At 39.6% G+C, this 57,671-nt stretch carries 47 protein-coding genes and 1 pseudogene (1 of these 48 running past the window's edge); 11 read left to right on the forward strand and 37 right to left on the reverse strand.

Translation table 11 applies throughout. The features are described from left to right. The 7 genes from D1B33_RS16995 to D1B33_RS17025 form a co-directional block, all read right to left on the reverse strand. The coding region (locus D1B33_RS16995) for a cytosine permease (RefSeq protein ID WP_199677446.1) at window positions 1-330 on the reverse strand (330 nt) is incomplete at its 3' end. Between the two features lie 484 nt (window positions 331-814). Further along, entirely contained in the window at window positions 815-1,201 is a 387-nt protein-coding gene (locus tag D1B33_RS17000; protein WP_118877609.1) for a RidA family protein, read from the reverse strand. 38 nt (window positions 1,202-1,239) lie between these two features. After that, complete coding sequence (locus D1B33_RS17005) at window positions 1,240-2,898, reverse strand: PucR family transcriptional regulator (protein WP_233549521.1); 1,659 nt, start codon at window positions 2,896-2,898, stop codon at window positions 1,240-1,242. 238 nt (window positions 2,899-3,136) lie between these two features. Next, window positions 3,137-4,468 carry an allantoinase gene (locus D1B33_RS17010; protein ID WP_118877610.1) on the reverse strand — a complete coding sequence of 444 codons (1,332 nt, stop codon included), beginning with the start codon at window positions 4,466-4,468 and terminating at the stop codon, window positions 3,137-3,139. A 231-nt stretch (window positions 4,469-4,699) separates the two neighbouring features. Beyond that, window positions 4,700-6,058: an allantoinase AllB gene (gene allB / locus D1B33_RS17015; protein WP_118877611.1), complete on the reverse strand. Its 1,359-nt coding sequence runs from the start codon at window positions 6,056-6,058 to the stop codon at window positions 4,700-4,702. Continuing rightward, the gene (gene allW, locus D1B33_RS17020) at window positions 6,058-7,530 is read right to left on the reverse strand and encodes an allantoin permease (protein WP_118877612.1); all 1,473 of its coding nucleotides are present in this window, start codon (window positions 7,528-7,530) and stop codon (window positions 6,058-6,060) included. The genes allB and allW overlap by 1 nt, the downstream gene beginning before the upstream one ends. 97 nt (window positions 7,531-7,627) lie before the next feature. Continuing rightward, on the reverse strand, window positions 7,628-8,602 hold the full coding sequence (locus D1B33_RS17025) for a 2-hydroxyacid dehydrogenase family protein (RefSeq protein WP_118877613.1): 975 nt from the start codon (window positions 8,600-8,602) through the stop codon (window positions 7,628-7,630). Window positions 8,603-9,069: 467 nt separating this feature from the next. On the opposite strand from D1B33_RS17025, the gene D1B33_RS17030 reads away from it, so the two are divergent. Beyond that, on the forward strand, window positions 9,070-9,927 hold the full coding sequence (locus D1B33_RS17030; RefSeq protein ID WP_118877614.1) for an alpha/beta hydrolase: 858 nt from the start codon (window positions 9,070-9,072) through the stop codon (window positions 9,925-9,927). Between the two features lie 83 nt (window positions 9,928-10,010). On the opposite strand, the gene D1B33_RS17035 is transcribed toward D1B33_RS17030, so the two are convergent. From D1B33_RS17035 to D1B33_RS17065, 7 genes are all read right to left on the reverse strand, one after another. Continuing rightward, window positions 10,011-10,877 (reverse strand): fumarylacetoacetate hydrolase family protein, encoded by an 867-nt coding sequence (locus tag D1B33_RS17035; RefSeq protein WP_118877615.1) that lies wholly within the window; start codon window positions 10,875-10,877, stop codon window positions 10,011-10,013. A 478-nt stretch (window positions 10,878-11,355) separates the two neighbouring features. Next, on the reverse strand, window positions 11,356-12,345 hold the full coding sequence (locus D1B33_RS17040; RefSeq protein WP_118877616.1) for a sensor domain-containing diguanylate cyclase: 990 nt from the start codon (window positions 12,343-12,345) through the stop codon (window positions 11,356-11,358). Between the two features lie 263 nt (window positions 12,346-12,608). After that, window positions 12,609-13,172, reverse strand: a complete 564-nt coding sequence (locus D1B33_RS17045) for a DUF4256 domain-containing protein (protein ID WP_118877617.1) — start codon at window positions 13,170-13,172, stop codon at window positions 12,609-12,611. A gap of 146 nt (window positions 13,173-13,318) precedes the next feature. Continuing rightward, window positions 13,319-15,652, reverse strand: coding sequence for an ABC transporter permease (locus tag D1B33_RS17050; RefSeq protein ID WP_233549523.1), 2,334 nt, complete (start codon window positions 15,650-15,652; stop codon window positions 13,319-13,321). Between the two features lie 10 nt (window positions 15,653-15,662). Beyond that, window positions 15,663-16,427: an ABC transporter ATP-binding protein gene (locus D1B33_RS17055; protein ID WP_118877618.1), complete on the reverse strand. Its 765-nt coding sequence runs from the start codon at window positions 16,425-16,427 to the stop codon at window positions 15,663-15,665. 132 nt (window positions 16,428-16,559) lie between these two features. Then, the gene (locus tag D1B33_RS17060; protein WP_118877619.1) at window positions 16,560-17,825 is read right to left on the reverse strand and encodes a HAMP domain-containing sensor histidine kinase; all 1,266 of its coding nucleotides are present in this window, start codon (window positions 17,823-17,825) and stop codon (window positions 16,560-16,562) included. After that, window positions 17,822-18,508, reverse strand: a complete 687-nt coding sequence (locus D1B33_RS17065) for a response regulator transcription factor (RefSeq protein ID WP_118877620.1) — start codon at window positions 18,506-18,508, stop codon at window positions 17,822-17,824. The genes D1B33_RS17060 and D1B33_RS17065 overlap by 4 nt, the downstream gene beginning before the upstream one ends. A 389-nt stretch (window positions 18,509-18,897) precedes the next feature. On the opposite strand from D1B33_RS17065, the gene D1B33_RS17070 reads away from it, so the two are divergent. Then, window positions 18,898-20,433, forward strand: a complete 1,536-nt coding sequence (locus D1B33_RS17070) for a CehA/McbA family metallohydrolase domain-containing protein (protein ID WP_118877621.1) — start codon at window positions 18,898-18,900, stop codon at window positions 20,431-20,433. A 94-nt stretch (window positions 20,434-20,527) separates the two neighbouring features. Beyond that, a complete protein-coding gene (locus D1B33_RS17075; RefSeq protein WP_118877622.1) occupies window positions 20,528-21,583 on the forward strand; it encodes a HupE/UreJ family protein in 1,056 nt (351 codons plus the stop codon). A gap of 119 nt (window positions 21,584-21,702) precedes the next feature. Here D1B33_RS17075 and D1B33_RS17080 read toward each other — a convergent pair whose 3' ends face one another. Further along, window positions 21,703-22,539, reverse strand: a complete 837-nt coding sequence (locus tag D1B33_RS17080) for a DMT family transporter (protein ID WP_118877623.1) — start codon at window positions 22,537-22,539, stop codon at window positions 21,703-21,705. A gap of 444 nt (window positions 22,540-22,983) precedes the next feature. Between D1B33_RS17080 and D1B33_RS17085 the strand changes: the two genes are divergently transcribed. Then, entirely contained in the window at window positions 22,984-24,471 is a 1,488-nt protein-coding gene (locus tag D1B33_RS17085; protein ID WP_118877624.1) for a sugar porter family MFS transporter, read from the forward strand. Window positions 24,472-24,599: 128 nt separating this feature from the next. Here the strand turns inward: D1B33_RS17085 and D1B33_RS17090 are convergent, their stop codons facing one another. Further along, on the reverse strand, window positions 24,600-25,562 hold the full coding sequence (locus D1B33_RS17090) for a helix-turn-helix transcriptional regulator (RefSeq protein WP_118877625.1): 963 nt from the start codon (window positions 25,560-25,562) through the stop codon (window positions 24,600-24,602). A 108-nt stretch (window positions 25,563-25,670) separates the two neighbouring features. Here D1B33_RS17090 and D1B33_RS17095 point away from each other — a divergent pair, with 108 nt between their 5' ends. Beyond that, window positions 25,671-26,156, forward strand: a complete 486-nt coding sequence (locus D1B33_RS17095; RefSeq protein WP_118877626.1) for a GyrI-like domain-containing protein — start codon at window positions 25,671-25,673, stop codon at window positions 26,154-26,156. 155 nt (window positions 26,157-26,311) lie between these two features. Beyond that, window positions 26,312-26,734 carry an organic hydroperoxide resistance protein gene (locus D1B33_RS17100; protein WP_118877627.1) on the forward strand — a complete coding sequence of 141 codons (423 nt, stop codon included), beginning with the start codon at window positions 26,312-26,314 and terminating at the stop codon, window positions 26,732-26,734. 60 nt (window positions 26,735-26,794) lie between these two features. On the opposite strand, the pseudogene nadX reads toward D1B33_RS17100, so the two are convergent. After that, window positions 26,795-27,599 (reverse strand): annotated as a pseudogene (gene nadX / locus D1B33_RS17105) (aspartate dehydrogenase). A 139-nt stretch (window positions 27,600-27,738) separates the two neighbouring features. Here nadX and D1B33_RS17110 point away from each other — a divergent pair. Together D1B33_RS17110 and D1B33_RS17115 are read left to right on the forward strand one after the other, a co-directional pair. Next, the gene (locus D1B33_RS17110) at window positions 27,739-28,179 is read left to right on the forward strand and encodes a YtoQ family protein (protein WP_118877628.1); all 441 of its coding nucleotides are present in this window, start codon (window positions 27,739-27,741) and stop codon (window positions 28,177-28,179) included. Between the two features lie 597 nt (window positions 28,180-28,776). Further along, window positions 28,777-29,349 (forward strand): uracil-DNA glycosylase, encoded by a 573-nt coding sequence (locus tag D1B33_RS17115; protein ID WP_233549522.1) that lies wholly within the window; start codon window positions 28,777-28,779, stop codon window positions 29,347-29,349. Between the two features lie 182 nt (window positions 29,350-29,531). Here the strand turns inward: D1B33_RS17115 and D1B33_RS17120 are convergent, their stop codons facing one another. From D1B33_RS17120 to D1B33_RS17145, 6 genes are all read right to left on the reverse strand, one after another. Further along, window positions 29,532-30,293, reverse strand: coding sequence for a glycosyltransferase family 8 protein (locus D1B33_RS17120; RefSeq protein WP_233549524.1), 762 nt, complete (start codon window positions 30,291-30,293; stop codon window positions 29,532-29,534). Window positions 30,294-30,460: 167 nt separating this feature from the next. Further along, entirely contained in the window at window positions 30,461-31,147 is a 687-nt protein-coding gene (locus D1B33_RS17125) for a DUF2238 domain-containing protein (RefSeq protein WP_118877630.1), read from the reverse strand. Between the two features lie 381 nt (window positions 31,148-31,528). Next, a complete protein-coding gene (locus D1B33_RS17130; RefSeq protein ID WP_118877631.1) occupies window positions 31,529-32,497 on the reverse strand; it encodes a tRNA dihydrouridine synthase in 969 nt (322 codons plus the stop codon). Between the two features lie 518 nt (window positions 32,498-33,015). Further along, a complete protein-coding gene (locus D1B33_RS17135) occupies window positions 33,016-34,257 on the reverse strand; it encodes a pyridoxal-phosphate-dependent aminotransferase family protein (protein ID WP_118877632.1) in 1,242 nt (413 codons plus the stop codon). Window positions 34,258-34,798: 541 nt separating this feature from the next. Next, window positions 34,799-36,106, reverse strand: a complete 1,308-nt coding sequence (locus D1B33_RS17140; protein ID WP_118877633.1) for an ammonium transporter — start codon at window positions 36,104-36,106, stop codon at window positions 34,799-34,801. Between the two features lie 5 nt (window positions 36,107-36,111). Next, on the reverse strand, window positions 36,112-36,471 hold the full coding sequence (locus tag D1B33_RS17145) for a P-II family nitrogen regulator (RefSeq protein WP_118877634.1): 360 nt from the start codon (window positions 36,469-36,471) through the stop codon (window positions 36,112-36,114). A gap of 349 nt (window positions 36,472-36,820) precedes the next feature. On the opposite strand from D1B33_RS17145, the gene D1B33_RS17150 reads away from it, so the two are divergent. Together D1B33_RS17150 and D1B33_RS17155 are read left to right on the forward strand one after the other, a co-directional pair. Continuing rightward, on the forward strand, window positions 36,821-37,342 hold the full coding sequence (locus tag D1B33_RS17150) for a PadR family transcriptional regulator (protein ID WP_118877635.1): 522 nt from the start codon (window positions 36,821-36,823) through the stop codon (window positions 37,340-37,342). A gap of 91 nt (window positions 37,343-37,433) precedes the next feature. After that, window positions 37,434-38,435, forward strand: coding sequence for an alpha/beta fold hydrolase (locus tag D1B33_RS17155; protein WP_118877636.1), 1,002 nt, complete (start codon window positions 37,434-37,436; stop codon window positions 38,433-38,435). 482 nt (window positions 38,436-38,917) lie between these two features. Here D1B33_RS17155 and D1B33_RS17160 read toward each other — a convergent pair whose 3' ends face one another. Then, complete coding sequence (locus D1B33_RS17160; RefSeq protein ID WP_118877637.1) at window positions 38,918-39,871, reverse strand: zinc-binding dehydrogenase; 954 nt, start codon at window positions 39,869-39,871, stop codon at window positions 38,918-38,920. Window positions 39,872-40,021: 150 nt separating this feature from the next. On the opposite strand from D1B33_RS17160, the gene D1B33_RS17165 reads away from it, so the two are divergent. Beyond that, window positions 40,022-40,639, forward strand: a complete 618-nt coding sequence (locus tag D1B33_RS17165; RefSeq protein WP_118877638.1) for a TetR/AcrR family transcriptional regulator — start codon at window positions 40,022-40,024, stop codon at window positions 40,637-40,639. 381 nt (window positions 40,640-41,020) lie between these two features. On the opposite strand, the gene D1B33_RS17170 is transcribed toward D1B33_RS17165, so the two are convergent. The 13 genes from D1B33_RS17170 to pcrA form a co-directional block, all read right to left on the reverse strand. After that, window positions 41,021-41,926: a glycine-rich domain-containing protein gene (locus D1B33_RS17170; protein WP_118877639.1), complete on the reverse strand. Its 906-nt coding sequence runs from the start codon at window positions 41,924-41,926 to the stop codon at window positions 41,021-41,023. A gap of 319 nt (window positions 41,927-42,245) precedes the next feature. Beyond that, entirely contained in the window at window positions 42,246-43,607 is a 1,362-nt protein-coding gene (gene rlmD, locus D1B33_RS17175; protein WP_118877640.1) for a 23S rRNA (uracil(1939)-C(5))-methyltransferase RlmD, read from the reverse strand. Between the two features lie 143 nt (window positions 43,608-43,750). Further along, a complete protein-coding gene (gene cydS, locus D1B33_RS18915; protein ID WP_407656755.1) occupies window positions 43,751-43,861 on the reverse strand; it encodes a cytochrome bd oxidase small subunit CydS family protein in 111 nt (36 codons plus the stop codon). Window positions 43,862-43,872: 11 nt separating this feature from the next. Continuing rightward, entirely contained in the window at window positions 43,873-44,898 is a 1,026-nt protein-coding gene (locus tag D1B33_RS17180; RefSeq protein ID WP_118877641.1) for a cytochrome d ubiquinol oxidase subunit II, read from the reverse strand. Window positions 44,899-44,907: 9 nt separating this feature from the next. Continuing rightward, window positions 44,908-46,242, reverse strand: coding sequence for a cytochrome ubiquinol oxidase subunit I (locus D1B33_RS17185; protein ID WP_118877642.1), 1,335 nt, complete (start codon window positions 46,240-46,242; stop codon window positions 44,908-44,910). Window positions 46,243-46,689: 447 nt separating this feature from the next. Then, window positions 46,690-47,613, reverse strand: coding sequence for a diacylglycerol kinase (locus tag D1B33_RS17190; protein WP_118877643.1), 924 nt, complete (start codon window positions 47,611-47,613; stop codon window positions 46,690-46,692). Window positions 47,614-47,718: 105 nt separating this feature from the next. Beyond that, window positions 47,719-48,282 (reverse strand): thioredoxin family protein, encoded by a 564-nt coding sequence (locus D1B33_RS17195; RefSeq protein WP_118877644.1) that lies wholly within the window; start codon window positions 48,280-48,282, stop codon window positions 47,719-47,721. A gap of 342 nt (window positions 48,283-48,624) precedes the next feature. Continuing rightward, window positions 48,625-50,070, reverse strand: coding sequence for an Asp-tRNA(Asn)/Glu-tRNA(Gln) amidotransferase subunit GatB (gatB, locus tag D1B33_RS17200; RefSeq protein ID WP_118877645.1), 1,446 nt, complete (start codon window positions 50,068-50,070; stop codon window positions 48,625-48,627). 2 nt (window positions 50,071-50,072) lie between these two features. Then, window positions 50,073-51,536 (reverse strand): Asp-tRNA(Asn)/Glu-tRNA(Gln) amidotransferase subunit GatA, encoded by a 1,464-nt coding sequence (gatA, locus tag D1B33_RS17205; protein ID WP_118877646.1) that lies wholly within the window; start codon window positions 51,534-51,536, stop codon window positions 50,073-50,075. Between the two features lie 24 nt (window positions 51,537-51,560). Beyond that, entirely contained in the window at window positions 51,561-51,854 is a 294-nt protein-coding gene (gene gatC, locus D1B33_RS17210) for an Asp-tRNA(Asn)/Glu-tRNA(Gln) amidotransferase subunit GatC (protein WP_118877647.1), read from the reverse strand. 255 nt (window positions 51,855-52,109) lie between these two features. After that, window positions 52,110-53,288 (reverse strand): CamS family sex pheromone protein, encoded by a 1,179-nt coding sequence (locus D1B33_RS17215; RefSeq protein ID WP_118877648.1) that lies wholly within the window; start codon window positions 53,286-53,288, stop codon window positions 52,110-52,112. Between the two features lie 14 nt (window positions 53,289-53,302). Then, window positions 53,303-55,303: an NAD-dependent DNA ligase LigA gene (gene ligA, locus D1B33_RS17220; RefSeq protein ID WP_118877649.1), complete on the reverse strand. Its 2,001-nt coding sequence runs from the start codon at window positions 55,301-55,303 to the stop codon at window positions 53,303-53,305. Window positions 55,304-55,496: 193 nt separating this feature from the next. Beyond that, window positions 55,497-57,671 carry the 3' portion of a DNA helicase PcrA gene (gene pcrA, locus D1B33_RS17225; RefSeq protein ID WP_118877650.1) on the reverse strand. It continues 81 nt past the right edge of the window, so the window shows 2,175 of its 2,256 coding nt (coding positions 82-2,256); its start codon lies off the right edge, out of view; the stop codon is at window positions 55,497-55,499.

The following is a 57,671-nucleotide window of genomic DNA, read 5'->3' on the forward strand; positions in this document are numbered from 1 at the left end:
TTTTGTTCCGAAAGACATTCTAAGCTGTACAACGTATGGTACCCCTGATTTATAGCCCAATCTATCGTTTAATGCAAAAATTGTTGAAATGATCGCTATCGCAAGCAGAGCTGCCAGAAGGGTCTGGAATATGTTTAATGTAGCCATTCCCGCTACAATTACACTGGCTCCCAGCGTCATATTCCCTATATTTACTCCATCGCCAATCCACATGAAGATATAGTCTTTTGGCTTAACGGTTCTTTCCTGATCTGATTTCGGATGAAGTGAATCATCCATCGTTGTGAGATGTTCAACTCTTGTCATTTCTGTATCGTTTGTTTTAGACATATTTACACTCCCCGTTTTATCGTATGATGTCTTAATGCTACACTGATTCTGGACGATAAATAAAAGTTTAACCTTTTACTATATATTAATCTCCTATATATCGTGTTTGTAATAGGAATGGAATGGTAATTTTCCGCTACAATAGGAACTTCCACGTTATTAATTAAATATTTTAAAGCTAATCATTCAAACTTTAATATCTTCTCGGAAACGTTTTCATTCGGAACACATTTTTATTATACATCGCTTTTTCGGGGAGGTCTTTATATCTATTAAACAAAACGCACAAACACTTACTATCAACAATGCATAACAAATGCTACAACACGCACTTCTATGAACAAGCCTTTGTGCACATTGAACAACCCACAGGATTATAAATAATGGGAATAAAGTAAATTACAGCAAATCTATGCGTTATTCCCCAAAAATAGGGGATTTTTAAAAAGGCACCGGTATTTTCCCAGTGCCATGCCATAATAATCTACTGTCCTTTTCTCTTGGCAATCATTTCAATCTCTACTTCCGCACCCAGCGGCAATGCTAAAACCGCTACACAAGTTCTAGCCGGGTACGGTTCATTAAAGAACGTTTCATATACTTCATTCATGGCAGTAAAGTTATTCATGTCTGTCAGATATACATTTACCTTTACCACATCATCAAGTGTAAGATTTGCTGTTTCCAATACTTCAATTAAATTTGTAAAGCATTGCTTCGTTTGTTCCGCTATATTTCCTTGCAGATTCTTTCCTGCCTCGGCATTCATTGCAGTCTGTCCGGATAGAAAAATAAATCGATCCGCTTCCACTGCATGCGAATAAGGTCCTGATGCAGATACATTGTTTGCACGATACGTCTTCCTGGCCATACTTGACACTCCTAATCTTTTCAAATAATAAACTTTAACTACTTATGGATTTTTTCACGTTCAAGAAGTTCAATAATCTTTAGTCCAATTTGAACTAATAACATTTCTTCAGCATCATCAAAATTCATCCCTGTAATTTCCTTGATTCGTTCAATACGATAAACAGCTGTTTTATAGTGAATAAAAAGTTGCTGAGATGTTTTTGTTGCATTTTGATTGCACTGCAGAAAAACTTTTAATGTGGTTAATAAATCTGTTTTATTGGCTTGTTGATAATTTAGCAGCGTTTGTAAAGATGGCGGAATAAAATCCTTTAGCTCCTCGGAGTTAGTGAATTGACCAAGCATCCTGAAGACTCCCAATTCAGAATAGGATGTAATGGATTCTTTGCCATTTAAAACCTCACCAAATTCAAGGGCATCTTTAGCCTTTTTATAACTTTCGGAAATCTGATCAATTTGTTCCGATAACGTTCCAATCCCTACTTGAATAAGTATATCGTCCTTTTGTTTTTTCACCAATTCCACGATAATTGATACTCTTTCTTCAATTCTAGGCAGCCATTCTCCATCTTCGATATCCGCTTTCCAGAGCACTACTTTCAAACCGCTTTTACTGCCAATAATCGCATTTGGCACATACTGATAAATCGCCTCATGAAGCAATGTCTCTTCATTGCCATTGGTTATTCCATGTTTCACTTGTTTAGAAGAAATCAGTTCATTATCTTTTCTTATTTTGAATAAAACAACTGCAAATGATCCTTCTATATCCCAACCAATTAAGTTGGCATCTTGGTAAAGTGTATGCGAAGGTACTTTTCCTTCGATTAATTGTTCCAGTAAATCGTTTTTAAACCGCTTGTCCACCTCTGCTACGGCAAAGTTTTTCACAAATTCAAGCGAGAGCGAAGTCGCAGCATTTTCAACTGCTATAAAATCAAGTTCTGCCAAAGGTTTATTGATTTCACCAATTAATAGGTAAGTTTTTATATGGTTAATTGTTTCAATCGGAACAACGATTTGATGTCCAATCTTTTCTTCTTCACGATACTTAACGATTTGACGGTAATGCGGAAATTTCATCTCTTCTGTCTTGTCATAGTGATAGTTTTTTTCAGTAATTTCAAAATTCATTAGATAAGGAGATGTGGAAGCTAAACAAAAGAAATTTCGGTCAAATAACGCAACAGGATTTCCTATTAATTTCTCCAATGTTTCAATGATTTTTTCCGCACTTTCATCAGCCAAAGATAAAGCTGTAAACTGGTCATGAATCTCTTTATAATACTGAAGCTTTTTAACTTGAGTATTCAAAATTTCTTCCATCACGGGATACAAAATATCAACATAAGGAACTTCCCTGGGAATTTGAATAATTGGCAATTGGCATCTTTCCGCTTCATCGATTATGGACTGGGGAATTTCTTTTACAAAACGATGGTTTTTTATCACTAAAGCACTGACGCCTATTTCGGCTAATTTCGAAATAAACTGCTTTTGCTCCATCTCGCTAAAAAAACGGATGGGGTATAAACTTGTTAAAATCAGCTCTCCACCTTTTAACCAGTCTGTAATATCCGGCGCTTCCATAATGGTCGACCCTTTGACCACTTTATCCAAAAATTGCTCCCCGCTTAATACCTTTGCACTTTTAAGGGAGGATAATTTCAAAACATCTTTGACACGAAATTCCAATCAGCTTTCCTCCTTTCCAATACAATAAATCTCAACAATGTCTAGCTCCAGCGCCCAGCCCCTCGAGGTCGCTTCAGTCCCTCGGTCGAAAGCTGAAAAGACGCTTTCGATTCGGGCCTTCCAGCGCTTGTCGGGGCTAAGCAGGGCGCTTGCGCTTTTCTTCTTACCTATAGAAGAAAAGGGCAGAGAAATGCCTCGGCCCTTTTTCCGTTTTATTTGTTAATCATTGTAGATGCGATTAGGCTTTTGTAATTTGGCCGTTTTCATAAACAACCTCGCCATTTACAATAGTTGTCTTTACTTTCCCTTGGAACGTCATACCTACATATGGGGAATGTTGATGACGGTAGAATAAATCTTCTTTTTCCAATTTAAAGCTTTCATTTAAATTAACGATTGCGAAATCCGCATCGTAGCCAACAGAAATATTTCCTTTCGTTGATAAACCAAAGATTTTTGCAGGATTCGTTGCCATTAATTCAACAATCTTTTCCAAAGGTAGGTTGCGTTTTGCATATCCTTCTGTGAGCATAATATTAAATGTAGATTGCGCTCCAGAAATGCCGCCCCAGCCTTCAAAATAATTGTCCGTAATTGTCTTCATTGAAGCCGGCGCCGGTGAATGGTCAGAGGAAATTGTATCAACTTCGCCATTGGCAACTGCCACCCATAAATCCTCCAGCTCATCTTCGTCACGCAAAGGAGGTGCGCATTTTGCCAAACCGCCTTTTTCTTCGAGATCTTTTACAGTTAATGATAAATAATGTCCACATGTTTCAACAGTCACATCTACGCCTCTGCGTTTTGCTTCCTCTACTTCTTGCACTACTTTTCTGCTGCTGGCATGAACGATATGCAATTTGCATCCCGTTGCTTCAGCATAAGAAATAATTCTTCGAACAGCTTCTATTTCCGAAATAATTGGTCTTGATTCCACAAAATCACGTGCCGATGTTTTTCCTTCTTGCAGCTTTTTGGTTGCAAGCTGTTCACAGATTACTGTACTTTCCGCATGAACAGCAAGAAGTGAACCTAAAGAAGCGATTTCTGTCATTCCTTTAAATAGTGTTGCATCGTCGGCATTATGGAAATCCTCGATGCCGCTTGGCGACATAAACGCTTTAAATCCGATGACGCCATTCTCATGAAGTTCTTTTAAATTTTCAATATTCTCTGGTACCAGACCACCCCAATAGTACGGGTGAACAACCGATTTTTCTTCTGAAAGCTTTCTTTTTAACTCCAGGTTCTCTTTATTGATTGTTGGCGGCGTACTGTTCAATGGCATATCAAAATAAGCAGTTACTCCTCCTGCAGCCAAACTTTTACTGCCTGTTTCAACGCCTTCCCACTCTGTTCTGCCAGGTTCATTGAAATGCACATGGGAATCAATTAAACCAGGGAATACATGGAGACCTTCAGCATCAATTTCTTTAGCACCTGCTGCACTAATTTTTTGATCAATTGATACTTCAACAATCTTGCCATCCTTAACGGCGATATCTCCTTTGGCAATGGATTCCGAAGTAACAATGTGGCCATTTCTAATAATTAAATCGTAATTTGTCATGGTTAAGCTCTCCCTTTAATCAAATACGCCTTGGCGTATTAGTGTTCAGATTTTATTGAACAAAGGCCTGCACGATGCAGGTCATTTAGCCGTAGTCGCAGGACGCGACGATCTTAGGCTACTTCCTCTATTAACTGCCTTTAAAAATCTAAAACATCCACCGGAGGCCTAGCTTCATTCAGTAAGGTTTGCCCCACGGAAGAAGTTAAGCCAAGCGGATGGATGTATTCATTATCTTACTGCAGGCAATAGTTTTCCGATTGGTTCCCCAACAATTCCTTGTTCTTGATCGAAAACTACATTCCCGCGCACAATCGTTTTTGTGATGCGGCAATCAATTTTTCTGCCCTCATACGCACTAAATTTATTTTTGTAGTATAAATCTTCTCTTTTCACAACATAGGATTGATTTGGATCCAGTAAAATAATGTCCGCATCTTTAGTTACTGCAATTTCCCCTTTGTATGGCAAGTTGAAACGTTTTGAAGGGTTATATGCAATTAAGTCGACAAACTTCTCTACTGCTAAGCCGCGTTGTTTTACAGATAAGTCGAACATTAAATCGACGTTGTTTTGAACTCCGCTAATTCCGCCCCACGCTTCAAACATGTTACCTTGCTTCATGTCTTCAGTACATGGTGAATGGTCGGAAGTTAACCAGTCAATATTGCCATTTAATAATTCTTGCCATAATCTCTCTTGGTCTTTTGCTCTTCGAATTGGCGGCTGGCATTTTGCTCTTGGGCCAATTTCCCCTACTTGCTCGGCTGTCAGCGCAAAATAATGCGGGCAAGATTCAACCGTTACGTCTACTCCTTCAGAACGCGCTTTTAAAATTACTTGAATGGCTTCTGACGAACTAATGTGAACCAAGTGCAATTTACAGCCTGTTTCTTTCGCAAACAAAATGGCACTTTGAACTGCATCCACTTCAGTGAAAATTGGACGTGAATCAACATATTCCGCTGCAGATGTACGGCCTTCACGAATCATTTCTTCAGTTAGCTTTTTGGTAACATTCGGGTTTTCCGCATGGATACATAAAATTCCGCCTAATTCTGCAATTTTCTGCATCCCTTTGTAGAGCGAATAATCATCGACATGAGTGAAATCTCCTGGAATATCACTCGTAATATCGGAAAGGAAGCATTTAAATGCCAGAACTCCTGCATCGTACATTTCTTCTAATTTATCAATATTTTCAGGTACAAGCCCACCGTAGAAACCGTAATCAACATAGTTCTGATTAACCGCAGCTTCAAGTTTCAGATCAAGGTTCTCTTTATTAATCGTTGCCGGCAATGCATTCAGCGGCATTTCAACATAACTTGTCACACCGCCTGCTGCCATTGCTTTTGAGCCTGTTTCAAACCCTTCCCATTCCGTTCGGCCAGGTTCGCTAATGTGAACATGAGTGTCAACCATTCCAGGCATTACATATTGGCCGCTTGCATCGATTACTTCTTTTGCTTCATCTGTTATATTTACAGCAATGCAAGCAATCTTTTCATCTTTCACGCCGATATCCACTTTACGGACACCATCGCGAAATACAACATTTCCATTTTTGATAATTAAATCATAAGTCATTATAATTCCTCCCTAGATGCAGTTATATTAGGATTTTTATCCTCTACTGGAATAGAAGCCGGTTTCTTTGCGATCAATGAATATAGCGCAAAAGCGATAATTGTCCCTGTAAAGAACGACATATCATAAAGCGGTTTGAAGACAGGAACAAATTGGCCAATTAAACTAATCACTCCAGCTACGATAAGAGTTATAATCGCTGGCATATTGAATCCGTTTTGATAATGATAAGTGCCGCTCGAACCGTACAAGCCATCCAAATCAATGCGCTTTTTAGCAACAACAAAATAGTGGGAAAGCATAATACCAAGTATCGGGCTCAGTAAACCACCGATAATCCCCAAAAAGAGGAAAATACTTGTTGAACTTTCCATGAGCTTCCATGGCATTATTATTATTCCTACCACCGCTGCAATAAATGCACCCGATTTAAATGTTAACTTTTTCGGGAACAGCGATGCTAATTGATAACCTGCCGGAACAATATTCCCGGTAATGTTCACTGACAATGTTGTTAAACAAATTGTCAATACCGATACTGCAATTGCAAATGTGCTATCAAACTTCTCCACTACATCCAGCACATTCCAAATCGGAGTGCCAAATGCAATTTCTGAACCAACAATAATTGCTATACTTGCAAAGGCAAATAACAAGTATGAAAGAACCATTCCTGAAGCTTGCCCAATAGATTGAACTTTTTGCGAAACTGCTTCCCTTGTAAAATCCGACAAACTAACAGCAGGAGCCGCGAATGTGGCTAGAAGAGCACTTATACAGCCAAGGAAAACGAGCAGTTCATTTCCTTCAATTCCTTTCGGTACATAATCCAATATTGGACCAATGCCCCCTGCTAAGTTTATAGCCCAAATTGCCATTCCTCCAAACACGAGATAAATGATTGGAGACAGTATTTTTGTAAACTTCCCTATAATTCCCATTCCACCATAAACAAACAGAACATTTACGGCCCAGAATAATAGAAATGAAATTAATCCCGGTAAATTTAATCCGAAGAAGTTCCAATCGCCGCCTAATGTTAAGTAAGTTGGCCACAGCTTCCCGATCAAAATCGTTACAGCAAGACTGCCTGTATACGTTTGGAAACCAAACCACATAATCGCTGCAATGACCCCTCGGATTACACCCGGAACAATCGATCCTCTTGTCCCAAATGATGTTTTGAGCAGCATGGTAGAGGGAATACCATATTTAGCTCCCGAATGCCCTGCTAAAGAAAATAACACTCCCAAAATAATGGCTGCAAGCATAATTGCCCAAAATACTTGGCCGACTGATAATCCAAGCGCGAAAAACCCTCCGACTGTTATATAGGCTGGTACGTTATGAACGGATCCCATCCAAAGGGCAAAATAGTTGCCAAATCCCCACTTTCGGTCTTCTTCTTTAATTGGCAATAAATCTTTGCTTATAGTTTGTTCTTGCTCTGGCCGAGCCTTTATCTGTTCCACTCGACTCGCCTCCCTCTAGATGAATTTTCTTAGATGTCTTTGTGGTAACCCCTCTCACTCTAACGTTCTTATTAAATTCTTACTTGCAAATTTAATGTTAAGTATTTTTGCTTACACCGTTTACTACGTAGAGAGGATTGTCATTATTTAATACTTTTATGATGTTTTCAACAGCCATGACTGCCATCGCATCACGCGCTTCAAATGTTGCGTTGCCAATATGAGGCGTTAAAACAACATTTTTAAGTTTCTTTAAACCTTCTCCAATGGTTGGTTCAAACTCGAACACATCCAGAGCCGCACCTTCAATTACTTTATCCTCCAAAGCTTTCACAATAGCAGCTTCTTCCACGATTGGGCCACGTGCACAATTGATTAAATAGGCTGTTCTTTTCATCATTTCAAATTGTTCGGTACTAAACATGTGTTTCATGCTCGGGTCATAAGAACAATTTAGTGTAATAAAATCAGCTTGTTTCAATAGATCATGGAACGGTACATAGGTTGCATTTAAGGATTGCTCTATTTCCTCACTTTTTCGGCGTGGGTTGTAATAGATTACTTTCATATCGAATGCTGCAGCTCTTTTTGCAACCGCTTGTCCTATTTGTCCAAATCCGACAATTCCAATCGTTTTCCCCGTTACTTCACGCCCGCGGAAATAAAGCGGTGCCCAGCCATTAAAGCCGACTGTTCGGCATACTTCATCGCCCTCAACTATTCTTCTGGCTGCTGCTAATAAAAGACCGATTGTTAAATCCGCTGTTGCCGCAGTAGAGGCAATAGGAGTATTGGTAGCAGGGATTCCTTTCGAAGCTGCATATTCAAAATCCACATTATTGAAGCCCGCCCCATAATTCGCAATTATCTTCAGGTTCGGTGCTGAATCAATAATTTCTTTTGTGACGGGAGTTGATAATAAACTCAATAGGGCATCTTTATCTTGAATGCGTTCCTTTAATTCTTCTTCAGAAATTAATTTTTCGCCTGGAAATACTTCAACTTCATGCTGATCAGTTAACAAGTCGAGTCCCTTTGCCGGAATTTCCCCTGCTACTAAAATTTTTGCCATGTAAAACACCTCTTAATCGTTTTGTAATCGAGGATCATAACAATAAATCCTTTCCAAAATCCACTCTATTTAATCGAGAATACCGAGCAAGCGCTTTCAACAGCTATATAGTTCAAAAAATTGTACCTTTTCATTATATAAATAGAAAACAACAGATTCATTAGACACAATAGATAAAGTTAGCAGTAGTATTTTGGTTAAAGTAGATAAAATTTATTAACTTTTTGATAACGCTAAATAATGAGGCCAGGACCATGTAAGTGCAGAATCCGTCTTTAAAGAGCATTTTACGATTTTTATGAGCATATATACAGCTCACGAAGCCTTTTACCTAATTTACCGCTTCTGCAATGGCTCTATACTTTTATGATATAATTTATAAAACTAGATTTCATTGAATTGAACTTAATGATTTGTTGCACGTTAATAAAAGCGTTAATTATTTTAAAAAGGTGTGTCAAAACAAGATGAAAACAACTGTCGTTTACAAAAAAGGCGAACAATTCGAAATTAAGGCGGATTTCTATTCCGCCCCTGTACAATCCGCTCCTGTACTGGTTTATATTCATGGCGGCGGCCTGCTTTGGGGATCCAGAGAAGATTTAAAAGCTGAACAGGTTGAATTCTACTTGCAGTCTGGGTTCAATGTGTTTTCGATTGATTATCGACTTGCCCCTGAAACCAAACTCCCGGACATAAAAACCGATATTGCAGATGCACTCTCCTGGCTAAAGGTTGAGGGGACAGCACAGTTTGACTATAACCCAGAAAAAATAGCGGTGATCGGCGGCTCGGCTGGCGGTTATCTTGCCCTTTTATCCGGGACGCTCGATACAAAACCGCAAGCCATTGTATCATTTTATGGGTATGGGGACATTACCGGTGATTGGGCACGGAAACCAAGCCCCCATTATCAAAAAATGACCCCTGTTCCAAAAGAACTTGCAGACATGCTTGTATCAAAGGATGTTATTACCGTTGGACCAATTCAAAAGCGCTATGCCATTTATATGCATGCAAGACAAACTGGAGTTTGGATTGACAAAATAAGCGGCATGGACACTAAAGAACTGTCGGCGCTTTGCCCATTACACTTGGTTAACTCCGATTATCCACCAGCCCTTTTATTGCACGGAACAAATGATGAAGATGTACCATACGAACAGTCCGTAATCATGAGCGAAGCATTGACTGACGCTGGAGTGGAAAACCAATTAATCACGATTCCAAACGGAAAGCATGTGTTTGATGAAGATTGGGAAAATGAGGTTGTGAAAGATGCATTCAAGGATGTTGTTCAGTTTTTAAGGAAGCATCTTTCATAGAGGGGTTTTATAGTAGAAAACTCCTTAAAGGCAAAAGGTCGATCCGGAAAAATTCCAGATCGGCCTTTTGCAGTTTGGTTCCATTATTCCAGAACATTTACAAGGCTACCCAAATTTTCTATAGTTACTTCAACTCGATCTCCAGGTTTTAGCCAGTTTTGCTTTTCTTCCGGATAACCTAGAATAACTCCATCAGGTGTTCCGGTAAAGATAATATCTCCGGGTTTTAAGGTTACATGTTTGGAGACATAGCTTACAATCGTTGCACAATCAAATATCATATGTCTTGTATTGGAAGATTGACGAACCTCGCCATTCACTCTGCATTGAATAGCCAAGTTCGATATATCGATTTCATCGGCAGTTACCAACTCAGGGCCAATTGGTGCAAAATTATCAAGAGACTTGCCTAACAGCCATTGTCCTCCATCCAGAAATTGAAGATCGCGTGCAGAAAGATCATTGCCGACCGCATATCCAAACACATAAGAAAGTGCCTCTTCCTTTGAAACATTCTTTGCTTCTTTTCCAATCACAAGGACCAATTCGGCTTCATAATCAAACTTTTCAGCAACCTTCGGGAGCGGAATGGTCTGATTGTGAGCAGCCAACGCATTATTGAATTTGCTGAATAAAACAGGTAAAGCAGGAATGCTCATATTTGATTCATCAGCATGTTCGGCATAGTTTAAACCAACACAAACGATTTTTTCCGGCTGCGTGATGCATGGTGCATACTCGATTTCATTTTCAGGAATATACGAAACTTCTTTTTCCGCCAATTCCGCCAATTGCAAAAACGCCTTTTCACCTTCGGCAATCACTTGTTCAATAGTGGTAGGGACTTCTAGCGAATTCGCTGCTGCCGCTCCATTCACATCGATAATCCCCTTCTCAGTTTTGATTCCCAATCGAATTTGATCCGCTACTTTAAAATTAACAAATTTCATATTTCAAATCTCCTTTTTTAAATCTAGTTACTATATTTATGAGAGTTATATGCAAATTATTAATTAATCAATAGAATCTTCAATTTGTTTATCAATTCTAAAGCAGTATAGATGTTTGGCGTAATTCATATAGAAATGGCAACGCTATCTCTCAACCAATTTATTTTTGAATACCATACGAGTGAGAAATCATTCGGAATACAAAGCCTCAGCCTAACTCAATGTTGAAACTTAAAGGTAAATTCTACACCGATTAATATTCAGAAAATTTAATTAATAATCTTAAAATTTATGTTACTACCCAGGCTTCATATTTTCAATCTCATTTTTAAAGTAAGTCTGATAATTGAGAAATATATTGCGTTCGTTTTAGATTCCGATACTCCTTTCATCTTTAAAATATTTTGGATAAAAAAAAACGAAGAAAGCTTATTGGTTTCAAAGCCTCTTCGGTATAATTTAATTTTTATTATTTACGTTATTGCTTAATAGTACCCAGTAGTTCTTTGTTCCGATCATACTGCTTTCTTTTTATTTTATGTTCATACATCATTTGGTCAGCTTTCGCAAAAATTCGATTCATATTTCCTTTTGAACGGTCGCTACTTGCAAATCCGATAGATAAGTTGATTTTTCTGCCTAAACTACTATGACTATGCATATCAAGCTGAAGGTGAATTTTTTTAACCAATTCCTCTGTTTCATTTGCTGTTGAATTAGCATGTATAATAGCAAACTCGTCTCCGCCGATTCTTGCTACAATCACTGTGTCCGAAGAGAATTTATTCAATACTCCTGCTGCATCCTTAATTAATCGATCTCCTTCTTTATGGCCGAAATTGTCATTCACATATTTTAACTCGTCCAAATCACAAATAATGATTCCTACAGGGATATTTAATTGCTCATCGTACTCTGCATTCTTTTGCTCGAAGTATGCGCGGTTATATAAATCTGTCAACGCATCATGCTTGTATCGATATTCCAATTCTCTTTGCATCTGTACTCTTTCATCAATATTTCGTAATACTCCTTTTATTGCAACCAATTTTCCATTTTCATAAATCGGTGTTGCATACTCCTCAAACCATCTATATTCTCCACTTCTATCTTTCCAGCGTTGAATGATGCTTTTAGTGTAATCCAATTCACCATTAACCTTTTTATGGAAAATTTCATAATCATCCGGATGAATGTCCCTAAAGCATATTTCGGGATTTAAATAAGCCTCTTGAGCAGAGCCTTTCCCTAGAACATTGTCCGTTGAGGAACTTAAATATAAGAATTTTTTGGTTGGATATACTTGATAATAATATGATGAATCTTTTGTTGTTTCTGCTAAATCGCCAAAACGCGAAAAATTTTTTAGTTCTTTTATTTTCTTTTGCCACTTTTTATAAAGAAATGGCGCTGGCATCAACACCATTATAAGTGCCATTAAGAATCCTAAAGCAAAGTGTGTAACCATTACTTTTTGACCATCCTCACCACTGACTTTATTATGATTATTATACCATAATTTGTTATGTTATAAATAGCTCTTATAGTATTTTTCTCCTTGTTTAACTACAGAATTTACTATTAATTTATAATATATGCATATATTCGTTATATTTTTTCTTTCGATTTTTTAAAAAAAGAATCGGGGAAAACTCCCCCGATTCCTCATGATTATATTATTTAATTTTAAATCTAACCTCTCATATCTAGGAAGCAGCATTTACTGCAACCTTAAACTCTTAACAACCCGCGGAAACCTCTGGCAGCATAGTAGGAGTCAGCTCCATTGTGGTACGTAAAGACCGTATCGTAGCGGCGATCGCAAAAGAGTGCTCCACCGAGACTGCGTATATTGTCGGGTGTCTTCACCCAGCTGGACGTTTTCTTGTCGAACTCCCCAAGCTTTTGAAGCTCGCGATATTGTTCTTCCGTCAACATCTCGATACCCATTTCTGCTGCCATATTCATGGCGCTGTTTTCGGGTTTGTGTTTTTTCCTTGCTTCCAGCGCTTCCTGGTCGTAGCAAATACTTCTGCGCCCCTTTGGACTTTCAACTGAACAATCATTAAAAATATATTCATCATTGTTTTCATCGTACCCGATTACATCCGGCTCGCCCTCGGTTCTTTCCATTTCATAAAGCGACCATAATTTTTCCGTATTGGCTTCCAGCTTCCCTTGTACCTCAGACCATCCAAGACCTTCATGACGCTGCATGTTTTTTTCGAAACGGGCTTTCAATGTTTGGAGCAATTGTTCTTGTTGTTCTGTTGTTAGCATTTTGTTTTGTTCCATCCTTAAATCTCCTCGTGCAATTTATTTTTGAAAGATTCATTTTGCAATTTGTTCAACTAATTTTAGCAAATCACAGCCCCATTAATCGACGATAAACTCTTTTGTCTTCTGATCTTGAGTTCAGGTCCCCCGAAAACTTTACTTTCTTATTCCGTAATTAATCCGTAAGCGGAAATTTTTTTAATTCTCCCGGATACCAACATGGAGACAATATACGCTAAAATTAGTATTCCCGCACAAATCATTAAAACAATCGTTGGATGAATGATAAACTCCAAGCTTTTTACACCTGCAGTGGAAAGCAGGACGGAAAGCATAGGGTTAGTAAAGTAAAGTCCCAGCAATCCACCAATGATTACGCCTGCAACGATTACCGGGAGGAAACTGATGGATATTTGGTTCATTAGCTGAACCGTTGAAAAACCCAGCGCTTTCAGGATGCCAAACTCTTTCTTGCGCTTAATGATCATTGTTTTGATTACCAGATACAGAATCATGGCAACGACCAATACGGTAATGATCAGAACCATCATAACAACTGCAAACACTGCAGCTGTATAAATGCCGGTTTGGCTTTCTATATTTTCATCGATATCGATTGCTTCAACTATACGATTGCCATAGTCATCCTGAACACGCTCGATAAAATCCTTGTTCGTGATGCCATCCAGATATACATAAAGCGTCGTTCCTTTATATCCTGATTGCAATTGGCGGATTCCTTCCATGGTTAAACCAGCTATTGTTCCTGAATAGCTCATTGATTGGCTAAGTCCCGTTACTAAGTAATTTTTTGTTTCATTCCCATACGTTACCTCTACCGTATCGCCGATTTTTTTATCGATTAGATCTGATACCACCCAGGAGATGGATATTTCGTTGTCATGTTTCGGCTGACGGCCTTCATAGACCATATTGCTCTCTAATCGGCTATAATTATCTGCAACGTTGGTATATACGGTTTGGCCATCAATTTTCGTTTCGATCATATCTAAAAGATTCACTTTTCGTACAGCGTCCATTTGTTCAATGTCATCCAAAAGTTTATATGGATCCTCATCCGGCATAACAGCGATATAAACATTCGCCGGTTCGGCGCCAAATAAGTCAACAAACGCGCTTTTGTCCGAAGCGATGTTGTAATAGAGCACCAGGGAAAAAACCGATGCAAAAGTTAATGCACTGATAATCAAAAGAATCATCATATTTTGTTTCGCATTGGCTAAAAGCGATTTAATCGCAAGCAAGAAATGAAGTCCGCCTTTCGCTTTATCCAAAGGCAGATTATTTTTTTTGAAGTTATGCGTCTGAATGCCCCCGCGAAGCGCTGCAACCGGCAGAATTTTCTTCACACGGAAGGCAGATAGCAATGCAACGATTAAAACGCAAAATGCAACAATGACAATACAGATTAAATTGGTTTGAAGGTCAAAGCGTTGAACCCATATTAACCCGGATAAAGTTGAAATGATACCTCCGAAGAAAGGCATTAGAACATAGGACAGGGCTATTCCTCCCACGCTCCCGCATAGAGCAATCAATGAAAATTGAAGGATCATGGAAGAAAGGATCTGCCTGCTTGTATAGCCGATTGCTTTCAATACGCCAATATTCGTCATTCCATCCTCAATACTATTCGAGATTCGATATTTAATGACGATGAGGGAAACCAGCACGATAATGATTGCAAATGCCACTAATAGTGTCGCTACTATATTGATAGTCAATGTGTTGACGCTTTTTACCAATTCAACGTTCAATCCCCAAATATAAGAGCTCGTTTCTTCAATTGTTTGTTGATAGTTCTCCATAAATTCTTTTTCCAACTGGGATGATTGCGTGAGGTCCTCCAACACTGCAGAGAGAATCATTCCCTCCGAAGAAGCATCTAATTCTTCCGCCAATTCGTCAAAGGAGTCTTCCGGCAACATGAATTTCATGACCCCCATGTTGTTCGTCCCCATCATCGTTGTTTCAAAGAATCCGCCAATCCGATAACTATAATCCTTGTCTAGATAAGTGATGGTAAACGGATCGCCTAATTCATAAGCTCCGCTCGTTTTAAAACTATATGGCACGAAAATATCTTCACTGCTCAATGCATTCAACTTTTCAATTAAATTCAACGGACCAATCTTGCGTTCTGCATCGGCATTAAAAATGATGGCACTATTGGATAGCGCCCCTGTGCCATATTTAAATTTCGCAATGTCCATAGCAATGATTTTTTCCGCTTCGGTCTCGGTTACTCCAGGGTAATTTGCTATAAAGTCGCAGTAAGTCGGGTCATAGCTCTCCTGGTGCATCATGATTGCTGCATGAGGATCATTCAATTGCTCCACTTTACTATCAAAAAAGGGATTAATTTGGGTAATCACCATTAGGCCGATATTCAGAAGCAGCGCTGCAACTAAAATAAAGATAAATAAAGAAGCGGTGGCAGATTTGCTTTTTCGAATATTGGCCAATGCCAGTTTCATGATTTTCACCCTACCACCCCATCTCTGCCAGGAAATGCGTGAGCTTTTCATGGCGCTCCGGATTCTCTTTTTCACTGTATGCACCTAGCTGCAAATCACCGCAAATGACTCCATCCCGCAAATACAGAATTCTGTTCCCTCGCAATGCCGTTTTCATATCATGTGTCACCAAAACGATACTTTGTCCGCTGCGATTGACATTCGTGAATACATCCAAAACACTATCGCTCGATGCAGAATTCAAAGCACCGGTGGGTTCATCGGCAAATAAAATTCGCGGATTATTGATCAAAGCCCTGACAATTCCAATACGCTGCGCTTCCCCTCCCGAAAGCTGGGCCGGAAACTTAGACCATGCACTTTCCTCGATTCCAACTTGCATTAATAGCTCTTTTGCCTTTTTGACAAGTTCACGCTTATTGCGATTCACCAACAGGCCGCTTGCCAACACATTATCAAGTACACTCATATTGTCCAGTAAATAAATTTGCTGGAATACAAAGCCGCAATTGTTTCTTCTGAAAATCGCCAGTTGGTCGTTGTTTAGTTTCGCTATGTTTTTTCCGGCAAAATTGATTTCTCCCAATGTCGGTTTATCCATACCGCTTATTGCGTATAGCAGCGTGGACTTCCCGGAACCCGAACTGCCCATTATGATTGTAAAATCTCCTTCTTCCAAATGAATATCCAGGTTTTTCAACACATGCTGCTGAATTCCGCCGCTTGAAAAGGTTTTGCAAAGCTTCTCTGTTTGAATGATTGTCGCCGTCGTCATTGAGTGACACTCTCCCGTTTCCGTTTTTAGTTTTTCACCTAAATAAAAAAGACCGTAATGAAGATTACAGTCTTATCATACAAAATGAATTCTTATTAAATCTTTGTGCATTTCTTAATTAATTCTTAAATATCAAGCAAGCTTGATTTTCAAGACAATCGTAAAACCGTCCTCTCGGTTGTACCCGTCAATTTGGCCATTCATATTTTCCATAAAGTACTTCGATATATAGAGCCCCAATCCTGAACCATTCTTGCCGGCAACATTTTTCCCTCGATAATATTTGTTGAACACCATGGGCAATTCTTCTTCATGGATTCCCGGTCCAAAATCTTTTATAGACAGTTCAAGATACCCTCCGCTTACTTTGGATTGGATCAAGATTTTTGTTCCTGCGTACTTGTACGAATTGCTGATAATATTATCAATCACCTGCTGCATACGAACCGGATCCATTAAAATGATGCATGGCGGTACGGAATCATAGTCAATTAAATCATCATAATTGACATTCTCAATCATGCTAACAAGCAATTCGCTCGATTCCTCGGTTACCTTCAATTTCAATTGCTGCAGTTCTTCTAAAGTGGCGTGGAACATATCCGTGATCAGCAAGTTAATTTGCTCAGCTTTGGAGTAAATCGTATTAACATGCTTGATCACTTTTTCATCTTTTGCCTGCAAGAGCATTAACTCGCTAACCGCTTTAATGGAAGAGACAGGCGTCTTAATATCATGGCTTAATGTGGCGACAAGCTCTTTCTTGCTTTGGTTGGATTCATACTCTCTTTGTCGGGCTGCCTCCAATTCTTCACGCATAATATCAAAGCTTTCCGTGAATGCTCCAAAAGAATTGCTCTTATCCATGATCAAGGGAACATCAAGATTGCCTCTCGCCACATTTGCCGCGAAAATTCGAAGCTGCTGAAATGGCTTCAATATGGTTTTGTATAAATAGAGGATATAAAAAATGCTAACAATCATCAATAAAGCGAATATTGAGCTTACGGAGATTGCCAACTCCTTTTTTATTTTTTGGATCGTTTGCTGTTCGCTGTTATGAAAGATTACTTTTCCTACAATCCTGTTATCTTGCTTCACATCAATGACGATATCTCTATTTTTTATAGAGTCGTATAATCCCGCAAACGGCTCTCCCGGTGTTTGGAAGATCACACTTTCCTTATTATCTATAATTGAAAAGGATTGGTTTAATTGGCTGTTACGGAAGGAGTCTTCGGAGATGTATCCCCAATTTTTTTCAATTGTTTTCACCACATCATTAATGGCTGGTAGATCGACTTTTGAACTGTTTTTATTTTCTAATGTGATAAAGGTGAAGGTAATTCCTCCAACAAAAATAACTACGACTATTGCGACTAGCCATTGAACTCTCATTGGGTGGAATCCTCAAGGACATACCCCGTCCCCCATGCTGTTTTTATCCATTGCGGATTCTTTGGATCATTTTCTATTTTCTCGCGTAAATGCCTGATATGTACATTTAAGGTCCCGTCGCCAACAAAATTGTCTCCCCACACGTTTTGAAATAATTCTTCCTTTGGAATAATGCGGTTTTTATTTTTCGCCAAATAAGACAGAAGTTTATATTCCATCGTTTTCAAAGGAATATCGACCTCGTTCACTCTTACGCGATGAAGCTTTGTATCAATCTGAATTTGTCCAAACTCCAACACTTCTTGTTGGTCGCCGGAACCGCCATACCTTTTCAGCACGGCTTTGACTTTAGCCAGTAAGATGCTTAGTGTGTATGGTTTTTGAATATAATCATCCCCACCGATGTTAAGTGCAATCAGAACATCGTCATCGCTGGAACGCGCACTGATAAACAGAATCGGAATCTGCGTCGTTTGGCGCAATTTCTTGCATAAATCAAAACCTGATTCCTGGCCAAGATTGATGTCCAGAAGAATCAACGTTGGTTCATTCTCAAGCACAAATTGTTCGCACTCCACCGCGCTTGTGACAAACGCCGTTTTAACTTCGAACAAGTTAAAATACTCACACGTTGTTTCAGCTAAAGCAACCTCATCATCCACAATCAAACAATCTAATTTCATCTCAATCTCCCGTAAAAAGAATTTTTCGATAATTATATTTTCAGTATACAGGATATTTTTGAGAATCAGATGTATATTTTGGGATATTTGTAGAGCGATAGTGGGAAGGTTATTTACAGGAGAAAATTCAATACTATTTCGTTGACTAATCGTTTTTCCCCAGATTCTAATTCCGATTTGAAGATTTCCTGTTTAATCCTCATTACTATATCTTCACTTACAAAAAGCCATCTTACTTGATAAGACCTATCTGATAATGGTAGGTATTTACCATTTTAGTCAAAAAGCGATACATTTACATCGTTTTTACATTTTATTAACCACTTACATAAATTTACTCCCTATAATTCAAAACGTTGGTACAAACTAATTCGGGGAGGAAATTTTAAATGAAAAAGAAAGCCAAAAAGGCAATTCCATTAATTGCAACAACCGTTCTTGCAACAACAGCGTTTACTGCTCAAGCTATTACTAGTAATGGAGATAACCAAACAGCAGAAGCAACAAAATTAACAGAACAAGAAGTAAAACAAAGCAATGCCACTTGGCTTGCTGGGGATCATCACGTGCATAGCGAATGGAGCGTTGGCTGGGACAACTCCACAAATCCTCCCACACCAATTAAAGGTGGAGATGCGATTTACCCAATTGTAAAAAATGCTGAAAAAGCATCGGAATACGGACTTGATTGGGTAATGACAACGGATCATGGCGGCCCTAACCATTCAAAGGTGAATTTAGAGCAGGCTTACCCGGAATTATTAAAATCCCGTGAAGCATTCCCGAATCTAATTCAATTCTATGGCATGGAGTTTGATACACCTGCTGCCGATCATAGTACTTTGATGATTCCTAAAGTGGAAAATGAATCGCAAATTCTTTATGATATCGAAAGTCAATTCAACAAACGCGATCCATATCCGAACGATGGCAGCAGAGATACTGAATCAACAATGATTGATGCTCTGAATTATATGTTAACTGAGTTGGATGAGGATGAGCAGCCAATCCATATCGCCCACCATCCATCACGCTCGGCAAAAGGCGACGGCGAATGGGGTCAAGACACACCGCAGGAATTCCGTAATTGGAACGATCTAGCTCCTAATATCTCGATTGGAATGGAAGGTGCTCCTGGACACCAAGCTGCTGCCCTAACTCCAGAAGGCGGACTTGATAATGGCGCTCGTGGTTCATACGGCAACTACCCAACATTGGGCGGATTTGATCAAATGACTGCCAAAGTTGGCGGTCTATGGGATTCCATGCTTGGTGAAGGAAGACACTGGTGGATTACTGCTACATCCGATTCGCATGTAAACTGGCGTGAAGGCGGCAGCGATTTCTGGCCGGGCGAGTATTCCAAAACTTATGTAAAAGCTGAAAAAGATTACGACAATATCATGGAAAGCCTTCGTAACGGAAATGTATTTGTTACAACAGGCGACCTTATTTCCGAACTTGAGATGAAAGTTCAAGCAGGCGGAAAATCCCCACTATTTGCAAAGTCTAAGGGTAATTCAGCAACTTTGGGTGAAACTCTTACTTTACCTGGAAAATCGAAAGATGTGACTGTAACGATTCGCATCAAAGATTCAAACGCTGCAAATGCCAATGGAGATAAACCGGAAGTTCAACGTGTTGACTTAATCATGGGTGAAGTTACGGGTGCTGTGGAAGATCGCTCAACTGCGACAAACCCAACTACAAAAGTTGTGAAACGCTTCACGGAAGAAGACTGGACAAAAAATGGAGAATATATTGAAATCACTTATACTCTAGAAAACGTTGATAAAGACAGCTATATCCGTTTACGTGGTACGAACACGGATCAATTGGAGCCGGAAAAGGATTCACGCGGTGAAAATCCATGGACAGATCTATGGTTCTACTCAAATCCTGTATTTATCAAAACTGCTAAGTAATCATTTGCAGCCCAAAAAAAGACGAGGATCCAAACCATCCTCGTCTTTCCCTATTTTTCACACTAAAAAATAATCAATTAACGGAGAAGATTTTATGAAAAAGCTTTGTTTGCTTATTTTGCTATTGCTTTCAATACCCGCTGCCATTCATCCCCCTATTACATACGCCCATACGAACAACAGTGAAGGATACTCACTGATCGAGGCAAATGATCACAATATCGATTATGAATTGAAAATAGATCTTATAGAACTCGGACATGCAATAAACCAAGAAATGGCTAATGAGCAGCTATTTAATTTGGAAATCGTCCAGGATTATATCAATTCCCGCATCAATCTTTATGCGGATAGCACTAAAGTAGAAGGAACAATCGAAAGTTCCGATGTTGAAATGATTAATGACAAACAGTTTGCTGTGATCAACCTAACATACAAGTTGAATGACCAACCTGAAAAGCTGGCACTGGAATATAATATGTTTCTGGATGATTCCGATCCAAGCCACGCCAATTACGCAACAGTTAAATTGGATGGCAAACAACAAGAAGGGGTTCTTTCTTTTGAATCCAGAGAGCTTGAAATCGGCGAAGCAAGTTTCGTTCAAAGCGCAACGCAGTTCCTGCTTCTCGGTTTGGAGCATATCTTTACCGGCTATGATCATATTTTATTTGTTATTAGTTTATTATTTGGAGCAAAAACCATTAAAAATATTCTCTCTTTAGTCACTGCATTTACGATTGCGCATAGTATTACCTTGGTTCTGGCTACATTGAATATTGTACAGCTGCCAAGCAGTTTTGTTGAAGCAGCCATCGCTTTAAGCATTATTTATATAGCACTTATCAATATTTTCAATCCCGACTCAAAGCATCAATCTTGGCTTGCCTTTATCTTTGGTCTCGTGCACGGTTTTGGTTTTGCCGGAATCCTTTCTGAAATGAGATTAGATGCAAGTCACCTGGCCACTTCTTTATTATCTTTCAATATCGGGATTGAAATTGGACAATTGATTATTGTATCGATCATATTCCCAATACTTCTATGGCTAAAGAAATTAACTTTTAAACCAGCTAAATGGGTAATCCCCGTGGCGTCCGTAGCAATTTTAGCCTTTGGTCTCGTTTGGTTTATTGAGAGAGCTTTTTAACCTCTTATCCTTACCTTATAATAAAAGAACAAATTCCTCTGTCAGGAATTTGTTCTTTTTTATCAACTGCAACCATGCCACTACTACATAATGTTTGAATGTACCAGGCACTCATTCTTCTATATTTTGGTAATGACAATCCCGACCAACGCGGATACAACACCGATGACTTGATAGGCTTTGAGTCTTTCTTTGTATAGCCAACAGCTGCCGAGCACAACGATTACACAGCTTAAACTGACGATTGGGAAGACGATGCTTGCCACTCCTGTATTAAGAGCAAAGAAGTAGCTGCAATACGCTATTACATTGATACATCCCATAATCGTACCTAATCCTAATTCAATACGCTGCCATTTTTCCTTCGTAATCATACTGGTAATGATTAAATACGCTGCTCCGCCAGCATACATACAAAAGAGTGTATTGACTGAATCAATATGTAAGTGGGAAGACGTCTTCATTAGTACCCCCAGTACTCCGAACGATCCAATGGATAATAAAACATGAACCATCCACGGTTTATAATCCATTTGAATTATATTGCCCGGTACATATTGGATGACTGCTGCAGAGGCGAGCATCACTAAAATGCCAATCCACTGAATCAATGTAATATGCTCCTGAAAAATAAGCGCCGCGCTTAATACCGGAATTACCGTATTCGTACTAATGAGCGGCGATGTTATACTGGCAGGCCCTTTTTCAAATGCTTTTGCCATTTGAATATTTCCGTTGGCATTCAAAATCCCGATGAATGCCCCCAGCACTATTGTTAAAGTATTAAATGAGGCGAATCCTTCAATTAATCCATAACCCAAAATGATGAAAAAAGCGATAAGGTAAAAGAAAAACTGCATATGAACCTTTGATAATGCTGTTCCTGAAGTAGCCTTGAAAATCATATTATTAATCCCAAAGCAAAACATCGTCAATACTGCCGCTAAAATCCACATTACAATCCTTCTCTCTCCGTTGATAGAGTAATTTTAATTTAATTTTCCCGGATTTCAAATGATTTTTACAATTACTATAAAAACTTGTTATGAAATTGGCAACCTAAAGCCACTAAAGAGAAAATTTGATTCCAGGTACTCCCCGACTTCATTCCCCTTACCTACAAAGCGGTCAAATGGTTTTATCCTTCAATTCTTCGGGCATATAAACATTAGAGTTATGACTTACTCCATAAGATTATATTTTTTGAAAGGGGATATTGTAATTGAGCTATAAACCAGGTTGATTACAAGTTCTAGTTTACTTATTTTCCCAAAATCTTCAAATCAAAATATAACCATAATAATTATATCTATAGCCAAGGGAATAAACCATGGATTAAAAGGAGGCTACATTGTCTTAAAAATACTATCTAATTAGCAGTAATAGGAGAGGTTATTGAAATGGAAAAAAATAAGCATGGAAAATCTGACTTACATATATCGGAATCAAGTACTTTAGAAGATTCGAATAATGGAAAACGTACTCCCAAAGCATTTCTTCGCTTAATCACTTTAGTCGCCACATTCGGTGGGCTTCTTTTTGGATATGATACAGGCGTCATTAACGGGGCTCTTCCCTACATGTCCCAACCTGATCAACTAAATCTTTCCCCCCTTGCTCAAGGGATTGTTACCAGTTCACTGGTTTTAGGCGCAGCATTCGGAGCCTTATTTGGAGGACGGTTATCAGACCGCTACGGGCGCCGGAAAATCATTCTATATCTTGCGATTCTATTTATTTTCACATCCCTTGGGTGTACGTTTGCGCCAAATACTACCTTAATGGTCACTTTTCGTTTCTTGCTTGGCCTTGCTGTCGGTGGTGCTTCAGCCTTGGTTCCGACATTCCTTGCAGAAATGGCCCCAGTCGAAAAACGCAGCCGAATGGTTACCCAAAACGAACTAATGATTGTTTCAGGACAGTTGCTTGCTTACATCAGCAATGCGGTTCTTGGAAGTACGATGGGCGACAGCAGTGTTTGGAGATACATGCTGGTATTGGCTACCCTTCCGGCCGTACTCATGTGGTTCGGTATGCTAATTGTACCTGAGAGTCCGAGATGGCTTGCTTCTAAAGGAAAATTGGGAGATGCCTTGCGCACCTTAAAACAAATCCGTGAAGAATCTAGAGCGAAAGCAGAATTAAAAGAAATTCAAATAACAATTGCAGAAGAAACATCCACAGGCCGGGCAAGCTTCAAGGATTTATCCACCCCTTGGATTAAGCGGGTTATCTTGATTGGAATCGGCTTAGCCGTCTGCCAACAGGTGACCGGCGTAAATTCCATCATGTATTATGGTACAGAGATCCTTAGAGATGCAGGGTTCGGAACAGAGGCTGCCTTAACTGCCAATATTGCAAATGGCGTTATCTCGGTTTTAGCTACATTTGTAGGGATTTGGCTCCTTGGGAAGGTAAACCACCGGCCAATGCTGGCAACAGGGTTGATCGGGACAACTTCCGCCCTTTTCATGATTGCGTTATGCTCATCCTTGCTCGAAGGGTCTGCTGCACTTCCATATGTAGTTCTTGCTTTAACCGTTACTTTTCTGGCCTTCCAGCAAGGTGCAATCAGTCCGGTCACATGGCTGATGCTATCTGAAATTTTCCCATTGAGATTAAGGGGGCTTGGCATTGGAATCAGTGTCTTTTTCCAATGGATGGCAAACTTCTTTATTAGTTTATCTTTCCCAAGTCTTCTCGCCAAAATCGGCTTGTCAGGCACTTTCCTGACTTTTGCCATTATAGGAATAGGAGCTATTTACTTTGTCAGAAAATACGTACCCGAAACAAAAGGTGCAACCCTGGAGGAAATTGAACACCGATTCCGCAATGGTTCAAAAGATGCAACCAATAAAAGCTTGTTAAAAGAAGTTCAGCATCAATAGGTTTGTTGGGTTTTAAAAATGAAGGCATTGTCTGTTTAAATGAGCAGACAATGCCTTTAATTTATTGGAGACTTCAAAATTTCCCTCTGTTAAACGATTGACACATTTTCTGATAATGCCATTACCTGCTACAGGGGATATAAGCTAACTCTTTCTTTTACCTCTTTTAATATTTCTTCCGGCGCTTCCCTGATTTTGATATCCCCACCGAGAAAGAGCAGCCAATTTGTAATACCGGCCAATTCATCGGGCATATTAACATTGATGAAAGTCTTTAGAAGAGCTGTTGTCTGATAAGGATCCATATAAGAAATTGAAACCTTTAAAGGATGGTATTTTTTGAACTGGGCAATCGCATTCGGACCAAGCTCAAGAACCAAGTTGATTATCTCTTCTTGTTTGCTTAGTTTTTCGAATATCTGTTTCCTGCTTAAACTCTTTTTCGTCTCGCAAGGTTTAACATTGATGAGTTGATCGACAGGATAAATCTTTTTCTTTTCATCCCCTAAGTCAAAACCTTCAATCAGCCACATCCCTTTCTCATTGTAAAGATGCAATAGATAAATTGAATAAGACTTGATTATCCTCTCTTCTTCGACGGTAATCAATAAATAACGATCTAAAAGAAGGATTTGGATGAGTTTTTCCAACGTGGGATGCGGAAGGTCCGAAAGTTCAAGCAAATCGGGATTATTGGGGTTGGTCCCTTCAAAAAGCAAGAGTTGATTTAAAAGAACCAAATCCTCCTGCTGGTTTTCGGAAATAAGGCCAAGTAATTTCTCGGCTAAAGATTGACGGCTTTTTAGATAGGGAAGCTGTTGATTTCGCGTGGCCATAAAGGCAATAAAAAGCGCTTTTACCTCATTATCGGTAAAGCGAACAACAGGCAAGACGGAATTTTGCATAACAAAATATCCCCCATCCCTTCCAACTTCAGAAACAAGCGGCATCCCCATTGCTTCAATTTCCTTGATATCTCGAATAGCGGTCGAACGAGAGATACCAAATTCTTGCATGAGTTCAGAAATTGTAAAGCGGGCGCGGTTATTGATATACCGCATGATGATATTAATTCGTTCAACTTTTTTCATTAAGACTCCTAAACAGTATCATTTTCTGACATGATTTAGGGTTATCATATACCCATCGAGTATTTTAGACAATTCGCTTGATAAAATTAAAAAAGGTAGGTTTTGAATATGGCAAATTATACATTGGAAGAAAAAGACGATTTTATTGTTTTCGGTTTAGGCGTTGAACTTAAAAGCCATTACACCGACTTTGCGGGAGTAAACAAAGAAAAAGTGGACTTCTGGCAGGAAATCAGCGAAGATGGAACGCTTGATAAATTAAAATCCATCGCTTCAAATGACTATATTTTTGCCGTAAACGAAGCGGTGAATAACAAAATGATGCACTATGCAGGCGTTATGACAAAAGAAACTATTCCAGCAGAGGAAAATTCAAGAGTGATCCAATTCCCCAAAGGACAATACTTGGTGGTTAAAGGAGAAGCGAAAACGGCCGGTGAATTGAATATTCAACTAGCTGGCATTGCCTTTGGTCAAGTGTTGGCAGAAGCAAACGATTTTGCCTATGTAGGTGGTCCGAATACAACGGTTCAGATGGGGCAGCGCGACGGTTTAGTTATTGGTGAGATGTGGATTCCTGTGGTTAAGAAATAAATTTCATTAGTTAAACTTCCATCGGCGGAGATTTTCTTGTATGGCAATAGATTTATCTCTCACTCTGACATAAACGGCGTATATTGTTGAATAATTCATCTTATAAAGGGTACTGTACTATGATTAGCAAACTTCAATTAAGGAGATGAGTTAGTATGTCGGATACTCTATTTACTTCAACTGCAACCGCTATTGGCGGAAGAGAAGGCAAGGTCGAATCTTCAGATGGCATTATTAATTTTGAAACTGCAATGCCTGGAAGTCCAAGAGCTAAAGAATTGGACCAATCCACTAATCCGGAACAATTATTTGCAGCCGGTTACGCGGCTTGTTTCGGCAGTGCTTTGCAATCAGTCGCCAGCAAAGAGCGCGTAAAGCTCGAATCAGAAGTAACAGCTAATGTTAGTTTGTTGAAAGATGCAGAAGATGAAGGATATAAATTAGCCGTTACATTGCAAGTAAAAGGAACAAACATCGAAAAAAGCCAATTAGAAGATCTAGTTCACAAAGCACATCAAGTTTGTCCCTACTCAAAAGCCACAAGAAATAACATTGATGTGACTTTAGAGGTTCAATAATCCATCTGCTATTTTTACAGATTTAGAAAGAGGACATAGCAATGTGTCCTCTTTTTATGCCTACATACCAATCCTTAGCTTCCCATCCATTCTCTTCAATGTTCCCAGTATACTCATGGCGGCCAAATAGCTGGTTTTTGGATTTTCCGGAAGCGGGTTATTCTTGACTGAAAACGTTGCTTCTCCAAAGTCGCCAACCACTTCCACATAATGCTCATTCTTCTCGATATGTGGATCAGCCACAAGGCATATTTTTGTTTTCTCTATACCCAGCCAATGAGAGGATAATGGAGACATTAATATTTTTCGGAAATTGCTTAATGGCATCACCGGCATTTCCCTCAAATACAATTTTTGCTTCATCGATTTCTTCCCCGATTAGAGAGCGAGCAGGTTTTCGTGTTGTCAACGAAACACTTGTGACAGTGCCGAGCGCGTGTGCATTTTGCAGCAAATCCAAACCCCCTATAGCACCGGAAGGCAAATAAATCTTATTTTTGTACTCTTCAACAAGATGATTAAGTTGCGTCAGCACCTCTTCATCTGCAAGTGCCCCAACACTAATCAATACTGCATCCTTCCTCTTAATAACAGATGGCACCAAGGTTTTGACGGCTTCAATATTCGCCGCCTCCACTACAATATCGATTTCGGAGTCAAGAAATGCTTCGAGATCCGTATACAATGTCACATCAAAGTTTGATTCCAGCAACCGATATTTTTCCTTATTTCGCACGAAAATGCTATTAATCCGTAAATGTTTGCATTGTTTTCGGTTGATTTCTTCCAATAGAAAATTAGCAATGGCTCCCGCACCAATTAAACCGATATTCATCGTTGACCTCCTTAACCATGGTGATAGCATGGTTTATTATCTATCCTTTACAACCATAACATATTGCGGGTGAGGTATTACATTCCATGCGGGTGTAAGAGGATTCCTTTGAAAACTTCACTAAATTAGATACTATATAAATGAGTATAAAGGTATCGGAGGAAGTAAAATGGAACTTATTGTTTATTTAGCAGGTCAAATCCACGATAATTGGCGAGAGGATGTTGCACAAAAGGCAAAGGCAAAAAACCTTCCGCTTCATTTTGTAGCTCCGCAAACAAACCATGAGCGTTCGGACAATATCGGCGAAGAAATTCTCGGTAAGCAACCATCCAATCTCTATAAAGATCATGCAGCATCGGATATCAATAACTTCAGAACGCAAGTCTTAATGCAGAAAGCGGATATCGTCATTGCCTTATTTGGAGATAAATATAGACAATGGAATACAGCGATGGACGCAAGCACAGCCATTGCCATGAACAAGCCGACGATTATCATCAGGCCCGAATCCTTAATTCACCCATTAAAAGAGCTTTCAAACAAAGCAAATGTAACCGTGGAAACCGTGGATCAAGCAATGGAAGTTATCAGTTATATCTTTGATTGATGGCAAAAAGTAAAACAGTGAGGCCAATTTGACTCACTGTTTTTTTCCTCCACGAAAAAGTGAAAATATAGGGAAAACCCTATATATATATCTATAAAATCACGAACCATTCCAACAACGGTAGCCAAAGGAAATGAGCAACTAAAAGAAACTGAAAATGACTTTGAACAGATTTTGCAAACAGTTGGCGAAACCAAACGCCAAAACAACAAAATTGAAAACGAACTCAATGACTTTGTAGCAGTCATAAACCAACTTAGCCAATCTTCGATAAAGTCGCCCTCTCTGCAGACAACCTGCGCAACAATGAGTTTTTCAACAGCTGAAAATGCATTTTTTAATTTGGGAATAAAGTTTTTATCCTCTTTTTTAGTTCTTCTATACTTTCTGTTTTCCTAGAATGTCTCGATATGTTTCATACCACTGCCTCAACTGTTAATTCTTCATTCGCTAATTTTAGGGTACTCCACTCCTTCGCAAAACGCAGAATGTAGGAGTCGACATGTAGATGCCCGTGATTATTTTTAGAATTAATAAAGTACTTCGTAGGATTATTGGGCATATTAACAATAAATCTTTCATTGGAGGGAGAAGAGTTTGCAGAAATTTAGCGCCTCATTATGGCCAGAGGATCCAACTCCAGAAGACCTCTTAGATTGTAGTGAATGCGGATTGAATCAGCATGGCTCACGGATGGTTTGGGGCGAAGGAAATCCTCAAGCACCGATTATTATATTATTGGATAATCCCGGGGCTCGCGAGAATCGGGACAATCAACCATACGTCTGCGGGACAAGGCAAACCTTACAGCAAGCCACCAATGAAGTTGGCTTAACAGTTGATGATTTGTATGTAACTTATATCTTAAAAAGAAAACCTACTCGGGCCTATGATAAAGAAAAGACTAGAGATATCTGCATGAGCCACCTTAAACAACAGCTGCATTCAAAACAGACTAGGTTGATTGTTTGTTTAGGAAATGTAGCAGTCCAATCCTTCTTTCAGAATCCCGAAGCAGAAGTAAAATCGTTAAGAGGGAAAATCCATGAGGTAAATGGCTACCCGACAACCGTTGCCTACCATCCTTTAGCAGTAAGGCGTCGCCCTAACCTATGGCCTTTATTTTTGGAAGATTGGAAACTGGTGGCAGATCGGTATTTCAAACAATGACTACTCGGAAAAAACGCCAAGAAAAAAGAACAAATTCCTTCATCGAAATCGTTCCATTTCTTTAAACTAATTTCTAATCATGCCACCCTTTACAATTTAGAATCCCCACTTTTCAAGGAAGATGGGGATCCTTTAGCGTTTATCAAATAATAATAGGGTGATGCAAGTGATGTTATCTTTAATCAACGATTATTTAAAGCTAGCTTTTCATAGTGCTTATATAAGGCATGAAATTTTCCGCTATATTTTTTCTTCCATGGTTTTTTCTTTCCACAGAAGTGCAGGATGACGGTATTCTCAAAAATATAGTCCATATCACATATACCGTTATTTTTAAGCTTATAATAGCGATAATACCTAGTATCATAATTGTACAGTCTTTCATCTAGGCTCTTAATCTTTTGGGAATAGAGTGCATTTAGGATATCTTGGTCAGGCATAATGAGCTTTTGTCCATTTTTTTGGACAAAATTATAGATTTCTTGCTCATCAACAATTTTTCGCTGCAATTCCAAATTCATTAATAATACACCTGAATTGTAGTAGGCATCGATATCATAAGCATTTAATCTCACCTTATTAATTTCTCTAATGGATAGAATATCGTGGTAGGCGGCAGCGTACAAATGCCCACTAATATCCTGATTATAAAGACCGGATACTGAGTTGATTACTAAAATATCCGGATCAAGATATAAAATCCGATCCAAATCCTGAGGCAGGAATTTAAACGCAAGCAACCGATAGTACATTTCTTTTGTATAATGCAGAAGTATGGGTGCGTCCGAAAAGTAGTCATCCTTTATTTCGATTATCTCCAATAGGTTCCCCTGATTTTCAATAAACTCGCGCAACTCACTCAATTCCTCCTTAAGAAGGCTTGAATGCATTAAGTAAATGGTAAAGCTCTCCTTATCATTATTTAGAAAAAGTGATTTGAGCATAACCTTCAACGGCTTGATATAGTTTGAATTCAACGTTACTAAAATATTCAATTTATTGCCACATCCTTATATTACTTCTCCATTTTCCTCACAAGTATTGAATCCTTTCAGCTTCAGCCAGATGTTTCAACTTTCTGAAAAATTTGATCATTTTTTCTCAAGTAGATTTATTTGCCTTCTTTTCTAAGTTTGAAAAAACCAATAGTGGAGATAACGAAAGCACTAAGACCATCAATAATCAGATCCATCATCGTATCGTAAACGGCATCTCTTCCAATCAGCAGGGTCTCGTCCGCTAAAGCAAATTTCTGCATATTTGTTTTCAAAAGTCCATCACATAAAAATTCATAGATTTCCCAGACAGTCCCACATGTTAAAGCAAAACAAAAAGCAAAGAATGATACGAAAAAAGGATTTAATTCAATTTTCCAGCCTTCTGCTTCATTCAAATAGTTTACAATCATAAAGCCCAGTACCCCGAGCATCGCGCCGCTGAATGCATGCAGTATATTGTCCCAAAAAGGAATAAGATAATAAAAATTCTGTACCTCCCCCAAATAGATAGCACAGTAAAGGAATACAAAATAAAGGAGCTCCATAATGTCCGGTATGTCAATCGTTTTCGTTCTTTCAATGATTGCCGGAATCCTCATTATGACAATCCCCAAGACGCATTGAATCAGCATAAGCGTATAGTCGCTTTTGACTTTTGTATATGTATCGGAGCTCTCTGCATCTGTTGGCGCATAAATAATCTTAAAGATGATATATATAATTGAAAGGATTAGGGTGATTAGAAGAAAAGCTTCCATTATTTTCTTCCAATTCATTTTCTTTTTTTTGTTCTTTATCATGAAAAAGTCCTCCGTTAAAAGAAGAAGGTAAGCAGGCCCTCAATCTATAATAAATCACAAAACACTATTATTATTGTAACATACTACATCTTTGGGAAGAAATTGAACGCCATCACGCCACCCGATTTGCGATGTGCAGAGAGATACAGAGATGCAGGATAGTTAGAAAAGGAAAAGTACTTCGTTGGACTACCAGGTATGTTAATAACTAATCTTTCATAAGAGAGAAGGGTTTGCCAGAAGTTTCTAGATTGACCGCTGCCATAATAAAACGCCAAGAAAAAAGAACGAATTCCCTATCGAATTCGTTCTTCGCTAATTCTATCCACGGCTGGCGGGTTATGTTCTTGCTTTTCTCAGTAATATTATACTGCCCCGTTATCAATCAGCATTGTTTGATTCAAAGCGATCAAGCAATGCACGTACTTCATCTGTTGATTTTGTGTTCATCAGTTGATTTCGCAATTCACCCGCGCCTCGGAAGCCTTTCACATAAATTTTGAAAAAGCGGTGCAGCCCTGACATGGAACGTGGTACTTCTTGCGCATAATAATCCTGCAGATCCAATTGCAATCTTAAAAGGTCCAGGTATTCCTCCGTACTATGCTCTTTCGGCTCTTTTTCAAAGGCAAACGGATTTTTGAAAATGCCCCGCCCAATCATTACACCATCAACACCATATTTTTCAACAAGTTCAAGTCCCATTTGACGATCTAAAATATCACCGTTGATTGTTAGTAACGTGTTTGGTGCGATCTCGTCACGCAGCGCCTTAATTTCCGGGATTAGCTCCCAGTGTGCATCTACTTGGCTCATCTCTTTACGCGTACGTAAATGAATCGAAAGGTTTGCGATATCTTGTTTTAAAATGTGCGTCAGCCATTCCTTCCATTCATCTACTTCCGTATATCCAAGGCGAGTTTTCACGCTTACCGGCAACCCACCAGCTTTTGCTGCTTCAATCAGCTCTGCTGCAACATCTGGACGAAGGATAAGGCCACTACCCTTTCCTCTTTGTGCGACATTCGGCACGGGGCAACCCATGTTGATATCAATCCCTTTAAAGCCGAGCTCGGCCATACCTATACTCATTTTGCGGAAATTTTCCGGACGGTCTCCCCAAATATGCGCGACCATGGGCTGTTCATCTTCGGTAAATAGCAAACGTCCACGCACACTGTTCATGCCTTCTGGATGACAGTAGCTCTCCGAATTTGTGAACTCCGTGAAAAATACGTCCGGCCTGCCTGCTTTAGCGACAACATGGCGGAATACAACATCCGTTACATCTTCCATTGGCGCTAAAACAAAAAATGGTCTCGGTAATTCAGCCCAAAAATTTTCTTTCATTTTAAGATTTCATTCCTCTCATGTATAAGTAATAAGCAGATAAAATAATGAGGACATTTCCCAATTCAACGGTCTGCTTTTATATTTTTAATTCATTATAATAAACTCCCACCATGCCAGGTTAGCATTGTGTACAGAATATATCTCAGCGAATTTATCCCATAGAACAGCAAACACACTGTTGGAACGCTGTATTTACTGGTATTGTTTGTGCTTTTTATCTCTAATATTCTTTGGCACTAGTTTAACACTTATTTTCCCCGTATCTGTACTTATAGGATTCTTCGGAAATCGAATCTAGCATTATTGGAGTAACTTTCAAATTATACTCTTTTCCAGGCCACTTTTCTAATGGAAATAGTCTTGCTGCAAGTTCTTCAGCAACATGAAAACAAAAAAGCGATAAATTTTAAAAATCCACCTCTACGGATTTCAAAATTTATCGCTAAACAAATTTAATAAAAAGCTTCTGCCGATTTCCAGCTTTATAACATGTTCTAAATGAACATTTTACCTGCTTAAACAGTTACAAGGTTTTTAATTTCATCATATACATCTAAGGCTGCCTGTAAGCTTTCGCCTCTATTCACATTAAAGCCTTTGCGAATAAGCGTTCCTTCCAATGCTGCTAGAACATGAAGAATATTTTTCTTGCGGGAACTATATCCCATTGTTCCGATTCTCCAAATCTTTCCGTGGAGCGGTCCGAAAGAGCTGGCAATTTCAACTTCAAAGTCCTCCAGCATCAATGCACGCACCTCTTCACCGTCAATTCCAGCAGGTATCTCAATTGCCGTAACAACAGGAAGTTTGTGCTTTTCATCCCCAAATAACTCCAAGCCCATCGCTTTAATTCCTGCAACCAATGCTTTTTCGTTTAACTTATGTCGAGCAAATCGGTTTTCAAGCCCTTCTTCAAGAATAATACGAAGCCCTTCTCTTAAAGCATATTGCATACTTGTCGCTTCCGTATGATGATTCAAGCGGGTTGGACTCCAATAATCTTGGAGCTGCGCTAAATCAAAGTAATTACTGATAATTCGATTGTTGGAGAATTCGCTCTGAGCTGTTTTTAAGCCTAATTCGATACTTTTTCTTTTGTTTATCACTGCTTCAACGCGATCGTTAAAAGTAATCGGCGCTAATCCGGATGGAACAGACAAACATTTTTGTGTACCGCCAATTACCGCATCAAGCTTGAGTTCATCCACCTTGAGGTCGACTCCACCCAATGATGCTACTGCATCGACCACCAACAAAATATCTGCATTTCGGCAAGCTTCTCCAATTTCCTTTAATGGCTGCATGCAGCTAGTTGATGTTTCGGCATGTACAATGGCAACAATTTTCGGGGAAACTTCATGAATCTTATTGATGACGTCTTCCGGGTCAAAAACCTCTCCCCAAGGAACTTCCATCGTTGTCACATCTGCTCCATAACGCTGGCAGATTTCAGTTAACAGATACCCAAATCGACCGTATATGGGTATCAAAACCTTATCTCCCGGTTCAATCAAACTGCACAAGACAGCTTCAATCCCTGCTCTGGACGTTCCATCAACCGGGAATGCCCATTGATTATCTGTTTGAAATACAGCCCGAAGCATTTCCATTGTTTCATTCATGATATTCGTGAAGGCAGGATCAAATTGTCCTAAAATTGGAGTAGCCATCGCTCTCAATACTCTTGGATCAACTTCTACCGGCCCTGGCGTCATTATTGTTCTAAGTGGAACATTCAAATCTCTGTACTTGGTCATATATCCTTACCTCCTATTTTGTATATATTTAAAATTAAATGCATAACTATGAAACTATTTTCATTCAAACAATTCGTTTTTTAAAAATAATAATTAATTTTAACAGGATAAATTGTTATAATCAACAGAAAATTCTAAAGGTTCAGCTATAAAATATTACCAAAATCCATATTAATCAAAGATTTATATAAAAAATCCTTCTTAAATATGCGATTTCAAATAACAAAAAACAAACCCATTAACTTTTCACTTTATTTCATCAACATTTGGAATTAAAGCTAGATTTGTATAATAATACAGATAATATATCGTGGTTAAAAATGGTTCTGAAATTAACCAATAGCAAAAAAAGAGGCAAGAAAAGACTCTGATCTTCAATCGAGTTTAGAGCCTAATGACCACTTATTCATTCTGTCATTCTGATTTATTTTACTAGACCATCTCGAATCACCCCACCGCCTTACAATGGCTTGATAATGAACGGGTGTTTCATCAGTTGCAACAGTGCTGCCTTCCGATTGCGTTAATAATTCTTGAGTGACTAAACCACTCTTTCTTTTTTACTGCTAGCTCGGGCAACAGAAATACCTGTTGTTTCTTCAAAATCATACAAACCTGTAGGAATATCCGTGAATCTTTCTATTTCGTTATAGGCCGGGATCCCGTGGTAGGACATATCCAAACCTTCTTCTTCCTCCCGTTTGCTTACTCGGAAGCCAACCGTCTTTTCACAAACCCTACCTATTATCGTTCCACCAATAAGTCCCCAAACCAAGACTACCGCCGCACCTACTAGTTGTATGATTAGAAGAGAAAAATTTCCTGTTGTTAACAGACCTTGTGACTGATCAAATAATCCAACGGCAATCGTTCCAAACACGCCATTGAAACCATGAACTGCTACAGCTCCGACCGGGTCATCTACTTTTAAATTGTCTACAAATAAAGTAGCATAAATCACAATTATACCGCTGGCAACTCCAATCAAGATTGCACTCCATTGAGAAACAAAGGCACATCCGGCTGTGATGGCGACCAGCCCGGCTAATACTCCATTAATCATCATGCTGGGATCAGCTTTTCCGAACTTTTTCATCGTTAAGAATAAAGCGGCTGTACCACCGCTTGCACCAGCAAGCATAGTATTAAGAGCAATTGATGCAAGATCTGTATTTGAGGCATCTAGCGTACTTCCCGCATTAAAAGCAAACCACCCAAACCATAAAATAAAAGCACCAGCTGAAGCTAAAGGTATATTACTAGGTGCAAATACATTGGCACTTCCATCCGAATTAAATCTACCGCTTCTCGCTCCTAACCGTTTAGCCATTGAAAACGCTGCAAATCCTCCAACCGCGTGAATAGCACCCGACCCGGCAAAATCTTTCATGCCCAACTCCGCCAACCATCCATCGCTGTTCCAAATCCAATGACCTGAAAGTGGATAAATAACGGTACAAATAAGAGCTACTGTTACAATATAAGCTTTAAAATTCATACGTTCAGCTACGGCGCCTGAAATAATCGAGACACAGGCCACTGCAAATCCCATTTGAAACAGCACATAGGCTGCACCAGGCAATTCAATAGAAAGCGCAATTTTTTCCGGACTGCCAAAAAGGCTGGTACCAATGATTCCAAATGCATCTTTCCCGAACATGACCCCAAATCCAACTACCCAAAATCCTAAAGCCCCTATCGTTAAATCAACAAAAATCTTCATTGTTACATTGACAGCATTTTTCGTTCTTACAAAACCAGATTCCAGTAAACTAAATCCACCTTCCATAAATAACACCATGGCTGCAGCTATTACAATCCATACCGTATTTAAATACATTAATTCCATAGTGGTTAGTCCTTTCCATTTACTAAATCATCAATGTTATCGTCTTCTTCTCCTGTACGAATGTTGTAGGCTTCCAGAATCGGATAAACGTAAATTTTACCGTCGCCATCTTCTCCCGTTTGGGCGGAACCAACTATTTTCTTAATTGTTTGCTCGACCATATAATCAGAAAGGACAATTTCCAATTTCACTTTTGGATGAAGCGTTACTTTGTAATTTTTCCCCCGATAAACTCCTTGGCTACCCTTCTGTTTCCCCCTGCCTACCACTTGGGATATGGTAAATCCCGTAATACCTATACTTTTTAGCCCTTTAATGGTCTCCGTAAGCTTTTGAGGTCTTATAATGGCTTCGATTTTTTTCAAGTCACATCACCTTTTTTATAGATTTTATGGCTACCCATAAATTTTCGAATCACTCTGCTCACCTTTGAACAATATTAAAAAATGTGGAACTTGTGTGGGAGCACCTTTCCTTTGGAATTTTTCTTTTGTTGAAATTATTCTATATCCTTCCAATCAATCTCGCCAATATCGTTTTTCAATGAAAATAATCTAATATTGAGATGATTTATCATTCCTTGTTTTGATTTTGCTATGAGATTATTACCAGTCATAAACTTAGAAAAATTTCCAAAATAATGTTGACATTAATTGGATGGTGATTTATTCTTTATTTATCCAATGTTGGATATAAAAACTTGGAGGTTATAAGATGTCTGAATTGGTGATTTTGGGATTATTGAAAATAAAGCCGATGCATGGCTATGAAATCCAGACAATAATCCAAGAAAGTAAAATTGACGACTGGGCCAATCTGTTATCGGGGTCGATTTATTACTCCATCTCTAAACTAGAGAAAGAGCAGTTGATTGAACCTTTCAAAGAGGAGCGAACCGGCTCAAGAGTAAGGGTTATCTACAAAATTACTAAGGCTGGTGAAGAAAAACACCTAGAGCTTATAAAACAAAATCTTGGCGAAAAACCACATTCCTTAAAATCAGATTTCATGTTGGCGTTGTCCATGATGCGCCACCTTGATCAAGATGAAGCCCTATCTATTCTTAATGAAAATCTCAATGACTTAAAAAAGCTCAGAGAACAGTGGGAAATAAGAAAGCAAGCTGCCAGTGAATCAAAGGGATCCGATCCACTCATGTTGTTGTCTTTTAAAAGTAGTTTAGAAATCCTGGATATTGATATAAAAACGGTAGAACGAGCAATAGCATTAATTTAATTTTCAAATGAATATCCCTTCTCGGATATTCATCTTTATAGACTTATATCCAAATTTGGATATACAAACTTTATAAGGGGAGATAATTGAGATGAATATCACTGCTAAAGCTAGGAAAATCCCTGGCGAAAATAGTATTGTGAGCATGGAAAGTGTACACATTGGCGGGGTTAAGCAGTCGATTATGATTAGAGGAGAAAACCTGAACAATCCTGTTCTGTTAATGATTCATGGGGGGCCTGGACAAAGTGAAATTTATCTTTCCCATATGCTTAACGAGCCTCTTGAAAGGTATTTCACCATTGTGAATTGGGACCAAAGAGGTGCAGCAAAATCCTACTCCAAGAGTGTGCAGCCGGAGAGTATGAACATTTCCCAATTGCTTGCTGATGGTGAAGAAGTGATTCAATATGTTAGAAAGAAGCTAAATAAACCCAACGAAAAGTTTTATTTACACGGCCATTCGTTTGGAACTCTGTTAGGCATGCTAATGGTCAAACAATACCCAAATTATTTTCATGCTTATATAGGGACAGCGCAAGTGGTAGGCCTACTTGATAATCTTACAGTATCTTATGATTGGACTTTGAAGAAGGCAAAAGAACTTGGAAATCAAAAAGCCATAAAGGAATTAGAACAAATCGGAAGACCGCCATTTAATAATTTTAGTAAGGGGTTGTGGAAATATTCCGTCTGGTTGGCTAAATTCGGCGGGAAAATGTACAACAGCCAAGGGACAGAAATCTTTAAAGGGATTTTTTCAGCACCGGAATACAGTTTATTGGATAAAATAAAGTTTTTTAAAGGTTCTTTGTTCAGTGTCAAACATTTACATCAAGAATTACTTTTAACCAACCTAAGTGAATTGGTTAATTCAGTAGACATTCCTGTTTATTTTTTCTTAGGAAAACATGATTACTCTGCACCCAATGAATTGGCACAGAATTACTTTGAACGATTAAAAGCCCCCAGAAAGAAATTAGTCTGGTTTGAACAATCAGGCCATATGCCGCATTACGAAGAAAACTCCAAATTTGTTGACGAATTAATCAATGTTTTAGAAGAACAAACTAATCATCAACCATTACAATAGAAGATACCTAATTAGGATCGTTATTTATGCTCCTTCTTTTTATAAGTGATATTCAAACTCTTCCCTTATTCATTTAATAAAAAAGCCTTGATTCAATTTACTTAGATTGGCAATAAAAAGCTGCTCATTCGAAAATAAGCAGCTTTAAATCTTATTGTTGGTAACGGCTATTCTTAAATGAAGAATGAACCAATTTTCCAAATATTATTTAGATGCTTTTCTTATAGGATAGGAATTTATCTTAAGTCGTTTATACCTTGTTTTTCAATCAAACTGGGACATAACTGGCTTCAAGTTAAAGGAGTGGAGAAATTGGGTGAACACAAATTTCCTTTCTCCATTATTTGTTTGCTAGTATGATTTTTATAAACTTTTATGTTGAAAATATAAAAACCTGTGAAATTTTAAGGCAAAATTTCACAGGCATTTTAATTTCAGAGGATTTTTTATCCCAACCTCTACTTTTTAAAGAAAACTTACATTTATTCAAATACCGCCACTAAACGGCCTTTAACTTCATGATTTTTCAGTTTTTCTATACCTTTGTCGACTTCTTCAAACGGGATTGTGATAAGATTTGGATTCATTTTTCCAGTAGCGAAGCAATCATATACACCTTGTAAGTCTTCTACTGACCCCCCATTACTTCCTAAAAGCTTAATTTCTTTTGTAATCATTAAATACGTGTTGATATTCGATTCTAATTTACCCATACCAACAATAACAACTGTTCCTTGAACTTTTACAGCTTCTAATGCATCAGAAGTTGTTTGTCCAAAACCAGCAAAGTCAACAATGACATCGCATTCTGCTTCTTTCATATCTAGAACAGTATCGTAAACTTTATTAGCTCCTAGTTCTTCAGCAAGTTTTTGAGCTTCTGGAGATACATCTGTAGCGTATACTTCGCAACCTTTAATTAATGCCATTTGTAGAGCAAATTGACCCAGTCCACCGATACCGATAATTCCTAATTTTGTACCTTCTTTTGCTTGTCCAATACTGAAAAGAGCACGATACGCTGTGATTCCCGCATCTGTTGAAGCTGCCCCTTCTACAAAGGAAACGCCTTCAGGAATGATCACACATTGGTGAGCAGGAACACGCACTTTTTCTGCATATCCTCCGTCATAGGTGTACCCGGCAGTTATTTTCGTTGCTCGATCCATTGGGTTAGCCCCAACGCGGTCTCCGACTTTAATACCTTCAACACCTTCACCCACTTCAATAACAACCCCGGCAAACTCATGCCCCATAATAACAGGACCATTTGGGAAAAGCGGCATCCAACCTGGATCTTGTAATGCTGCAACATCAGAATGGCATAGACCAGCAGCTTTCACTTCTATCACTACGTGTCCTGGAATCGCTTTTGGATCTTCTTTTTCAATCAATTCTAGTGGTTTATTTGTACCTGAAAATAGCCAACCTCTCATACTATCTCCTCCAAATTGTTGAAATCTTATTTTTTATTCTACCTATATTTATAGTTTACTAGATTTTCCTTTCTATATACCATCCTTAATATTTGATATAATGTTGAGTAAACCAACACTTTCATCAAATCTGTCTAATAGGAGAGGAATATGAAGAAATCCAGTTCCAACCAAGCGATGCGGACTAAGAATTTCTTAAAAAAGGCATTTATTGAAATGGTACATAAAAAGGGATTTAGTGCTGTTACGGTGAAAGACATCGTTGATTATGCGGAATATAATCGAACAACCTATTATGTGTATTATCAAAACATAAATGAGCTTGTTGAAGAGTTAATGGATGAAATGTTTGAAGCCATTCAGCATTACAGCATGTCTAAATACCAAAGCGATAGTCGTGTAAAAGTAAAAGAGTTAACAACAACCTCCTTCGATTTGTTGTATTATATTTACGATCACCGTGATTACTATACGTTAATACTTTTAGAAGATACCTTGCCATGCATTCACCAGCAGCTGCCTGAAGCGATATTTAATTTATTGAAAAATAAATTTGATATTCAATACGGCGTGTCTTCTGTTGATGATCACTGCCAAAAGCATTATATGGCATATGGTACGGCGGGGTTGATTATGGACTGGATTGCGCAGGGTTTTGATGTTACACCCGGTGAAATGACAGATCGTCTCATACCTTTGCCAAAGGGTTTGTTATTAAAGAAATCGACACTTAAAAAACTTGGAAATATGTTTTCATATGTTGCGTGAATAAATAATTATTAATTTACGAAATTCTTCTGCATATAAAATTACCTTTGCATACCAATATCGATAAGGCTCGTATAATTCTTTAACAAATATGGTTAAACAATTATTGTTAATGAATTTGTTTTTTTAAAAATACACTCATGTTAACAAAGAAAAAGAACGAAGTCCCCCATCAGGAATTCGTTCTTCTTTTTTATACTAACGCTAACCCCGCCACCGCTTCACGATGTGCGGAGTGTTGGTGGCAACACATGGTGCTGGCTTTGAGGAATGCCTAGTAAACAGTTCACCACGTAGTTGATTATGTGAGGCTAGAAATTGCCTGGAATCTATTTCTTGTTATTTTCTTCATTTAGTTAAAATTCTGAGTGAATTTTTTTATTAATCTCCACCCCCACCGCAGCTTGAGCAAGAACTACCGGATGAGAAAGAGCTATCGGATGTGCATGTGCTGCAGGCGCTTGCGGATCCGCAACTAGTACAACTTGATGAATTGTTATTGCTTATTTTCATGTAACTTGAAAATTCATCATAGTGAAAATAAGAAACAGACATGAAAGGAACGAGCATTTCATTGTAATTTTGTTGAGATTTACTTTTTTTCATCATTTCGCGTATTTGCTTTTTTTCATAATTTTTTATTCTATTTGCGGTTTTTTTCATGGATGAAATAAGCGCGAGGACAGTAGCCATATATTTGCTATCACTCTTAAAATAGTTATCTATTAGTTCAACTTCTGTTAATTCTTTAAAATCATCAATAATATCGGGATGTACAGGGTTTCTGAAAAAACCATTATAAAGATGGATGTTCTCCTGTCTTATGAAAAAGAGCTCAGCATACACCCAATCAAAAAATCCGCGTAAATCAGGATTGGGTTCAACATTTACATTTGGCCTGTGATGAAGTGTTGTCCCAAGATATTTCTTTGAAAATTCATCATACTCACGGGTAAACATGAGCATCTGATGCCACAGTTCATCTACTTTCTCACTAAACATTGGTGACTCTTTTAAAAGTGAAGTCAAAATAAAATAGCGTTTCAAGTCCATGAGACGCCACTCGTACTCATGTTCTTTTAACCTATTTTCTTTTCCTACCCGCTCTTCTACGTTGTTCAAATAGCTTTTACTAATGGATTGCTCGAGGTTATCACTTAGTTTTTTTAATCCTTTAATTTGTTTTATCTCTAATGATTTGGGAGATAAACCAAATTTAAATGAGCGTTTTTTGCGTAAAAATAAAACAAACCAAATAAAAACTGCAAGCAGGAGTAACCATTCCATCGAATCGCCCCTTTCCCATTACTATTACTATTACTATTACTATTAGAACGTATTTTAATAACTTTTAATCCAAAAATAAAAAATGTTTTTATAGATAAAGAAAATAATAAGAGGATCCTACCGCTCTTTGTACCCCCTAAAAATATCCATTACACTAAGTTAAGTATACATCACTAATATTCAATAAAAAACACAACTATAAATTTTAATTATAGTTGTGCCTTAAAAGGTGAGCTTATTTATTTTCGATATATCGATGCTTTACCATGTCTCAAGATTATGTTTAAGGTTTCTTGATTAGTATAGTGTTTTTATTCCTCTATGATAACTCCAACCAAGCAACCGCTTCACAATGCGTCGTCTGCGGAAACATGTCCACTGGCTGAATCTCCATTGTTCTATATCCGCCGTCTTCCAAGATTCGCAGGTCGCGAGCCAAGGTCGCTGGGTTGCAGGAGACATAGACCACGCGTTTTGGTTTTTGCTCGATGATTGTATTTAATAGTGCTTCATCGCAGCCTTTACGCGGAGGATCCACTACCAGCACATCTGCTTCTTTGCCGTCCAGATACCAGCGCGGGATGACCTCTTCCGCCGGGCCTGCCTCAAAATAAGTATTCGTAAAGCCATTCAACTCTGCGTTATGCTTGGCATCCTCAATGGCTTGCTCCACGATTTCTACACCCATCACCGACTTTGCTTTTTGTGCCAGGAATAATGAAATCGTCCCGATGCCGCAATAAGCATCGATGACTCTTTCAGTCCCCGTCAATTGCGCATAATCCAGTGCTTGCTTGTACAGCACTTCCGTTTGAACTGGGTTGACTTGATAGAAAGAGCGCGCGGAAATTTCAAAGCGAACGTCGCCTATGGTATCCACAATAAAGTCTTTGCCCCAAAGCGTCACCGTTTCATTCCCAAGAATGACATTCGTTTTTTCAATGTTGATGTTTTGCACAATCGACGTCACATTCGGAACCAGCTTTCGAATCAGCGCAATTGCTTCTTCTTTTTGAGGGAATTTGTGTTTATTCGTGACGAGAACAATCATGACTTCCCCGGTTGCATGGCCTTTACGGACCACTACATGGCGCAGCATTCCTTGGTGGGATGCCTCATTGTACGGTTGGAGTCCGATTTCCATCAGTTCTTTTTTCAAGTTTGCCATCATCATATCCGCTTCGCCCACTTGAATTAAGCAACGCTCCATATCCACGATTTCATGGGTTTTGGATTTATAAAAACCGGCAATCGGACCTGTCTCGGTCATTGAAAATGGAATTTGGGATTTGTTACGGTAATTCCATGGATCTTGCATTCCTTTTACCGGAAGCACCGGCGCATCGATTTTCCCGATGCGTTTCATGACATTGCGTACCATGCTTTCCTTCCACTTCAATTGCCCTTCATAAGACAAATGCTGCAGCTGGCATCCCCCGCATTTTCCAAAGTAAATACAAGGAGCCTTTACTCGGTCAGGAGATTCCTTGATAATATCCACGATTTTCGCGAATCCGTAATTTTTTAATGTCTTAAGGACATGAACTTCCACCGTTTCTTCGGGCAATGCCCCCTGGATAAATAGCGGATACCCATCAATTTTAGCCACGCCATTGCCATCATGCGTCAAATCTTCTATATAAACAGTTTTACGATCATTTTTCTTTACTGGTGCTACCATGTCGAGTCCTCCATTTCAGTCCTTTTATTCTACCAAAAAACAACCCAACTCAACAGTAAGTTGAGTTAGGTTGTTTTTCTGCGCCGAAAGTGAAACGACAGGCGCAAAAATTTCTGCCGTATGTCAGGTACCCAAACAATTATTTACTCCTTCTCCTCTTTCACCAATTTGTCCAGAGGCGCTAATATGAAGGCGAAAATAATGGAAAGAATCACCGTTATAAACGGTGCCACAAAAATCATAAAGTCATTCATATTGATCTCTCCTATACATGGTCATTTCGCTCTCCCGTTACGTACTTTTTATTGAATAAGAACAGCCTGAACAAAAGATACAGAGATGGCAGCAACAAGCAAAGTCCCAGAATAAACGCAATTACCAAGGCAATGGCCATTTCCGTATTTGTAAACCCTTGGTGAATCGTCAGGTGTGGGTATAACAAATATGGGTAATGGGATATTCCGTATGCAAAAAAAGCAAAAGCAAATTGGAATATCAATAAAATGACCGCTAAACCATAGTTCCGTTTTTTCCACAAAAACCATACTGTCACCAGAAATAATAGTCCCGACAACAAGAAAAGCGGCCAAAGACTAACGATACTGTTAAAATGCACGGCATTGTGATCGCGCATTTCCACAATGATGCCGATTGCCGTAATGATTAATGGAAGCGCCCAAATCAACGAATACTTCCGCATTAAATCACTCGCTTGCGGATCATTAGCTTTCCAAGCATACCAAGTTAAAAATACAGCTGATATATAAAGTACAGCAGCAATACTCAATAGCACAATGCTCCAGCTAAGAGGACTCGTATAAAGCGCCCAAAAATCAAGAACTGGCCGCCCATCAACAATATCAACAAAGCCGCCTTCTGAGATTGTCAAGACCACCGAAAGAGAGGCCGGTATTAAAAGACCCGACAGTCCATATGCGAGTGCATAGCCTTTATGCCCTGCCGCTCCATAGGATTCAAATGCATAGTAGGAACCCCGTACCGCCAATAAAATGATTGAAATGCTGACAGGGACCAGCAAAATGGTTCCATAGTAAAAGGCAGTTAGCGGGAAAAAGCCGACAATCCCTACAAAGAAAAATACTAGGAAAACATTCGTCACTTCCCAAACCGGGGAAAGATAACGTTTAATGATATCAGACAGGATATGCGAGCGGTTCGTCAACAAAGTATAGGCATTAAAAAAACCGGCACCAAAGTCGATGGAAGCTACAATTACATACCCAAATAAAAACGTCCATAAAACAGTTACTCCCAATACCTCCAGGTTCATTGTGCCATGTCACCTCTTTTCCAATTTTCTTTCTGCAATTTCTCTTTCGATGGTATTCGCTCTGAACATTCTCCTTAGCACAACGATACTGCCGATACCTAATACAATGTAAAGAATACAGAATAGCAGCAGCATTAAATCGACCTGGTCACTTGTTGTTGCTCCCTGTTCCGTACGCATCAAACCTCTCAGAATCCATGGCTGCCTGCCGACTTCTGCCAGCCACCATCCTGCTTCAATAGCTATGATGGATAAGGGTCCCCCGCTTACAATGACCCATCTGAACCATTTTTTATTAATAAATGACCAGCTGCGCCTCTTGCCTATTACATAGACTAAGGGAACTAAAAACAAAAACATTCCGATAAATACCATGATATTAAATAAATAATGGATATAAAGCGGTGGTATTTCATCTGGCGGAAACTCATCCAGGCCAATAACTTCGGCAAATGGATTGCTATGTGCAAGAATGCTTAAGCCATAAGGGACCGTAATTTCATACCTTACTTCCCCATCGTCCATAATACCCAGTAAGACAAGCGGCGCTTCTCCCGTTGTTTCAAAATGCCACTCTGCAGCAGCCAGCTTTTCAGGTTGGTATTCTGCTAAATACTTTCCGGAAAAGTCTCCAATGAGTGCAGTGGCAAAAGAAAAGACGATGCCCAATTTCATTAATAAAAACAAGGCTTTTTTATGATAAATATGATTCGATCCTTGCAATAGCCGAAAAGCGGCGATGGATGCCAAAATAAATGCAGAAGTCATGTAAGCCGAAACCAACACGTGAGCCACTTTCGTTGGCATGGCTGGGTTAAACATCGCAATTAAAGGCTGGATGTTCACTAGTTCCCCATTCACGACGTCAAATCCTTGGGGTGCATTCATAAATGAATTGACAATTGTAATGAAAACCGCCGACATGGATGCACCAATAGCTACCGGAATCAGCAGCAGCATATGTTTCTTTTGGCTATCAAATCGGTCCCAAGTATATAAATAGATGCCCAAAAAGATGGCCTCAAAAAAGAAGGCAAAGGTTTCCATAAATAAGGGCAATGCAATGACTTGTCCTGCAAGCTGCATAAAATTGGGCCATAATAGCGACAGCTGCAATCCAATGGCTGTGCCGGTAACAACCCCGACTGCTACCGTAATGACAAATCCTCTTGTCCAACGTCTGGCAAGCAAAATATAATGTTCATCATTATTTTTATAGCCCACCCATTGGGCAATCATGATCATCAAGGGGATTCCGACACCAATCGTCGCATAAATAATATGAAATGTTAAAGTGGTTTCCGTGAGTACCCGACTCCAAAACACCGCTGACTCGTTAATCAACGTAAATCCTCCCCGCTAACGAAATAATCTGCCGATCATGGATAAAAGCATGAGGCATGCCACACCGAAGCTTAAATAAATTAGCCATCTCTCTTGATTTTTATACATGGTAGATTCGCTCCTTCATGTGCATTATGCCCATTTTCGCATTGAATGAACGGATAAATTGTTGGCATGGATTTTCTGCTGTCGTTCCTTTTTAAGCCACGAAAAAATGCATCTGCACAGTATAATTGCAGATGCTTAAAGGTGATTTTTTAACTTTTTAAATAGTACCTCCCCATATCAATTTTCTTCCCCATCATTATTTTCAACTTAATGATTTTCTATAGACTTCATTCGAAGAAAAGTCATAATAGCTCTAATTCCTTTAACTGCAAACCGCTATAATAAAATAAAGACCCATATAATTTTGGGTTTTCCAAAAGTTATATGGGTCCACTTACCTTAAACTCGATCTTGCTCTCGAATCTCTTCAATTGGAACGAATACTTCAATATGGCGTTTTAAGTTTGTAAATTTAACGGGTGCATCGCCGCCATATTCGCCATCCAGGTTAATATGGATTGTTTCGTCATCCACTATCGAGGTAACTTTGACTACGCTGGCTTTTTTATAAATGAGGTTAGGGTCATTTAAGTGTTCGCCGCGCAGTGCCAATGAAGCTATCCGGGCAAAATCTGCAAGACTGCATTTCTTTAGGATCATTACCGTAAACAATCCGTCGTTCATACTAGCATCCGGAGCAATTTTTTCAAATCCGCCTACAGAGTTGGTTAAGCCGCATAAAAACATCATGGCTTCCCCTTCAAAGACTTCATCATCATACTCGATTCGCATGGAAGTAGCTTTTATCGAAGGAATCATTTCAATTCCTTTTAAGTAATAGGCAAGCTGCCCAAGAAGGGTTTTCATTTTGCTTGGCACTTCGTATGTCAATTCGGTAATACGGCCACCTGCAGCGATATTGATAAAGTAACGATGATCGTTTATTAATCCAACATCTACAGGAATGCTATCGCCTTTTACGATAATATCAATCGCTTCATCGATCTTGCGCGGAACATGGATTGCCCTTGCAAAGTCATTCGTTGTTCCCATTGGTACGACGCCAAGTTTCGGCCGTTTTTCATAGGGACTTATTCCCGCCACAACTTCGTTTAATGTTCCATCGCCGCCAGCAGCAATAATCAAATCAAAACCACGTTCGACCGCAAGAGCAGCTGCTTTTTTTGCATCTCCCTCGCCAGTTGTCGCATGGCAAGACGTTTCATAACCTGCAATCTCCAATTTTTCCAACACTTCAGGCAAATTTCTGCGGAAAATCTCTCTTCCGGATGTTGGATTATAAATGATACGCGCTCTTTTCATCGTTTTTGTCCACCCTATACTTTTTTATGTATAAACAGTTTCATGTGTAAAGAGGTTCCCTTCAATTATATCATTGAAGAGAACATCTCCGTCTTATACATTATATTATGACAACGCTTTCGTAATCACAGATTTTATGTCTTCATATACCCACTTTGCACATTGTGGGTCTTTGACATATTTCTCCTGCAAGTTAGTATACAGTTCTTTTTGTTTTTCTTCAAATGTCGGGTCATCTTTGTCCGGAAGTTCGGCACGTGAATCAACGACCAATTGCTGCAATTCAGGAGCACGTGGTCCCCATTTTCCAATTACTTCACCTTGCTCATTTAAAAACAAGTAAATCGGAATGGCGCGGCCGCCGTTTGTTAGATAACGGTCGATTAACTCTGTGTCCGCATCACGGAATGCACAACGAATCTCGAGATTTGCTTCCTCGGCAATTTTACGCATTACTGGATTATTCAGCATCGCATCTCCGCACCAGTCTTCCGTAATTGTTAAAATGTGCGGTTTTTTCTCTCTTAATAGCTGAAATACATCATCTTCCGAATTGACAGTGAAGCTTTCGTAAATTTTGAAACTTGGTTCTTTTAAGTTCGTTGACATTTGCTCCATATACTCAGCCATCGTCATTGACTCTTCAAAATATTGTTGTTCCGTTTTCATAGATGGGGCCCCCTTCTCTTTATATAATTCCATTTTGCAATGAATCTGTCCGTTTTACAATTTATCTGTTCACAGAAAAGCGGAAGCGCCCCGCTTAGCCATCGACAGATGTTTTGTGTACCGAAAGCGTAGCGGCAGGTACAAGCGCTGGAAGGCCCGAATCGAAAGCTTCTTTTCAGCTTTCGACCGAGGGACTGAAGCGACTCGAGGGGCTGGGCGCTGTAGCTAGACATTATTCAAACTTAAAGACTCTATTTTTCCATTCACTCAAAAACCCCCATAAGCCAACCAATTGACTTACAGGGGCAATTCATCTTAAGAATCTAAATACTTTTAAAAAATTTATCGTTTATTGATTTCTTCCAGCAAGATTTTATTGACCATTGGCGGATTAGCCTGGCCTTTGGAAGCTTTCATGATTTGGCCTACCAAGAAGCCGATTGCACGGTCTTTACCAGCTTTGAAGTCTTCGATCGATTGTGGATTGTTGTCTAAAACTTCTGTTACGAAGCCAAGCAATACAGCTGGATCCGAAATTTGAACCAATCCTTTTGCTTTTACGATTTCGTTTGCATCGCCGCCGTTTTTCACTAGCTCCGTGAATACTTTCTTCGCGATTTTGGATGAAATCGTTCCATCTGCAATTAACTTCACCATACCAGCCAGGTTTTCAGGCGTTAAGGCAGTATCGGCAAGTTCTTTTTGCTCTGCGTTCAAATAGGCTGAAACATCACCCATTAACCAGTTCGCCGACAGCTTTGCGTCTGCTCCGTTTGCTACCATCGAGTCGAAGAAATCAGAGATCTCTTTGTTTACCACAAGGACTCTCGCGTCATACTCATTTAAGCCCATCGCTTCCACATAACGTTTTTTGCGCGCATCCGGAAGTTCAGGGATAGACGCTCGAACGCGTTCCAACCATTCATCGTCGATTTGTAAATCAACTAAATCCGGTTCTGGGAAGTAACGGTAATCATCTGTTCCTTCTTTGACACGCATTAAAATTGTTTTGCCTGTTTTCTCATCGAAACGGCGTGTTTCTTGCTTGATTTCCCCACCTGCAAGCAATACTTCCGCTTGGCGTTTCTCTTCATGTTCAAGGCCTTTACGTACGAAGTTGAATGAGTTCAGGTTTTTCAGCTCTGTTTTTGTACCGAATTCTTCTTGACCGTAAGGACGAATTGAAATATTCGCGTCACAGCGAAGCGACCCTTCTTCCATTCGCACGTCCGATACCCCGGTATATTGAATAATTGCTCTTATTTTCTCAAGATAAGCATACGCTTCAGCAGGCGTACGGATGTCCGGCTCAGATACGATTTCCACAAGCGGTGTACCTTGGCGGTTGAAGTCCACTAAAGAATAGCCATCGCCATGCGTTAATTTACCGGCATCTTCTTCCATGTGAAGACGTGTAATGCCGATTCGTTTTGTATAGCCCGGTTGGCCGTCGGTTCCTTCGATTTCGATTTCAATCCAGCCATTTTCCCCGATTGGTTTATCAAATTGCGAGATTTGATAGGCTTTCGGATTATCCGGATAGAAATAGTTTTTGCGGTCGAATTTTGTATGTTGGTTGATGTCCATGTTAAGGGCAAGTGCCGCTTTCATGGCATAATCAACAACGTTTTTATTTAATACAGGCAGCACACCAGGGTATCCAAGATCGATAACCGTTGTGTTTGTGTTCGGCTCCGCACCGAAGTGGTTTGGCGCTGGAGAGAAAATTTTTGATTCTGTTTTTAACTCTACGTGTACTTCTAAACCAATGACTGTTTCAAAATTCATGATTATTTACCCTCCCAGATCTGAGGAGTTTGATGATGGAATTCAGTCGCTTGCTCATAAGCAAATGCAGTGCGATAAATTGTTTCCTCATCGAAATGTTTCCCGATAATTTGCAATCCTAATGGCAGGTTGTTGTCAAACCCGCATGGAATTGAAATGGCTGGAACACCCGCCAAGTTAATCGGAATTGTTAAAATGTCGTTTGCATACATCGTTAGTGGATCATCTACGTTTTCTCCCACTTTAAATGCAGCAGTTGGCGCAGTTGGTCCAACGATAACATCATAGTTTTCGAAAACTTTGTCGTAGTCTTCTTTAATTAAAGTACGGACTTGTTGCGCTTTTTTGTAATATGCATCGTAAGTACCTGCGCTTAATGAATACGTCCCCAGCATAATACGGCGTTTCACTTCATCGCCAAAGCCTTGTGCACGTGTTTCTTTATAAAGCTCCATTAAGTTTTTCACGCCTTCAGCACGGTAACCGTAACGAATTCCATCGAAACGTGAAAGGTTGGATGAAGCTTCTGAAGATGAAAGGATATAGTATGCCGCTAAAGCGTATTTCGAGTGAGGAAGCGATACTTCATCAACTGTTGCACCCAGACCTTTCAGTACCTCCAATGCCTCTAGAACAGCATTGCGGGCAGCATCCCCCACACCTTCGCCAAGGAATTCTTTCGGTACAGCAATACGCAGGCCTTTAATATCGCCATCCAATTTGGAAACGTAGTTTGGTACCGGCACATTCGCTGAAGTTGAATCGTTAGGATCCACTCCGGCAATGGCTTCCAAAAGAAGGGCATTATCATATACATTTCGAGTGATTGGCCCAATTTGGTCCAATGAAGAAGCGAACGCTACCAACCCGGAACGAGAGACGCGGCCATATGTTGGTTTCATACCCACTACGCCACAATAAGCTGCTGGCTGGCGGATGGAACCACCTGTATCGGAACCTAGAGAGAAAGGTACTTCCCCTGCTGCAACTGAAGCTGCAGATGCACCTGAGGATCCTCCTGGTACATGATCAAGATTCCATGGATTTTTTGTTGTTTTGAAAGCAGAGTTTTCATTAGATGAACCCATTGCGAATTCATCCATGTTTAATTTACCAACAGTAATCATGCCTGCTTCACGCAGTTTTTTCACTACTGTCGCATCATAAATCGGCATAAAGCCTTCGAGGATTTTGGAAGCGCATGTTGTTTCCAATCCTTCCGTTACGATGTTGTCTTTTACGCCAATCGGCAATCCAAACAAAGGACCGCGCTGTTCAAATGGAACCTTGTCCATTTCAGCTGCCTGTTCAGCGGCTTTATCTTTATTTAAAGCTAAGAATGCTTGTACATCGCCGTCAAGGTTCTCGATACGAGCAAACGCTTCGTTCGTTAAATCGGCAATACTGAATTCGCCGTTATGTAAGCCTTCTTGTAATTCTTTCGATGAACGTTCGAATAACGTCATGAATTACCCTCCTTCAACTTTTGCTTAGTCTTCCAAGATTGGTGGTACTTTTACTTGTCCATCCACTTGTTCTTTTACGTTTAACATCATCACGTCACGGTCCAGTCCTTTTTGTGCTACGTCTTCACGCATGACGTTTACAATCGGAAGCACATGTGATGTTGGTTTTACATTGGTAGTATCCAATTCATTCAATGTTTGTGCAAAGTCCGTAATTTTCCCTAATTGTTCTGCAAACTTCTCTGCTTCTTCATCCGTAATAGCAAGTCGTGCCAGATGAGCGACATGTTTTACTTCTTCTTTTGATAATTTCGCCATAAATTTACACCTCCGAATTCTATGCGTGGCAATAATCATTAATGATACCATTTTTGCTAAAATAAATCATAAATTTGGGCAAAAATACGAAGATTCGTATCAATATTTGTCACTTTTCATCATACATTGTATATTCTTTCGTCCACTTCGTAAACAAGTTCTATTATCGCCTTAAATTACATGGATTCAAACACTCCAATGATAAATTCCTGAAAAAACCCCAAAGAACCAATCCACGTCCTTTAGGGTCACCCGTTAGTAATCATAGATATGAACAAAAGGTTCTTCGTCTCCGCGCTCTTTTAAAATAAGCGCTTCAGGACCATTGATGGAGGTAATGCTTACTTCAATATCCACATCCATCGGCAGCTGCTGAATCATCACGCCTGTCAAATACTGTGTAAAACCAATAATTTCGGTTGTTCCATAAAATTGAATCGGAATCTCGATGGATAGCTTTGTGAGCGTATTATTTTGATAAAATCCTCTTCCGATGACACTCGTATGATTTGAGAAGTATTCATCGATATCTTGTTTAAAGTTTTGGAAGCTAGTATTCACATTGCGATATAGCTCATCCGGCGAAGACATTGGGAAAGTGACATATTCCTCGTTAATCTCTTGCCAATCCCCTAAACCATTTTCACCTTGCTCGGATACGTTATATGAAAAATAAGTCCCCGGGACAATTGAATTTCTCGCTTGCTGCTCAAATAAACCAATAAGAATTGGCACATCCTGAAGTTCAGGTCGTTGGCGCAGACGGGAAATGACTTCCTCCGCAATCTCTTTTCCTTTTTTTTCGAGCTCCGCCTGCGGAATTGGTTCTTCAAAAGTATCTCCATATTGTTGTTTCTGGTAGTAATAAATGGAGTTTAATGCAAGACCAATGGAAATTCCGCCAAGGGTTACTTTATTGTCATCGGTTTTGACAAGGTAGTTTTGTTCAACGATATGAGCAAGATAAATCGGCGCTTCTTTTGCTCTTACTGTCGGATCTAATGTAGCTCCCTTTGCATCCACATCAGGTGGATTCAGTCCGCGAAGTTCCTCGGGTTCATCTTCATTTTGGTTGCTTCTGGCAAGCCAGTTGCTTACTGTGTCCGCATCTAAATACTGGCCTTCCTGGAAGTAGTAGTTCTCTGTATCATAAATATTTTGTGAAAGTCGCATTAACCCTTCTTCTACTTCTTTGATGTCATACTTGGTATATAAATTTGATACGACTAATCCACGGCTGGCACTTTCTTTGTAAGGGACCAGCGTTCGATAATAACTTTCTTCTAACTGCATACTTGGGATGATTGTCGTTTCAACTTCTGCTTCAGTTTCATCGGTTTCGTTTAACACTTCTGTATCTTCCTTGAATGAAGGCACGCAGCCAGCTAACATTGCAACAACGACCATCGCCGGAATCCAGCGAAAACGGTTCATCGTTAGAAACTCCTTTACTGTTGTAATTGTTCTACGAGGCGGTCTTCATTCCAAACTTCGATTCCCAGTTCCGTCGCTTTTGTCAGCTTTGAACCAGCATCTTCGCCTGCAATGAGCAAGTCTGTCTTCTTACTCACACTTCCTGCGACTTTTCCGCCCAACTCTTCTATTTTCGCCTTTGCTTCGTTCCGTGTCAATTGCGATAATTTCCCAGTTAGTACAATTGTTTTGCCGGCAAATGGATTGTCCCCGACTTCAACTTGTACTTTCTTTCCTTTATACGCCATATTGACGCCAACTTCTTTAAGGCGGTCCACTAAAAGCCTTGCTTCATCTTTTTCAAAATAAGTTACGATGGAATCGGCCATTTTTTCTCCAATTTCGTGAATAGCCGTAATGTCTTCTTCTTTCGCTGCCATCAGGGCATCCATTGTTTCAAAATCTTCGGCTAATAATTTTGCCGCTTTTTCCCCAACATGGCGAATGCCCAACCCGAACAATAAGCGTTCCATCGAATTTTCCTTCGAGCGGTCAATGGCCTCTACCAAATTGGCAGCAGACTTTTCGCCCATTCTTTCAAGCTTCACTAACTGTTCTTTTTTCAGATGATAAAGATCCGCAACATCCCGGATATATTCTGTACGAAGCAGCTGTTCTACCACTTTTTCTCCGAGGCCGTCGATATTCATGGCATTGCGAGAAACAAAATGCTTTATTCCTTCCGCGATTTGAGCAGGACATTGAGGATTCACGCATCGGAGCGCTACCTCGCCTTCAATGCGAACCAGCTCGCTTCCACAGGCAGGACAATGGGTTGGCATTTCAAATGGAACCGAATCCTCTGGACGTTGCTCCAGAACAACTTCCACAACCTCCGGAATAATATCCCCTGCCTTATGAATAATCACGGTGTCCCCAATGCGGATATCTTTTTCCCGAATTAGATCTTCGTTGTGAAGCGATGCTCTTGCTACAGTTGACCCAGCCACAACGACCGGTGCCAAAATTGCGGTTGGTGTAATTACACCTGTACGACCGACTGTTAAATCGATGTCCAGAACAGTTGTAATCGCTTCTTCTGCCGGGAACTTATAGGCAATTGCCCATCTAGGGCTTTTAGCCGTATAGCCCAATTCATCTTGATGTGCATAGCGATTCACTTTAATCACAATGCCGTCAATTTCATAGGCAAGATTTGGACGATTTTCCGTCCACATATTAATAAACGCTATACAATCGTCAATTGTTTCACAAAATTTGCGCTCTTTATTTGATGGAAAACCGAGTGTTTCAAGATAATCAAGCATCTCTGCATGCGAGTCAATGCCATACGCTTCGCCGTCGCCACCGATTGCATAGATAAATGTGGAAAGGTTGCGGCTTGCCGCAATTTTCGGGTCAAGTTGGCGCAGCGAACCCGCTGCTGCGTTTCGCGGGTTGGCAAAAAGCTCGAGCCCTTTTTCCTGGCGTGACTGATTAAGCGCCTCAAAGGATTTTTTCGGCATATAAGCTTCGCCGCGCACTTCGATTGTTACCGGTTCTTTCAACCGAAGCGGAATCGAACGAATGGTTCTTAAGTTCGCGGTAATCTCCTCTCCAACTACGCCATCTCCGCGCGTTGCCCCTTGAACGAATATGCCATCTTCATAGCGCAGCGAAATGGCCAACCCATCAATTTTCAGTTCACAGACATATGAAAAATCATCGCCGATTGCCTGGCGAATTCTACGGTCAAAATCGCGCAAATCCAATTCATTGAATGCATTGGATAAACTTAGCATCGGAAAGGCATGCGTCACTTTTTTAAAGCCTTGCAGCGGCGTACCCCCAACTCGCTGTGTCGGAGAATCCGGGTAAATTAAAGAGGGATTTTCCTTTTCGAGGGCGATCAATTCATTTAACAATTGGTCATACACAGCATCCGGTACAATCGGGTTGTCCAATACATAGTACGCATGCCCATATTCATGAAGCAGTTTATTTAACTCGGCGATTCGTTGTTCAATCTCGTTCATGTTCTTCCTCCATCATCCAAATAATCAGAAAAGCGCAAGCGCCCTGATTAGCCCCCAACGCTGCTTGAGTCGAAAGCATTTTTTGAGCTTTCGACCGAGGGTAGAACCCACACTCAAGAATCAGGCTGGGCAGCTTGCACTGGACACTATTCCAGAATCTAAACTTTATTATTCTTTCAAAGTTTAAGTTCCTTTACCCTTTCGTAATCGGAGCAAATTTAGCTAACAAACGTTTAATCCCTATGTTTGGGAAGGCAATATCCAGCTCCATTCCGTCTCCTTCACCTTTTACGCTAACCACCGTTCCGGTTCCCCACTTGCCATGAATCGCCTTATCGCCCGCTTTCCATTCAAGTTGGTCACCGCCAGTGGATTGGAGGTTGGCAATCTGCGGTTTGGTTTGAACATTGCCCAAAGAACGTCTTCTTTGGCTTTGGGCGCGTTGATTGCGTCTTGCGCCAAATGGCAAGTCTTCATCTAATCGGCTGCCGGATTTGGAAATCTGCTCAATAATGTCTTCCGAAATTTCCTGCAAAAATCGAGAAGGCCTGTTATAACTTGAACGGCCAAACAGCGTACGCGAGCCGGCGCAAGTTAAGTAAAGCCGCTGCTCGGCGCGCGTAATCCCAACATATGCAAGGCGGCGTTCTTCTTCCATCTCTGCTGCATCCTCCAAGGAACGTGAATGCGGGAAGATATTTTCCTCCATTCCAATGATGAAAACAACCGGGAATTCAAGCCCTTTCGCAGCGTGCATCGTCATTAGAATAATACTGCCCTTCGATGTATCCTCTTTATCCATCGAATCAATGTCGGCTACCAAGGCCAAGTCCGTTAAAAATGCAATAAGGGATTTGTCTTCGCTTCGTTCTTCAAACGCTTTTGTAACGGATAAAAACTCTTCAATGTTTTCCAGGCGGCTCTCTGCTTCAATCGACTTTTCATTCTCCAGCATCGTTCGATAACCGGATTTGTCAATCACCTGCTCAACAAGCTCGGTAACAGGCAAATACTCCTGCATCTGCGTAAAGTCTGAAATTAACTTATGGAATTTCTCAGCAGCACTTGCCGCTTTTGCGGTTAACCCCATAAACAACACTTCATTCATCGCATCAAAAATGGAACGGTCTTGCGCAATCGCATAAGTAGCAATCTTTTCGAAAGAGGTCGCTCCAATGCTTCGTTTCGGTTCATTAATAATCCGCGCCAGCGAAAGGTCATCATCATTATTGGCGATCAATCGCAAGTAGGCCAATAAATCCTTGATTTCTTTCCGGTCATAGAACTTTGTGCCGCCCACGATTTGGTAAGTCATATTCGATTTAACGAGTACTTCCTCCATTACACGCGATTGGGCATTGGTACGGTAGAGAATCGCAAAATCATCCAATGTACGGTTTTCCTGTTTCATTAACTTTTGGATCGTTTGCACAACAAACTGTGCTTCATCTTGTTCAGTGACTGCTTTATAAAGAATGATTTTCTCGCCATCCAGATTTTCCGTACGGAGCTTTTTCGGATAGCGGCTTTCATTATGCTCAATCACATCATTTGCCGCTTGCAGAATTCGTTTCGTCGAACGGTAATTTTGTTCCAGCAAAATGACTTTTGCATTCGGATAATCCTTTTCAAAGGATAAGATGTTCCCGATATCAGCACCGCGCCAACGATAGATCGACTGATCGGAATCTCCCACAACACAGATGTTCTTGAATTTACGGGCAAGCATTTGCACAAGTTTATATTGGGAATGGTTTGTATCTTGATACTCATCCACGTGTATGTATTGGAATTTATTTTGATAGAATTCCAGTACTTCAGGAACACGCTCAAATAAGGTGATGGTTGTCATAATCAAATCGTCGAAATCCAGTGATTGGTTTCGGCGGAGTCTTTTTTCGTATCCCTCATATACTTGTGAAATGACTTTTTCATAAGGATTATTTGGGTTGCTGTTCGCTTTGTACATATCCGCTGTGATGCATTCGTTCTTAGCTGAGCTGATGGCATTTAAAATGGCTCTTGGCTCAAAACGCTTCGGGTCAATATTCAACTCTTTCACAACATTTTTTACCACCGTTAATTGATCGCTGGAATCCAGAATGGAGAAGTTTTTTGAAAACCCGATCTGGTCGATATTGCGTCTTAAAATACGAACACACATTGAGTGGAATGTAGATACCCACATACTTTCAGTCGTTCCATTGCCGAGCAGATTATCGATTCGGTCGCGCATCTCCCGCGCCGCCTTATTGGTGAAGGTAATGGCTAATATTTTAGATGGGTACACTTCCTTTTCAACTACTAAGTAGGCGATTCGGTGTGTTAAAACGCGCGTTTTACCGGAACCCGCCCCTGCCATGATCAA

Origin of the sequence: Ureibacillus yapensis (assembly GCF_003515775.1) — a bacterium.
In the GTDB taxonomy this organism is placed as follows: Bacteria; Bacillota; Bacilli; order Bacillales_A; family Planococcaceae; genus Ureibacillus; species Ureibacillus yapensis.

Bases quoted from the DNA above. Each gene is read 5' to 3' on its own strand.
- D1B33_RS17000 (WP_118877609.1), bottom strand. From the start codon at position 1,201: ATGGCCAGGAAGACGTATCGTGCAAACAATGTATCTGCATCAGGACCT.
- D1B33_RS17010 (WP_118877610.1), bottom strand. From the start codon at position 4,468: ATGACAAATTACGATTTAATTATTAGAAATGGCCACATTGTTACTTCG.
- allB (WP_118877611.1), bottom strand. From the start codon at position 6,058: ATGACTTATGATTTAATTATCAAAAATGGAAATGTTGTATTTCGCGAT.
- D1B33_RS17025 (WP_118877613.1), bottom strand. From the start codon at position 8,602: ATGGCAAAAATTTTAGTAGCAGGGGAAATTCCGGCAAAGGGACTCGAC.
- D1B33_RS17030 (WP_118877614.1), top strand. From the start codon at position 9,070: ATGAAAACAACTGTCGTTTACAAAAAAGGCGAACAATTCGAAATTAAG.
- D1B33_RS17035 (WP_118877615.1), bottom strand. From the start codon at position 10,877: ATGAAATTTGTTAATTTTAAAGTAGCGGATCAAATTCGATTGGGAATC.
- D1B33_RS17040 (WP_118877616.1), bottom strand. From the start codon at position 12,345: ATGGTTACACACTTTGCTTTAGGATTCTTAATGGCACTTATAATGGTG.
- D1B33_RS17045 (WP_118877617.1), bottom strand. From the start codon at position 13,172: ATGGAACAAAACAAAATGCTAACAACAGAACAACAAGAACAATTGCTC.
- D1B33_RS17050 (WP_233549523.1), bottom strand. From the start codon at position 15,652: ATGAAACTGGCATTGGCCAATATTCGAAAAAGCAAATCTGCCACCGCT.
- D1B33_RS17055 (WP_118877618.1), bottom strand. From the start codon at position 16,427: ATGACGACGGCGACAATCATTCAAACAGAGAAGCTTTGCAAAACCTTT.
- D1B33_RS17060 (WP_118877619.1), bottom strand. From the start codon at position 17,825: ATGAGAGTTCAATGGCTAGTCGCAATAGTCGTAGTTATTTTTGTTGGA.
- D1B33_RS17065 (WP_118877620.1), bottom strand. From the start codon at position 18,508: ATGAAATTAGATTGTTTGATTGTGGATGATGAGGTTGCTTTAGCTGAA.
- D1B33_RS17070 (WP_118877621.1), top strand. From the start codon at position 18,898: ATGAAAAAGAAAGCCAAAAAGGCAATTCCATTAATTGCAACAACCGTT.
- D1B33_RS17075 (WP_118877622.1), top strand. From the start codon at position 20,528: ATGAAAAAGCTTTGTTTGCTTATTTTGCTATTGCTTTCAATACCCGCT.
- D1B33_RS17080 (WP_118877623.1), bottom strand. From the start codon at position 22,539: ATGTGGATTTTAGCGGCAGTATTGACGATGTTTTGCTTTGGGATTAAT.
- D1B33_RS17085 (WP_118877624.1), top strand. From the start codon at position 22,984: ATGGAAAAAAATAAGCATGGAAAATCTGACTTACATATATCGGAATCA.
- D1B33_RS17090 (WP_118877625.1), bottom strand. From the start codon at position 25,562: ATGAAAAAAGTTGAACGAATTAATATCATCATGCGGTATATCAATAAC.
- D1B33_RS17095 (WP_118877626.1), top strand. From the start codon at position 25,671: ATGGCAAATTATACATTGGAAGAAAAAGACGATTTTATTGTTTTCGGT.
- D1B33_RS17100 (WP_118877627.1), top strand. From the start codon at position 26,312: ATGTCGGATACTCTATTTACTTCAACTGCAACCGCTATTGGCGGAAGA.
- D1B33_RS17110 (WP_118877628.1), top strand. From the start codon at position 27,739: ATGGAACTTATTGTTTATTTAGCAGGTCAAATCCACGATAATTGGCGA.
- D1B33_RS17120 (WP_233549524.1), bottom strand. From the start codon at position 30,293: ATGCTCAAATCACTTTTTCTAAATAATGATAAGGAGAGCTTTACCATT.
- D1B33_RS17125 (WP_118877630.1), bottom strand. From the start codon at position 31,147: ATGATAAAGAACAAAAAAAAGAAAATGAATTGGAAGAAAATAATGGAA.
- D1B33_RS17130 (WP_118877631.1), bottom strand. From the start codon at position 32,497: ATGAAAGAAAATTTTTGGGCTGAATTACCGAGACCATTTTTTGTTTTA.
- D1B33_RS17135 (WP_118877632.1), bottom strand. From the start codon at position 34,257: ATGACCAAGTACAGAGATTTGAATGTTCCACTTAGAACAATAATGACG.
- D1B33_RS17140 (WP_118877633.1), bottom strand. From the start codon at position 36,106: ATGGAATTAATGTATTTAAATACGGTATGGATTGTAATAGCTGCAGCC.
- D1B33_RS17150 (WP_118877635.1), top strand. From the start codon at position 36,821: ATGTCTGAATTGGTGATTTTGGGATTATTGAAAATAAAGCCGATGCAT.
- D1B33_RS17155 (WP_118877636.1), top strand. From the start codon at position 37,434: ATGAATATCACTGCTAAAGCTAGGAAAATCCCTGGCGAAAATAGTATT.
- D1B33_RS17160 (WP_118877637.1), bottom strand. From the start codon at position 39,871: ATGAGAGGTTGGCTATTTTCAGGTACAAATAAACCACTAGAATTGATT.
- D1B33_RS17165 (WP_118877638.1), top strand. From the start codon at position 40,022: ATGAAGAAATCCAGTTCCAACCAAGCGATGCGGACTAAGAATTTCTTA.
- D1B33_RS17170 (WP_118877639.1), bottom strand. From the start codon at position 41,926: ATGGAATGGTTACTCCTGCTTGCAGTTTTTATTTGGTTTGTTTTATTT.
- rlmD (WP_118877640.1), bottom strand. From the start codon at position 43,607: ATGGTAGCACCAGTAAAGAAAAATGATCGTAAAACTGTTTATATAGAA.
- cydS (WP_407656755.1), bottom strand. From the start codon at position 43,861: ATGAATGACTTTATGATTTTTGTGGCACCGTTTATAACGGTGATTCTT.
- D1B33_RS17180 (WP_118877641.1), bottom strand. From the start codon at position 44,898: ATGAACCTGGAGGTATTGGGAGTAACTGTTTTATGGACGTTTTTATTT.
- D1B33_RS17190 (WP_118877643.1), bottom strand. From the start codon at position 47,613: ATGAAAAGAGCGCGTATCATTTATAATCCAACATCCGGAAGAGAGATT.
- D1B33_RS17195 (WP_118877644.1), bottom strand. From the start codon at position 48,282: ATGAAAACGGAACAACAATATTTTGAAGAGTCAATGACGATGGCTGAG.
- gatB (WP_118877645.1), bottom strand. From the start codon at position 50,070: ATGAATTTTGAAACAGTCATTGGTTTAGAAGTACACGTAGAGTTAAAA.
- gatA (WP_118877646.1), bottom strand. From the start codon at position 51,536: ATGACGTTATTCGAACGTTCATCGAAAGAATTACAAGAAGGCTTACAT.
- gatC (WP_118877647.1), bottom strand. From the start codon at position 51,854: ATGGCGAAATTATCAAAAGAAGAAGTAAAACATGTCGCTCATCTGGCA.
- D1B33_RS17215 (WP_118877648.1), bottom strand. From the start codon at position 53,288: ATGAACCGTTTTCGCTGGATTCCGGCGATGGTCGTTGTTGCAATGTTA.
- ligA (WP_118877649.1), bottom strand. From the start codon at position 55,303: ATGAACGAGATTGAACAACGAATCGCCGAGTTAAATAAACTGCTTCAT.